Below are 57671 nucleotides of genomic sequence, written 5' to 3'. Positions count from 1 at the left end.
TGCGTTAAAGCCCACCGGGACACCATGGCTTCGTTATTGCGCACGGGCAGCGTTGCTGGATCGGGGTCCCAGTCCAGCTCAACGGACACCCCGGCCATGAGCGCAGCGCCTTCTAGGATTTCGGAGACGCGGGCGGAAAGCTCCAGCAGTGTCTCTGGGTAGAGCGAGCGCACGTTCAATAGCAGGGACGCAGCGTCTGGGATGATGGAGGGCCGCTCGCCGCCGGTCGGGATCACGGCATGCACACGATCTGAGGGCGGCATCTGTTGGCGCATCAGCCCGATGCCTTGGTAGGCCAAGGTGACGGCATCGAGGGCGTTGCGTCCCATGAATGGTTCGGAGGATGCGTGTGCCGAAACTCCGCGGAAGGTCGCATGCAGGGTGCGCCGGCCAACCCACACGTGGCTACCGATGTCATAGGAAAAGGGGTGGATCATTGCGGCGGCGTCGATGCCTGCGAGCATGCCGGAGCGGATCATTAGCTCCTTGCCGGCGCGCCCTTCTTCTGCCGGAGTGCCGAACAGTACCAGCCGTCCCTGGAAGTCCGAATCCTGCAGTGCTGCCACCGCTCCGAGGAAGCCGCCAACTCCGGCGGTACCGATGAGGTTGTGCCCGCAGGCATGGCCGATGCCAGGAAGGGCATCGTATTCGCTGAGCAGCGCGATGGTGGGGTGCTCCGCCGGGTCGAATTCGGGGGTGCTCCACGTGGCCCGGAAGGCCGTTTCCAGCCCATGCGCTCCCAGCTCCACATCAAAATCGGATAGCAATGCGACAAGACGCTGCTGCGCGTAGGTTTCTTCGAAGGCAACCTCCGGCTGGGCATGGATGTCCCGCGCGGCGGATTCCAGGGCGGGCTTTAGCTTTGCGACGGCAGCAGCCGCCTGCTCCCACAGCGCAGCCTGCTCCGGATAGGCATCGAGGACAGTCGGTGGTGGGGTCAGTTCTCCGATGGCGGTGTCCATCTGGTCATTGACGCGTGCGAGGTAAGCAGAAGAAACCACAGTGAAACCCTTTACTTTGCGATCATGATGTCCGCGCCCGGACCAAGTGGCAGGCCTGTCAGGTACCAGACAAACAGGATGAGTACCCAGGAAAGCCAGAACGGAACCACGAATGGCACTAGGCGACTCATCAAAGTGCCGAGCCCTGCTTCCGGTTCGTAGCGGCGCAGCAGTCCAAGCACGACAATCATGTACGGATTGAGTGGCGTCATTACCTGGGTCGCGGAATCGCCAACGCGGAAGGCGGCCTGGATGAAGGCCGGTTCGTAGCCGAGCAGGGCAAACATTGGAACGAAGACGGCTGCCATGAGCGTCCACATCGCAGAGCCGGAGATGATCACCAGATTGAGGCAGGAGGCGAGGATGATGAAGGCGAGGATCGCCACGAATCCGGTGAGGTGCATGTTTTCTAGAAACGCCGCGCCTTTGACTGCAGTGAAGGTGCCGATGCCGGTCCAGGTAAATAGCGCCACGAACTGGCCGAGGATGAAGGCCAGGACTAGGAAGCTGGTCATGTCCTTCATCGCATAGCCCATCATCTCCACCATGTCAGAGGTGCTGCGAATATTCCCGACGATCCAGCCATACACCAAACCCAGGATCATAAAGTAGGCGAAGACCAGGAAGACAATGGAGTCCATCAGCGGGGACTTGGGCAAGAACTGGCCAGACTCGTTGCGCCACGGCGAGCTCGGTACCAGTACCGATGCAAGCACCAGCACCGTAAGCGCGAAACCTGCGATCAGGGACCACCACAGTGCCTTATTTTCCGTAGCGCTGAGCTGTGGGGAGAGTTCCTCACCGTTTTCGTCGCGGTCACCGCGCGTCTTAGCTTCCTCCGGATCTACGGTCTCTTCTGCTGGTACGCCCAGCTTGACCATGCGAGGCTCTAGAACTTTGTCCGTAATATAGCCGGAAACCAGACCCAGGATTAGGGCGGAGACGAAGTTGAAGTAGAAGTTGGACATTGGGTTCGTCTCAGTCGCCCCGGCATCCGGAATGGAGATCATCACAGCATTGGTGATGCCAGCGAACAGTGCATCAAGACTAGTTGGGAAGAAGGAGGTGGAGTAGCCGGCTCCTACCGCGGCGAAGCCACCCAGCAAGCCCGCGACGGGGTGTCTACCTGCCGCTTTGAATACCATCGCCGCGAGTGGTGGAATAACCACCCACGCAGAGTCAGCCATCACCGAGGCTGAAACGCCGACGATGCCCACCGCATACGGCAGCGTCCAGCGCTTGGCGGAGGCAAAAAGTTTACGAACCAAGGCGCTCAGCATTCCGGAGCGTTCAGCAACACCGACGGCCAGTAAGATTGGCAGCACCGTTAGCAGTGGCGGGAAGCCAATGTAGTTTTTGCCCAGGTTGGTGGTGAACCACGCCATTCCTTCGGAGGTAAACAGGCCTTTGATGCGAAGTTCTTCTGCGCCTGGCACCGCCACTTTCAGTCCCATCACTGCCATGATCGTGGACAGCACACCCGTGGTCAAGAACAGGATAAGAAAGAGGGTGAAGGGCTCCGGCAGTTTGTTGCCCACCACTTCAATGCCGTTGAGCAGGCGGCCACCCAGGGACTCGCCGCTTTTCGACGTCCGGTTCTTCCTCCCCATCGTCATGACTAGTGTCCTTTCCGCACTGTTCTCGCCGCCCCTTTGTGATCCAGGACATACTTGGGGCGAGATTAACAAGTGGAACCGTGCCGAGAGGACACCGAAGCGGGATTGTTATAGGAAGTTAACCTTCCAAGAATTAGCGTCGGACAATTCCATACGGTCTACCTATTTAAAAAGCGGCTCTTTACTTGGCATTTCGACGCGTTATCCTCCACCCTGAGCTGAGGGCTGAGGCAACACATCACCACCCGAAAAAGCGCCAGCATCGTTCCCAAAGTGACCACCGTGAAGGTTGTCGACATGGCAATTTTTGGTCAAGTATGCAATATTGATCACCATGACTTCTTTATCTCGACGTGCCCTCGCTACTTTTGCCCTGACCACCGGCATTGCAGCTGCTCCTGCAGTAGCTCACGCCGACCAGGTCGACCAGGCCCTGGCAGCACTGCCAGCAGGACAGATTTCCTGCGAGCAGGCCACCAAGTACTGGACCAACGAAGCTGACTACAACGACAAGGTCGCCAAGGCACAAATGCTTGCCATGGTTGACTCCCGTGGCCCACAGATTCAAGATGCCCTTGGCCGCATCGACGAAGCTGCAAACCGCTGTGGACTCAAGGGCGGTGGCGCACCTGCCCCGGCCCCGGCACCAGCACCAGAAGCTCCCGCACCAGCTCCTGCTGACAACGGCGGCGCACCAGCACCGCAGGCACCAGCTCCAGCTCCCGCACCTGCCGACAACGGTGGTGCACCAGCACCCGCCCCAGCACAGGCAGCTCCAGCTGGCGCTATCAATCTCGCAGCACCAGGAATGCCTTCCTACAATGTGCAGCTCCCAGGTGGCCAGTGGGTCACCCTGCCAAACCTTCAGCAGATCGTTGCAGACTTCCTAGCTAAGTACGGCATCCACATCTAAACCTGCCGAAACAAGCGTTAATCCCACTGCCATCGCAGTGGGATTTTTTATGTGTCTATCCGCAGTAGACCTGGACCGCTTTTGACAATCCCCTACCGACCGGCCCTATGTCTTTCCATTTCAACTTGATCACGGTACTGTAAAGCTCGGCCGAAGTTTCGCGTGGAAAACCTTAGGTGGAATAGCTATGAATTCCACTTGCAATTCCCAGGACATAGGATAATCTAACCACTATGCACACTAGTCACATCAGTCACACACGTAACGTGTGGACGCGCGCTATCATCGCAACCATTGTCGCGATCACGCTCCTGTTCACTTTTACCCCAGCCGCAAAGGCTGCCAACCGTGACTGGCTGCGTCCAGGCTGTTCTTGGGCGGCCCAAGGCAACTGGATCCAGGCTTGTGAAGTGTGGTCCCCAGCCAACAATCGCAATATGCTGGTCTTCATCCAGGCTTCCAGCGCTGGTGGCGACGGTGGCCTTTATCTCCTTGATGGCGCACAGGTTGGCAAGCGTGACTCCAACTGGGCTTCCTACTCCACCGTTCCCGCTAACTATGCGGATGAAAACGTGACTCTGGTTATGCCGGCCGGCGGCGCAGGCGAGTTCTACTCCGACTGGGCCGCACCAGCTACCAGCAGCCTCTCATCCGGCCCTCAGCGTCCAATGTGGGAATCCTTCCTCGCATACGAGCTCCCAGGATACTTGCAGCAAAACTTCGGAGTATCGCCAAACCGCAATGCTATTGCAGGCGTTTCCATGGGCGCGATCCCAGCACTGACCCTGGCAGCGCACCACCCAGACCAGTTCCGTCAGGCGCATGCCCTTTCCGGTTTCATTGACCCGGCGATGGCTACCCACGTAGGCATGATCGCAGGCTTCAGCGTCGCCATGCTCATCAACGCTGGCGCGTTCATTTGGGATTGGTGGAGCTGGAACCCACTCGAAGCCAGCGCCCGCGCCCTACATGCAGATCCAGTAGCTAACGCAGGTAAGCTTCGCGACGGCGGTGTTGATGTGCACGTATGGTCCGGCAACTCTCACCCTGGCCCCGGCGAGTCCTACCCAGGCTCCCTTGGCCCAGATGCTATTTCAATCCATGGCGAGACGCTGATCAACATGTCCACCGACTCCTTTACCGCCAAAGCACGCAACCAGGGACTTAATGTCCATCGCCACTTCGGCAACGGACTACACACCTGGCAGCCATGGGGTCGCTACATGAGCGACCACAAGGGCGATGTCCTCTGGGCAATCGGCTAGAAACGGACCCCTACAAAGCCCCCATTACCCCCGTAATGGGGGCTTTGGCGTTAGGAAAGAGTTTTCTCAGCAAACCTTAAGGGTGAAAATATGCACCCTGGAGGTGTAACGCAGTTGAAACCAATTAACAGGCACTTTGTTCGCTCCTCTACAGTTTTATTCATATTTATGAATTCGTTATGCCTAAGAATCCGGCAAATGCATACCTGTACAGGGGCTTCACTCGCTAGAAAACCACCCCAGCGGGGAGACTTTAACCGGAATGTGTCATAAGATTCTTCCTGAAGGTTGCGACCACCGCAGCCGAAGGTGCAAGCAAAAGCACTCACATCCATACAAACTGTGAAGGATCACTTCATGCGTAAGTTCGTAAACGTCACCATCGCGGGCGCTACCGCCGTTGCACTAACCTTCGGCGCTACCTCCGTTGCAAACGCTGGCATCTCCTCTGAGGTTGGCGACCAGTGGGAAGCTGACCAGGACGCCGTCGGCACCGACATTTGGGGCTCTTCCAACAAGGACTCCGAAGATCTTCCTGAGTGGGCTGGCAACATGCGTGCCCTCACCTACGCTGGCATCGGCGCAGCAGTCTTCTCCATGCTGATCGCTCCTGCATACAACTTCCTGGCTTACAACAACATCCTCCCACTTCCTAAGTGGTAATCAACCCTTCTCTCTAACCCAACCCAGTCGGGTTGAAAGGAAAACAAAATGCGTAAGTTTAAGAACGCTGCAGTTGCATCTGTAGCTGCTGTTGCACTGACCCTGTCCGGCACCGCAGTTGCGACTGCTGAGCCAGTCCAAGAGGCTGAGCTCTCCACCACCTCTTCCGAGTGGGGCATCTGGCTCAATGGCGATCAGCCATCCAACGGCCAGGACGGCTTCGGCGAAGAGCTCGACTCCGACGCTCCTGCATGGATGAAGTTCTGGAATGTTGGCCTGTACACCCTCGCTGGCGGCGTCATCGGTGGCGCTGTGCTCGCAGGCTTCAACTGGCTCAAGCACGAGGGCATCATCATCTAATTGATGTCTAGCCGCTTGGCTAAAATTTCGTGGGCCCCTTGCGGGTCCACTTTTTTATTTCTATCTTGTCGTCGATTGAAAAACGGCTTTGCTTACAATTGCTAGATCTAACGATTAATCAACCATTCAAATGGTTTCTAAAGGCCTATGTAAGCGCCTGACTGTTGTTGAGTTGTAAGGCAATGACCGAAGAATTCTTCTGCACTTGGAAAAGACATAGCATGCTGTTCAGCTCTGAGAAACTTGGCCCTGCCCAGATTTAAACAAAACTTGGAAGCCAAACTTTTCATCGAGCAGATCTATATGAATAGTCAAGAGACGGCGCAGAACTGAATTGCCACAGTTAACTCCGAACGAACGTGGCCATTTGCCAAATCCAGTGCGCCTGCCTGCCAGCGCGTAAATTCTGAGCACGGATTTCGAACTTATCAAAATGCCTCAAGAACCTGTCTTAAATCGAGCCCAGGGCCAAGCCCTCTCAAAGAACGCGAGGGCCAGCAGCGCTGATAGTTACGTGATTGCACTAGCACCTCTTATGCCCCGCATCGCTGCTATTTCCGAGCGTCCTTACTTTAAGCTTGATCATCAACTGCATAGGGCCAGCGCAAGACTGATCTAAGGCCGTAGTGGCACTGACATATTTGACCGCCTTACTAAGTCCACACACAAACGAAAGAATCTATGTTGAGCGGCACAGCAAGTAGTAACAATCCCCAAACCTTCACTTCTGCCAGACAGGATCTGGCCATTAGGAAATGGCGAATGATAGAAGGAATCATCCACAAACCATAGTCACCGGATACAGACGACTAAGTCCGTTAGACCAGAGTGAGCAGAAACGCCCACGTCCTTACTATTTCAGCAACATCGAACAGGCCAGGCAAAGTGATAACCGGCGACTTGACCTACTGCGAAGTAAGCTACAAGCCGATAGGAACCTACAATCCTCGCGCCCCACTGTCTATGATGCACTAAGTAGGACCACTGATACAGAATCACGCACAAATGAAACAGCCCTACAGAATTGTCGGCGCCAAACTCCTAGCAACTCAGACCGGGCTCTTTAATTCAGTTGTTCGCGCCTGCCCCATGCGAAATATCAAAGCAATTACGCAAATCGTCATGCAGGCAGAGATCATCGAATACAATTCACCTCTGATTGAATACATTAAAATGTACAAAAAGGCAACAGATATGCCGAGCCATAACCCCGATCTCTCCGCTTTTGATAGCAACCAAAGATGACACATGCCAAAAAGGAAAAAGAAGAAAAATATGCCAAAGTAGCCGGCTATCATAAATGCTTCCGCGGTCACAGAAAATCCATATCCCGACTTTGAATAGGAACTACCTGTAAAAAGCACTACGAACCAGTCTGCCAGCGATCCTTCTGGAGTTGGAAGCTGCCGAGTAAGAGCCGACCACCAGGAATTTCGTGGATACCAACTTCCAGAGGCGATCCAATCATAAATATATGTATCGATGAAGAGGGTAGAACCTTGATTTAAGAGAGCATCAAATGATAATTTTTCACCAGCGCGTGTTACGAAAATAAGTGTGCCGACAATCGCAGAAATTAGCCCCATAGCGATGAATTCGAAAACAAATTTTCGAGAACGATTACGAACGACCAAATGAATGCCGATAGCGAACAAGATCAGGATAAAATCACGTTCAGCCGTAACCATGCCATAAGCTCCAAATGAAAACCAGGCAAAAACAACCAACAAGCGACTTTTAGAAGAGTTACGCCAATACACAACCGTCCAACAGAGGCACAAAGACATCAAAAGAAGGTATTGATAGTGGAAAGAGCCAGCATCGCCGATTGCAGCGAGCTTGTTTCCTGCACCTCCGCGCAATACAACAATTGCAGCAAAAAGAAGACCGTATAGACCACCAATTATAAGAAACACATTATAGGTCCACGATGACCAGGATAGCTCAAATCTCTCCGGCGCTTCGCTACTATTTTTCGACAGGCCTTTGAGGATTAAGTACAACCGATCTGCTACCCACAGTCCGCCAAGGGCAAGGGCAAAACCTAATGTCGCCTCGGGGATCAAGCTGACGATTGTACCGCGATAAATTGTTCCGCCTGTGAAATACGATATTGCTGGCCCAAAGGAAAAATAGATGTAATAAATAGCAACAAAGGCTAGCGAACTGGGACCCGAATGCCGCAATAGGAGGTTCAAGATGATCAAAGCTATACTTGACACACTAGCCCAAAACAAAAACATCGAAATTGCCTCCAATTTTCGAAGAACCCAGTTCTAAAATTTATCTATTTGTCACCCCTTAGTGGAGTAGAAACGCGTTTATCCGAGTAGCTGCTGAACGCTACAGAAATTTGGCGCCATTTAGCATTTGCCCATGCCAGTTAAATCCTAAGATGACCTGGCCGGAATGCCCTTGACTACGACGCTGTCTTCAAAATCTTTCGTGACACATGCGCACGCACCTACTAAAGAATTCTCACCAACCTTGAGCCCCTGCAGAATTGTCGCCGATGCCCCCACTAGTGTTCGTGCTCCAACTTCTACATCGCCAGAGATCACTGCGGCCGGATTGATTGAAACAAAGTCATGAAGGATCGAATCATGTCCAATTGTTGCACTTGGATTCACATGAACATACCGTCCAAATTGGACATTTGTCGAAACCGTAGCGTTGGCACAAATCACGGTTCCGGCCATCGGCTCAGTGTTCTTTCCGAGTACGGCCGAAGGATGTATGGCAGTAAACGGAATATGACCGAAGGATTCGAAGATCTGCGCAAGCCGCGCCCTGACTGAAGGGTTTCCGATTCCTATTACAAACTGAACTTCTCTAGGAGCATTCCGTATCCAGTGCTCGACCTTTCCAAGGTATCGAACGTTCCTAGCGTTTAGCCGCGAAAGGTTCTCCTCCGAGGGAGCATCATCAATTACCCCAACAACCTCCACGTGATGTCCGTGCAATGCCATAGCATCAAGCACGTCTAGACACTCTCTACCGAAGCCGGAGGCACCCACCACGACCACATCTATCGGATCTTGTTGGGAACTATTCATGAGAATCCTGTTCTCCAAACCGTGGCATTGTAGCGTGTCCATCATGTGAGATTCCCTCACGTGCGAGAACTGTTTTGAGAGTGCCCCAAAGGATCTTTAGATCCAAAACGAAGCTGCGATTATCCACATACTCAACATCATATTGAAACCGCTCCTGCCAAGTTAACGAGTTCCGTCCGCTCGTCTGAGCTAGTCCCGTAATTCCAGGTCGCACTTCGTGCCTTCGAGACTGCTCTGACGTATAGAGCGGAAGATACTCGACCAGCAAAGGACGTGGCCCCACCAGACTCATGTCGCCTTTAAAGACGTTCCATAATGTTGGGAGTTCGTCGAGACTGCTTGCCCGAATTAGCTTTCCTGTTCGCGTTAGCCGCAGTTCATCGGTAGCTCGTTCTGCCGTCAGTGGAAGCATGGTCCTAAACTTCACCATCTCAAATATCTTGCCATTCTTGCCAGGGCGCTCTTGACGGAAAAGTATCGGCCGCCCACTAGTTGTTAAAACTAATAAAGCAACCAACAACTGAACTGGAGCTGTCAATATTAGGCCAACCCCGCTGAACGCGAGGTCGAATGCACGCTTAAATGCATCATACGTATTACGTGAGACTTTCATCATGCTCTCTCAGGAATTCCCGAATTGCATCTCCGATAGCCTCGCGCTGTGGTTCATCCAATACTGAACCGCTCGGCAACGACAATCCAGTGAGAAAAAGCTGCTCACTAGTACCATTAACAAAACTACGCTTTTCAGCGAATACAGGTTGAAGATGCATGGGCTTCCAAAGCGGTCGAGACTCAATTTGCTTCTGTCCCAGTGCGATTCGTAGCTGTTCTGTGGTAAAAGAACACTTAGTCGGATCGACTAAGATCGAAGTTAGCCAGAAGTTATCGACAGTCTTTCCTCCGTCGGCGCCCGATGGCTCTCCGAAAATCTCGACGCCTTCGACATTTGAAAAAAGATCTCGGTAGAAAATTCTCATCTGCCGACGACGTTCCATCATCGAGTCGAGACGACTCAGCTGTGCACGTCCCAAGGCCGCAAGAATGTTAGACATGCGGTAGTTGTATCCAACTTCAGTATGCTCATAGTGCACTACGGGCTGACGAGCTTGAGTAGCCAAGTGTCGCACGCGCTTAGCAATTTCTTCGTCATCAGTTAACAATGCGCCGCCACCAGAAGTGGTCATAATCTTATTGCCGTTGAAAGAAACCCCCGCAGCAAGACCAAAAGAAGCAGAAGGCTTTCCGTTTCTAGTAGCCCCTAGTGATTCCGCTGCATCTGACAGCACGACAGCGCCATACTGCGTTGCGATTCGTTCGATCGCCTCTTGATCTGCAACTTTTCCAAGCAAATCTACTGGGACAACAGCTTTAACAGATTTGCCTTCAGATTCAAGAGTCTTGAAAGCATCTTCGAGCAACAATGGATCCATGTTACCGGCAGCGTCACAATCAACCAATACAGGCTCAGCCCCCGTATAGACGATTGCATTAGTTGTTGCTGCAAACGTCATGGTTGAGGTTAATACTATATCCCCTGGTCCTACTCCGAGCGCAATTAGACCCAGATGCAATGCTGCTGTTCCAGAAGAAAGTGCAACAGCATAGTCTCTGCCGCAATATTCAGCGAGTTCCGCTTCGAACGCATCTACCTCTGGTCCGAGAGGCGCAATCCAGCCAGAATGAAAAGCTCGAACAATTGCCTCCTCCTCCAACTTTCCAACGTCCGGTGAAGACAGATAAATCTGCTGCTGAATCATTTGTTCTCCTCAGAGTGATTTGACGACTTTCCTGAACGATCCATGAATTCGTCATAGTTCAGGTTAGTAGGATCTAGTACGGTTGCTTGAGCATGGGAAATCTTGGAGTGATACGGACGCGTTTCAACTTCACCCAAACCTACTAGTTCCTCGTGCAGTTTTTCGCCTTCTCGCAGGCCAGTGAACACAATATCTACGTCCTTCCCGGACATCTTGATCATTCGCTGTGCGATTTCCAAAATGTTGACCGGCTCACCCATATCTAGAATCAGAACCTCGCCAGTCTTTCCGATTCCACCCGCTTGCAGGACTAACTGGCAAGCCTCAGGAATTGTCATGAAAAAGCGAGTGGCATCGGGGTGCGTGACAGTTAGCGGCTTGTCTTCTTGAATAAGGCGCATAAATGTTGGAAGCATAGAGCCTCGGCTACCAATCACATTTCCAAATCTTACTGACAAATAAGTCTTACCAGTTTGAAGGCCAAACCACGCGGTCAGCTTTTCTGCGACCCGCTTAGAATGCCCGAGAACACTGGTGGGATTAGCTGCTTTGTCTGTTGAGATATTTACGAAGGTTTCAACATCGACAGCTGCAGCGGCAGCCAAGACATTTCGAGTACCGAGCACATTGGTTTTCCAACCTTCGTCTGGATAACGTTCCAACATCGGTAGGTGCTTTAGTGCGGCGGCATGAAAAACAACTTGTGGTCGACGAGCTATAAAAAGCTCCTTCATTGTTTCTGGTTCACGGATATCACCTAGAACAACCGCGTCAGTGTCTAGGAGACCATTACCAGATACATTAATTAGGACTTGTTGCAATCCAGTCTCATCACGATCCAGCATTATCAATTCAGATGGACTGTACTTTGCGATTTCGACGCACAGCTGAGCGCCGATGGATCCACCCGCGCCAGTTACCAGTACTCTTTTGCCTTTTAAGTACCCCGCAATTTCACCGACATTAGTTTCCACCGGCTGCCGTCCGAGCAAATCTTCAATTGAAAGATCTCTCAAATCATTTCCACGCACGCCCTTAGCGACGACTTGGCCAATCGGAGGCATCACTTTCACCGATAGATTATTGGCCGTAGCAACATCTTGTACCTTACGCAATAGAGACGAATCAGCGTCACCAATGGCTACAATTAGTAGCTCAGCTTCAGTCTCCTTGATCACTTGCTCAATATCGCTGAATTTTCCTTTTACTGGAACTCCACGGATCTTTCGAGAAGCTAGGTCTGGATCATCATCTATGATACCGACAGGCATAAAAGGAGACTTTGGGTCATTCATCATCCACTGAATCAGATTCGTACCGATGTACCCACCGCCCAAGACTACCGCTCTCGCAGAATCAGAGGCAGGCCTAAGCTGACTCTCGATCCTCAACCGCGCAACATAACGTACGGCCAGGATGAACAATAGGGCAATTGCCGTAGCAATCACCATAACGCCTCGAGAAAAGTGGAGATTTACAAAAGTTACAAGGGTAGCGATCCACAACACCAAACCAGTGAGACCTACTACAATCGAAACGCTTAATGCATCCTCAAAACTGCCAACTTGAGAACGTAGGCCTTTTCGATATATGCGGAAAATGATTCCGAATACTAATTGAAGTGCAACAGCCCCGAGAGAAAACCACCCAAAGGCAGGCCAATTAGGCTCCGACAGATCAAAGTCGTACCTTAATACGATGGCGGAAAATAGAGCAACAATCCAACAAATAGAATCTAGCGCATAAAACAGTTTTCCGGTTGGATATTTTGATTTCGACACAGAACCGTTGGACGACATTTAATACCTCCAATAAAATGGATCAGACGTTTTTGGCGTCTAAAGTTTGAAATATAGTGTTAAACAACTTCGTTTTCAATACAGACGATGGGCTGGTAGCTTCAGTTATTTTCAGCGATGCCAAGGCCAAGGACCCGCAAGTTGCCTCAATCTCTGTATATTGTTTCACCACCGAATTGTTTCAGCGTAGCCTTAAAATAACGCGAGATAGCGTCGATTGCAGGCACAAGCTGCTCGGCGCTCTGAATGAATTTTCCTTCCGGCCCGCCAATTGGGTCGATAACATCTTCATCTTCTGGATGGTCAAACGGAGACAACTCACTACGTCCAAACTGCGCTACACCAATAGCTGTGCGTAATAGTTCAGCGTCGCACAGGTCTCTATTACCTATCTCCTCTTTAAAATCTTCAAACTTTGCGACCTCAACTAATCTAGCCAGTTCTCGAACCGTAAAAACGCGCCTAGCCGATCTGGGACTTTGTTCAACAACTGACCGTCTATGCGTACGATCCATCGCTAAAATCAAGTCAGCATTTGCTAGATCTTCATCTGACAACTGTCGCGCCCGATGCAGCTCACTTCCATCGAGATTCAATTGCTCCGCGATCATCAAGGAATTTGGTGGCATTGGATGACTTCGCATCGCCGCAACACCTGCAGAGTCAACCTTTATGAAACTGAATTCTGCGAGGTGTTTTTGCAAAAGTAATTTTGCCAGTGGGGAACGGCAAACATTACCTGTACAGATGGTAAGTATTCTAAATTGGTCAGACATTGCTCTCGTCCAGATCTTTTAGACTTTTGATGCCGTCACCGTAGCCATAATTTCCGTACCCATAACTGCCAGCGCCTTTGGCAGGCAACATATTTACAATAATTCCTGCAACCATGCAACCCGCAGTTTCCAACACTGAAAGCGCTGCTTTCAACTCAGGTTTCTTAGTAGCACCAGAGGCAACAGCCACTAAGACCTTAGATTTTCCATGCCCGATGACCGCAGCATCAGTCACCGCGAGAACTGGCGGGGCATCGACTACAACGTAGTCAAACTCACGGCAAAGCGATTCGAGAACATCAGACATCGCTTCAGATCCCAGTAGTTCGCTCGGATTTGGCGGAATTTTTCCTGCAGGTAAAAAGTACAAACTCGTTCGCCCCCATCGCTGCAGAACATCTGTTAAATCTGCTTTGCCGATGAGGACATCGGTTAGGCCGGCGCCCCCCTCAACACTTAAGAATTTGTGCACCATCGGTAGTCGTAAGTCAGCTTCAACCAATGCCACTTTCGCTCCGGTTTCCGCCAAAGCTAGTGACAAATTAGCCGAAGTCGTAGATTTTCCTTCACCCGGATTAGCCGAGGTCATAACAAACAAGGGAAAATCATCTCCGTAATTAACGAACTGCAAGTTAGTTCGCAAGGCTCGGAACGACTCTGCCCGAGGGCTATATGGTTTTGTCTGTAGAGTAAGAGGGTTTTTGGATGCATTCGGATCATCAATTACCCCTCCGAGGAGTGGCTTGTCTGTAACTTCCTCGACGTCTCGAAGAGAGTGAATCCGAGTATCTAGTATGCTTCGCAAAACAGCTAACCCGAGCCCCAAAGCTAGGCCTACTAGCAGCCCTAGCAATACATTTAAGGCTATCTTCGGACTCACTGGCGCAGCAGGCGCTTCTGCCAACTGGATTGTCGTAATATTTACGGGGTTTTGCCCCACGGCTGAGCTTGGCTCCAATTGATCGTAGACCACTCGCTTGAAGCTCTCACCAACCGCGTTCGCAATAGCGGCTGATTCGTCAGCTGATTGACTCGATGCAGTTATGTCAATCAATGCAGTCTGATTCGGCGAAACTGCTGTCACCTGTTTAGCCAGCGTGCTCGCGCTCATTTCTAGCCCGAGCTCATCAATTACTGGCTGTAGCACAACACTGGAACCGATAACATCTACATAGCTATTTACTACTTGCCTTGAATAGTTCGCACCTTGCACCAGGTCTCCGGTTGTGCCAGCTTCAGAACGCACCGAAACATATAGCTGGGTACGTGACTGATACTCAGGAGTCACAATTGCCGAGTAAGCAGCCCCCGCCACTAAACCAAGAACGGATGCAACTACAATCAGCACCCAGTTTTTTCTAATGATCGACACATAGTCGCGTATTTCCATGCTTCGGAATCCTCTTACCTTTAATTAACTCACGTCAAATGCTCGTTTCGAAGTCAACCTGTCATCCGCCCTGCGGCGAAACCAACATGCGATTGTTCGTTTAGCGAGCCAGGAACTGCCAAAATCTATACGACAGCCTAATAAACTTCACCAAAATTAGACACTCCGTGCAACTTAACTAGTATATATCGCACTAGACCAGAGCAACCACTCAAACGCTCGTATTAGAATTGGTGTAGAGCAGGTTCCGCAGGGCTGCCAACATGTACTAACCCAGAGGCTGGAGGCCTGACCTTTGGATAACCGGCGTTCTGCTCGAAAGCAAAGGGAGTACCCCCGCTGCGAAATTTAGGGCTAAGGGAATCAGAGCCAGTTCAAGTAAACAACCAGATATCTCGCTTGCTCCATCTATCCACGCTGCGACTAACGCAGTATCGATCCATATACCTGCAACGAGCTAGAAAAATAACAAGAGACTTTTCGTTATCAAAACTTTTCACTCCAGCGGCGTGAACGACGAATTCATGTGTACTTTGGTTGCAGCTCGTTCCCACGAAGCTTTCGCACCGCCTAGACCCGAGGGGTTACATGCTTCCTGCTATTAAGGAACAAGCGACATAGATCTAGGATGCTTGTGCCGACTTGCACAGGAACTCAGCGTTACGTGAATATTTCTGGAGGCGTATCTTGTGGACACTCTGGTAGACATCCTTCCCCCAGCTTGCGTCTGAGCTCAGGACGTTGTCTTAACGACCGGCTGGTCCCAATACGTATTTGTTGACAATTTGATCAAGCCCCAGGAATAGTTCTCCCAAGTTCGAATACGTAGGAACTAAGCCTATGACTCCTCAATCATGCAGCACTCTATAGGCAAATATGCTTACTTCAATGTCTTGAGGGATACTAGACTTGTACCGTTCACATACCTTGCGTCGACACAAAAGAAGGGCAAGATGCTTAAAAGAACCCGTACGTCCCCACGATCGCAACACACTTTCGGAAATAGCATTGTGTTCGTCCTAAAAACAAATGAGGGCGGCATGTGGATCCTCCCTCAAATCAAGGAGGCCCTTCGGCGCAACTACACCGTTCAAGCAATCATCCCACAGGGCCCAGGCCGACTCGCCCGTAGTCTCGAGAAGTTGAGCTCGATCGAGTCAGGGCTACAAGTAACTCCCATCGATTATGACTTCACTTTTCGCGCCTCTAAGTCCACCTTTGCAGGTTTATGGCAACTACACCAGATGATTAAGAGATCTAAAGCTAAATTGGTTTTTTACCATCTTTATGCATCAGCGCTGGCAGTTAGAATAGCCACATTTGGAAATAGATCAATACGCAAGGTGCATATGGTGGCCGGGCCACTCTATCTTGAAAACAAACTAATTCGTTTCGTAGAGAGATTCCTTTGTCGACTCGATAGCACAATAATCGCTGGAAGCGATTACACGCGAGACAAGTACATTGAAATTGGCATGCCAAAAGAACGCCTAGTATCTATCCCTTATGGTGTGGATACGGTCAAGTTTGATCCGGAAAGCATTGAGCGGTCAGACTCTCGAGAAGAATTCGATATTTCTGCAACGGATTTTGTAACTATCATGGTTGCCTACGTTTACGCCCCCAAGTCGTTAGTATTTCCAGGCGTAGGCATTAAGGGGCATGAGACAGCATTGGAAGCTTGGAGACTCTTTGTAGCCGACAAGTCAGATGCCCGTATGGTGTTTGTTGGTTCAGGGTTTGACGGAGAAGGAGAACTGCATCGTCAGCAACTAATCGCACAAGCAGAACAGTTGGGAGTAAGTGACTCAATCACTTGGATCGATAGTGTAGACGACGTCCGAACCATTTATCGCTGCGCTGATCTGAGTATGAGCCCGTCCCTGTCAGAGAACCACGGCGCGTTGCTCGAAGCCTCTTCGATGGCAGTACCCTCAATCGTCTCAGATGCCGGAGCACTCCCAGAGGCGCTTGCACCCAACGGTGGTTGGGTATTCCCACGGGGAGATTCCCATTCTTTGGCAACCAAACTGGAAGAAGCTTACAAGTCTTGGCAAGCCGGTGAGCTTGTTCAATTTGGCGTTAATTCGCGGAAATTAATGCTGGACGAGTTCGACCAAAGTAGTTGCGTAACACGCGTAATCGATGTAATCACCAAGCAGAAGCGAGCTTAGTTGATGGATAGGATTGCAATTTTTGTCGAGGATCGGCTTCAAGCGTCTTTTTCTGGCGAGGTTTTTTCATCAAATCGACGCCTAGCAGGCGCACAATGGACGTCCCTCGGCCCTGAAGGACTAACTTCAGTTCTATGCGCACGACTAGGAGCGCCAACCGCGTCTACTTCTTCCCACCGCGTTGATGGAGAAGTCGTCGGTCTTCCTTACTACGTCGGAATCAAGCAAGCTATTTTTCAAATTCCGAAGCTTGTAGTTAAGGCTGTAAAAGTAGCCAAATCCTCCGATCTCGTAGTTGTCAAATGTCCTGGCCTCGTTGGCACAGTTGGTGCGATAGCGGCCAAAGCCACTAATACCCCTTTAGCGGTACACTGCGTGGGTGATGTCGAGGATTCAATTACCGAATCGCCAGATTCCATAGCTGGTTCCATACTTCGTAAGCTTTCAAAACTGATCACTCAATGGACAGTTTCACAAGCAGATGCCGTGCGATACCCAACGCGCAGTTATTTGCAAGAAAAGTACCCAGCTTATGACCCTAAGGCACAGTTTTGGTTTACCGATGCAGCGGTAACTCCAGTCACCAAAGTGCCAAATCCGCCCGAGTATGTTGCTGGAAGAATTGTGGCAATCGGCACACAAGAAAGAATGTACAAGGGACATGACTATTTGATTAAGGCGCTAGCCAAAATCATAAAGGACTACCCTGAATCCCACTTAGTTCTCGTTGGGAAAGGATCATGCCGACCCGAACTCGAAGCTCTCGCAACGCAGCTAGGCGTTCAGGATTCGGTAGAGTTTATTGATTTCTTGGAGGGCTGGAATGCGGTTTCTGGTCTAATGAAGAGTGCTCACGTCTTCGCCATGCCCTCAATTACCGAAGGCTTGCCGCGTGCTCTCCTCGAGGCTATGTCAGTCGGTGTGGCATGCGTTGGAAGTGATGCTGGAGGTATTCCCGAGCTTTTGCCAGATTACCTACTTGTACCAAAGGCAAATGCGAAACTTCTTGCTCAAGTCATCGGAAAACTGTTGAGTAGCCAAGAGCTCCAAGAAAAAGCAGCAAGAGACTGTTTAACCAATTCACGCCTTTTTTCTGGAGAAAGTCTGCAACCGAATATTGATTCGTGGCAAAAGGAGTTGTTAAAACTTGTCAAATCCGCGTAGTTTTTCAGCTGAAAATTGTCCACCAGTGTTTGACTTAGTCTGAACGTCACAAACTTTCCGGGTGTTGGAAAATGCAGTTGCTCGCGGGGAGTACTTGGCCCCGCGCCTGTCTATTTGTCAAGTTCTCGAATGTGCCAGCGATAGCGCCAAAGCTCCCCACAGTGCTGCAGTGGACACAACGATGATCGAATGCATCACCTCGCTGAAATCTCCACGCACTAGGAAACGCTTCCGTATGGCTGACATGGGCAGCAAGAGGCTGCCCATGTCAGACCCGAACGTAGTGCTTAGCAAACCGGCCGGAAACTGGGGTACATTTCGACTACCACTGAGTCAGATGACTCAAGCAATCATTTATACCGTTCGGCATCCGACCAAGAGGGAAAATAATGGCGTGGATCACGGATGTCATCCAGAGAAACTAACAACCCGATCCAGAATACGGAGGCCACGTGGACCAGAGAAAATCGAAACTGCATTCTGGACCATTGAAGCCCGGAATGCCTTCGCACTCCCGCCAATAATCCACCGCGTACTACTACTGATTAAGATCAACGCCTTCTTTTTTTGCGAAGGGCTCAAAAAGATTGTCACCAACAAAGGCCACTGTCAGCTGCATCTGCCATTTAGTCAGGTTTTAAGCGATTCAATTCTTATCTAGGTACATAATGGATAACTTAACTTATCCCACTTCTTTTCGTCTTCGCTAGTGATTGAGACCTAACACTCGCGGACTATTCACCAAACTCAATAGCCAGTTTCTATGACCCCGTTGCTCGCATCGATGTGTGGATTTGTCACTCACGCTGTATTCAGTGACCAGTAGGCATCTAGACTTACTTCCACGCCATACGATTTCGTGATAGCCGATGCTTGGGCCTATGGCCAGTTTCAATAATAAGTCCTATCAACCTTACGATAGCCACAGCTATTCGCGCGACCAGCGCTGAGATACCTGCACCAAGTAAGCCATATGGCCCAATTAACAACACTGAAGCTCCTGCCGAGAATGACAGGCCAACTATGGAAGCTATCAGCTGGACATTGAATGATCTCTGTACGACCAATGCCAAATCCCACATCCAAGAGATAGCACCAACAGCCCAAGAGATCGCCAGTAGAACCAAGACTATTCGATTACGATATTCAGGTCCGTATAGCAACTGCATTACTGTTTCGCCGATTGCTAGAGTTAGCAAAACTGCGATGAGCCCAAGACCGGCCATCTTAAAAGAAAGACCTCTTGTTCGCTTCAACATTGCAGCCCGCCCGTTCTTTTGAAAATGCGCGACCGAACGCGGGAGCTCGAACTGGACTATCGCACTCACTACCGTGTTTCCCACAAGTAGAAGGTACACCATCGCACTAAAAATACCGACGCTTTCAAGGCCGTCGGTTCGCTCCAGAAAGTACCCTGGTGCCGCCTCGGTTGCTGAATTTAAGAAGCCCGCTATCCCCAAAGGAGCCGCAGTTGCTGCCAACCGCACGATATCAGAATTCTTGGGTTTTGTTTTCTCCGCTGGTGCACTACTAGGGTCTTTAATTGATTTCCGACCTACTATTAGCGAAAAAGATGTAGCTACGATCGAACCCAATAGTGACATCGCCAAAGCGTAAGTCGCGGGCATTCCAAAAAAGATGCCCAGACTAAAAAGTGAAAGCGAAACCGTGCCATTTATGAACTGATAAAGCCCCAAAGCTCTTGTTCTTCCGGCGGACTGCGCTGGTGCTAACCAAATATCACCAATTAGGTCGACAGACTTAATAAGCGACACAAACAAAAAGATTCCGTTGAAAGTTTGATTCATTAAAGCAAAGAGGCACGTAACAATCAAAGCGACAATTGTGGAGACAATTCTTAACTTAAGATACTTTCTCCAGTTTGAACCTCGTTGCGGATCAGAAACATAAACCTGTCTGAGTGACAAAGCAGAAAAGATGAAAAACGGAGCCGAAACGGACATCGCATAAGAATATGCTCCCATTTCGGTCATTGAAGTTTCTCTAGCAAAAAGTAGCAGCATCAACCACTGAGCTAGCGAGTACACGGCAGAACCGCCGGCAATAATTCCAATCTGGAAAATTCTGGCGGTTCGCACTTACAATGTTACCTTTTCTTGTCGAGGCCGTTTTCTCCAACGCGGGTAATTTTAGTTATTTCATCGGTCCAACCACTTTTAAACGAAAGGAGTTCCGTCTTGATAAAGACAATACAAACATCATCTATGTTCTCCATTGAACGCTAGCTGTTGCTTGTATTGTTTTGTCAGTCAGCTACCGGGAAAGCATTTTAAACCATTCGATCGTCTTCGCGATACCTTGCTCGAGACCCACTGGTTCGATTTCGGGGAATAGCTTCATTAAAGCCGCATTATCAGCTTGCGAATCCCGAACATCACCAGCACGTGGATCTCTGAACTCTCTAGGTAGCTGCTGCCCTAGTTCGCTCTCCATAATCTCAATTACGTCAAGTAGAGTGTACCGCGTTCCGAAAGCCAAATTCACAGCATCCTTTGAGCGAATACGCTCCCTGGCTGCCTTTGAAATAGTTTGGGTGACCGTTTCTACGAATGTAAAGTCTCGTGTCTGCAACCCGTCGCCATTAATCGGAAGTGGTTCTCCACGCAGTGCTGCATCAACAAACGCAGGTACAACGGCTGCATAAGCGTGACCTGCAGCCTGTCCAGGACCATAAACGTTAAAAAAGCGGAACGGTAGAACAGGAAGGTCATATACTTCGCTATATGCGAGTGCGTAGGTCTCGGTAGCCAACTTGCTCACTGCATACGGGCTAATTGGCATCGGCCTAAGGTCTTCAGACTTTGGAAGCACCTTATTTGCGCCATACACAGAAGAAGACGATGCCAATGTGACGTGCGCGTTTTCCTTTCGGGCCGCTTCGAGCACGTAAAGCGTTCCGGTGGCGTTTGCGTGGTGCGAAGCCACCGGATCTTGAATGGAACGTGGCACAGATGGCCTTGCGGCAAGGTGAACGATTGCATGAGCACCTGCAGCAGCCTCGCCTAGGAGGTCTCGATCCAGAATCGAGCCTTCAAAGAGTTCGACATCAAGATCTTTCAAATTTTCCCGGAATCCGGTCGAGAAATCATCAATTACAGCAACCTGGTCGACTCCATCTCGCTGAAGTTGCTTCACAAGATTTGACCCAATGAAGCCAGCGCCACCAGTGACTAAGATTTTCAAGTTCGTTCCTTACGCGTTGTTTGGTAGATGCGAAATACTAGTTTACAGTCGCAAGTCCGAGGCATCCTTTGGTAGAACATGCTTTAGGTCATAGATGAGCGCTTGTTCGTTTCCGAGCGCACGAATCTCTTCTGCGCCCATCTCTGCAAACTCTTTATGCGCAACTGCAAGAATCACAGCATCATAGTGCCCTGGCTTCAACGATTGAATTAGCTGAATACCATATTCGTGCTGAACTTCTTCCGCGTCAGCCCAAGGATCGTAAACGTCTACTTCAATCCCATAATCTTCAAGCTCGGCAACGATGTCTACAACGCGGGTGTTTCGAATATCAGGAGTGTTTTCCTTAAAGGTCAAACCAAGGAGCAGTACCTTTGCATTTTCAACCTTAGCGGAATGCTTCATCATTGCTTTGATGAGCTGGCTTGCAATGTACTGTCCCATTGAATCATTGAGCCTACGTCCAGCGAGGATGATTTCAGGATTGTGTCCCATCGCTTGCGCTTTGTGCGTCAGGTAGTAGGGATCAACGCCAATGCAGTGCCCGCCTACAAGCCCCGGACGGAATGGAAGGAAGTTCCATTTAGTTCCCGCAGCATCCAGCACAGCTTGGGTATCAATGTCCATCTTGTTAAAGAGGACAGCGAGTTCATTTATAAGCGCAATGTTGACATCACGCTGAGTGTTTTCGATAACCTTGGCGGCTTCAGCGACTTTGATGCTTGGTGCTTTATGCGTTCCAGCCGTAATGATCGTACGATACAGCTCATCGACGAAGTCTGCGATTTCAGGCGTCGAACCAGAAGTTACCTTCACAATGCTTGGCAGTCGATGAGTCTTGTCACCAGGATTGATGCGCTCAGGGCTGTATCCAGCATAAAAGTCTTTGTTGAACTTCAGCCCACTAACCTCTTCGATCAGCGGTACGCATTCTTCTTCAGTAACACCGGGATACACCGTTGATTCATAAATGACAATGTCGCCACGGTTGATGGTAGAGGCCAAAGTCCTCGTTGCGGCGAGGATAATCGAAAGATCCGGCTTCTTGTACTCATCGATCGGGGTCGGAGTAGTAACGATGTACACATTGGCCTCACGCAGATCCTCAGAATCAGCAGTAAAACTCAACTCCGTTGCCGATTCCAACTCATCCGCGGTTGTTTCCAAAGTACGGTCGACACCGTTCTTGAGCTCTTCGATGCGAGCCAAGTTAATATCATAGCCAATTACTGGCAGTTTCTTTCCAAATTCAACTGCCAGTGGCAGGCCAACGTAGCCTAGGCCAATCACTGCAATTTTCGAATCCGATACTTTCATCGCGACCATAGCCGTCCTTACCTTCAGAGTGTTTCTCAATAACAAATGCGACACAGATTTAGAATTGGCAATAGCTCAGTCACACTTCTACAAATAACGACATTACCACTTGATCTAGTTTAGATACGGTTGGAATTTAGATTAGGCCCCTTCAACCTGGACACGTACCCCCTGCCCAACTCTAGGCATGTTGCGAATCTACGATCTCGGAAAATTATCATTCAAATTGCAGTTGTAGCTCTAGTTATCGAATCATTGGTGAGTTAAGACATCCGCAATTTGCAACCCCAGTGCACTACCACAAGCCCACCCAACGAACAGGGCCGGAATTACAACGGCTATCACTTCGACCGCTTGAGTTATCCATTTCCGGAGCACACCGTATCCAATTGCCCTTAGCAATGTTTGGTCTTTCGCACGTTCACGGATTGCTAGAGTTACAGTATTCAATGCACCAACTCCAGCGATGAGCATTGCAGCAACGCTCATGAGAGTAGAAAGTGTTAATACTCGCGCGGCCATCGCCGCAATATCCTGTCGAGCTGAGAAGGCTTCCTGAAATGTCACTTCTTCCCCTGCGTTTGCAGCTGCAGTACGCAGCTCACTGACGACCGGAGAGTCGGCAGGCTGGGCATGACTACCAGTAACCCGAATCAGCACTGCTGGGTTAGGCAATCGAGTATCTACTCCTGGACGCACTATTGCTGGCACTTCCGGGGTCACCACTGGATCGACGAAACTCTCTAGTCCGCTGGAATAACGGACGCTTAGATCGTGGGTTTGCCCACGAATCGTGATCTGTGTCCGTTGGCCGTCGCTTAGTGTGTTGCGCAGCGGGGAGTTCGCCCCGAGGACGAGTTCACCGGGTCCCGCACCCGTGACTGGGCCACGCAGCACCGAGGCACCCTCTGTTGCAGATAGGGCTAGCACATTGTCACTAGCACCGCCTGCACTGACAGGTAGCGCTACCGGAGAGAGGGCGCTTACGACTCCTGGAGTAGCCTCAAGCGCGTCGATAAGCGGCTGCTCGGCAGTCCCATCCATGGCTCGGACCATTACGTCCACCGCACCCTTGTTAGTGGCTTTACCGAGCAAGTAACCCTCGATCTGCTGCTGCCCATTCAAGACAGCTGCCACGAGGGCAGTGCCGGCGAGCACTATCGCAACGAGGGAGCCGGCCCGCAGCCTCTGCCGACCCACGAACGCCATGCCCAGGTGTAGGGTCGGCGCAAAGGCAAACAAGCGCGATAGTTGGAAGATCAGCCACGGGAGCACCACAGCCAGTACCAGTGCCGTACCGAGGACGATCAGGCCGGAAGAACCGATCGCGAGGACCAGCGCCCGCCGCCCGGCATAGCCGGAGACCCTGGTGAGCCCCCAGCCGCCCGCGCCCAAAAGCCCGCAGCCGAGCAGGGGCGCCACCAGCACGCCCAGGATCGACTGCTTCGGTGCGCTGGCCGTAAGCGAATCCACGAGGGGCCTACGCGCTGAACCGCGTGCCGCCGGCACCGCGGAGACCACACACACCACCAAGGCAACAACGAAAATCGCCGCCAACCAGGTCGGGGCCAGGCTCACATCCACCAGGGGAACCTTCACCCCAATCTTCTCGGCGTTCACACCCGCCCAACCCGCGGCCCACAGACCCGCCGGGATACCCGCCGCGCCGGCCACAACGCCAAGTATTAGGGACTCCACCATTGCGGAACTCTGCAACTGAGTGGCCGAGGCGCCTACCGCCCGTAGCAAGGCGTACTCACGTTGACGCTCTGCTGCAATCACGGAGTAGCTGGAGAAGATTACCAGCATTGCCACCACCGCAACAATGATCATGAACGCCGTAAGCAGCAGAAAGTACTGGTCCCGACCAGACAGGTATTTGCCCGCCAGCTGCGCAGTATGCGCCTGGGCGTCCGCGACCTCTGACACCACTGCTTTCGGCAGCGTCTTAAGCTGCTGCGTCGTAGCCTCTGCGGCACGCAGCTCCCCGCTAACTGAGTTACCCGCCCAGTTTCGTGCCACAGTAGCATCCACAAAAAGCGCCGTTGCCCCGCCCAATTGCTCTTGCGCGGACTGTTCGGTCCGTCCCACTACGGTCACCGTCTTGAGCTCATCTGACCCCGGGGTTTTGAGCTGGAGCGTACTGCCGAGCGCCGTATTGTCCACCACTGCAATCTCACCAGGACCGACGGGAAGCCGCCCCTCCACGATATCCCGCCACTGTAAGGAGCCATCGGCGATGCTGCGAACATAGGTGGACTGGTACAACGAGCCTTCCTGCTTCACAGAAACAGAGAACTGCTGGTCAAAGGCATACTCGCCCGGGATCTGTGCAAGAGCCTCATCAACTGCTGCTTTATCCGAAGAGCGGACTTGTGCGACGGTGTTCACGCCTTTGTAGGGCTTATCAAACATCCCGTTGACGGTGGCTTGCAGTGACTCCACGATCGCGGCAGTTCCTACCGTCAACGCCACAGCGGCGAAAACAGCGAAGAACAGTGAAAGATACCGCCAACCACGACGTCGCAGTTGAGCAATTGCCAGGCGGATCACGCGGAGACCACCTTCCCGTCCCGCATTTGAATCAGATAGTCACCGCGTTCGGCGGCGGCAGGATCGTGGGTGACCACCGCGAGGGTTTGGCCATAGTCGTCGACAAGCTGGCGGAACATAGTGAGCACGTTGTCGCCGGCCTCCGAGTCCAGGTTGCCGGTAGGTTCGTCCGCGAAAATGATGTCGGGGCGGGCGAGCAAAGCCCGGGCGATGGCGACGCGCTGACGCTGACCGCCAGACAGCTCATGCGGCAAATGCTTGAGGCGTCCTTGGAGGCCGAGGCGATCAGTGATCTCTTTATAGAAGGCCTTATCTATCTTGCGATGAGCTAGGCGAACTGGCAGCTTGATGTTGTCCTGCACGTTGAGGACGGGAACGAGGTTGAAATCCTGGAAGATCAGACCGATCTTGGTGCGTCGCAACGCCGCCCGCTTATTCTCGCTGAGCTTTGTCAGATCGGTGTGCTTGCCTGTCGACGCCAGGACCACACTGCCACTCGTTGGCGTGGACAGACCCGCAAGGGTGTGCAGCAAGGTGGTCTTACCGGAGCCGGAGGGCCCCATGATCGAGGTCCACTTCCCGCGTGGTAGGGCCACCGACACGTCATCGAGCGCCTGCACCTGGGCATCACCGCGCCCGAACCTCTGTCGCAAATTTCGAGCTGTGATTACTGCCTCTGCCATGCCTGAAATCCTTTCTAGATACCGCATCGACCTTACTAGCTGAAAGCTGGCGGCTCTGAGGGCTGTGAAAGAAAATACCTAACAATATGGTCACCGATGAGCGTCGATAAGCACGCGGTAGCCCGCAATGCTGTCATGTCATGAAGATGAGGAACTAAAATTTTGGGGATAACCCGAAATGAAAGGTGGCACCCGTGTCCCATCCCGTCCCGAAAATCGCTCGCACTCCCCTCCTGACCAAATTGCTGGCCATTATCGGAGTGCTCGCCATTCTCGCCGGCATCTACTGGGTCTCGCCCCTGCCGAAACCAGGCGAGAGCAAGGTGAGCCACCAATCCACCACAGTGAGCGAATCTTTCGAGCACATCGCCGAACTAGCCGTGGAGGAATACTCCTTCACCAATGTGGGAAAGTCCGACGAAGAAGGTCTTCGACTGCTCAATGTGACGGTGCCCCTCACCGGCAAGTCCTTCCTTATTACTTATGACGGCGTGGTGAAGGCGGGGCTACCCGATGCGACAACCATCGAGCCTAAATATGACGACGCCGCCCGGAAAGTGAGCTTTGATATTCCGAAGCCGGAAGTACTTTCCGCGAACATCGACCAGAACTCGATCCAGGTCTACGACCAGTCAATGAACCCCTTCAATCCGAACGAGGTCTCCGACTACGCCAAATTCATCGCAGCCGAAGAAGCTCGCGCCACCGATAAAGCCATTGCCGGCGGCCTACTCACCCGTGCAGAAGAGCAACTCACCAATTTGATCGAAGCCCAAGCGAAGCTCTACCTGGAGCAATCCGGCAAAACCGACTATCAGGTGGAAGTTCGTTTCCACTAACAGGAATCCCCCACAATCTCCCCCAGTATTGGGATTTGAAGAACATGTTTTCATTCTCGGGGGTGTGCTATTTGAATGAATTAGCACAGATTAACACTTCACTTAGTGAATGCTTACATAATTCAGGAATGTCGCGGTCTTGTCGCCAGGTACACGGCTAATGCAGCCTTTCCATCGCCAGGATGCGCGAAAAATTTCAGAAAATTATAGACACCACCACAGATCTACAGTGATCTCGGACATTATTTGTGGGTAGAAATGCACTTCAAAGCCAATGCTGCAGATATACTAAAGTCCGATTTAAATACCTATAGGTTTGGAGGTCGCGATGCCAATCGCGCAGGCAGACACCTTCGCAGTCGAATTCGGTGTTGCCAACTATCACGTGCCCGGCCATCCCGCGCCCCTAACGCACGGCGATGCCACAACCCGGCGCGCAGCAACCCTCCAGCAGGCTATCCTCGCTGAAGAATGTGGCTTGGACGTCTTCGGGGTGAACGATTCCTTTTCCACCACGCTTCTTGAGCTTGATCCCTTTTGCCTTATCCAGCAGGTTGCACAGCGCACGTCACGCATCAAACTGACCACCTCGATAGGTGACGTAAACAGCACCAACCTAAGCCAACGACACGCAGAATTCCACCAAGTCCTCGAGCTCACCGGCAAGCGCTCGGAAATCGTGTTGGAGCGGGACAACTTCTCCCCACCCGGCGCGGATCCCACAGCAGATGCCAGCACCAGCGAAACCTTCAACGCCCAGCTCGCCGAATGGGTCGCCATGATTGAGCAGTGCCGGGCAGATGCCACATGGATCGAAGTTGTCGGCCGGTCCGACGTAATTTTGCAGGCCGCAAGCCACAACATCCCGATCATGCTGCAAATCAGTTCCGGCAATCCGCTGAAGCAGAAGCACTTCGTGGACATGTACCACCAAGCTATTTCCCGCTTCGGCCGCCGCGACCTGCCACTCGGCATCCTGGTACCGGGGTTCGTCGCTGCAAGTGATGACGTCGCCCGAGAAGCTTCCTTCCCGTCCTGGGCCCATCATGTTGGGGACAGCATCCCAGCTGAGCACATGTCCGAAACCTTCAGCAAGGAGATCGAGCAAGGCGCGCTCTTCATCGGCTCCCCGGACACCGTGGCTGCGAAGATCGCTAGTACCGTCGAGCACCTAGGGCTGAATCGCTTCATCATGCGCTACACCTGTGGTCTGCACCCCGATTCCGTCGCGGAAGAATGCATCCGGCTCTTTGGCACGGAAGTCGTGCCGCGCGTACGCGAACTACTCCTCCAACGCTGAGTTGCGGGCTTGCCCCCCCCTTTGCACCCTTGCCCCCTTGCAAATCTTCCCCGCCAAAACGTGAAAACACTCGCTGTTTTGCGGGATCTGCCGCAGTTCCGCGGGGAAGATTTCGCCGGCAATCCGGCCACCGAGCCGGCACACCAGGACCCCATAGGGGGCACCCACACCTTCAGTGTGATGCAACCATTTCGATGAGGTTCGCAGTCTAACTTAGTATGGGCTCTCTACCTCAGACCAAAAGCGAACTCCTCCGATGCGGACTTACTGAACACCATATTCGCACGCGTTTTACACGTATTTCACGTGGCATTTACCTTCCCAATTCCATGGTTCCGGCTGGCGAATTGCCATTACGTATCCGCTCTCAGGCTGCACTTTTACGTTTCCCTTCGGGAGTTTTAGGAAGCTGGGCTGCCGCGCAGTTCTGGGGCCTTCCTTACTTCCACGAAAATGCTCCCGTTATGATCCATTCCTTTTCTAAGTCGCTGGCAAAAGACTCAGATTTGAAGGTGCACCATCGTTTCATTACTCATAGGTTTAGCGTCTTCGAAGCTAGTGGTGGCTCCATGCCACTACGATTAGTGCCCCCGGCCATCGCGCTCGTCGATTGTTTAACCGAGGTCCGTGATGGCTACTGCGACTGGTGGGTGCCCGAGTTACCGGAGTGGACTCCTCAGCAAATTCGGTCAGTGCAGGTTATTGATAGTTTTCGACGTTTTGTCCGATTTCACCATGCTGAGGTGTTGGCGGCGTGCACGGACCGCTTCGATAAAGATGAGTTCCTTAAGCTGTGGCAACTCAGCGCATTGGGAGTCGATTCGCCACCAGAAACATATCTGCGGCTTTCAGTACTGGGTCTTGCCACTTGGCAGACTCAATACGCCTTCAGAAGAAGCAATGGATCGTTGATTACGCGCGCCGATCTGGCTGCAGCAGAACATCGCTTGGCACTGTTCTATGACGGCGCACCCCACCTCCAACGCCAGCAACACGACTATGACTCCGAGGTTGTCCAAGAACTCATCATGCTGGGCTGGCACCCCGTCCGGATTACCAGGCATCAGATGCGAACACCGCTGCATTTTAGGAACCGCATCGCGCGCCTGCTGCAGCGCCTGAAATCCTCCCCGTCAAGCAACGATTTAGATGCCTGAAATCCCCAGTTTTCCGCGTTACTAGGGGGAAGATTTCCCTAGATCTACTTAGAGTAAATAGCGAACCGGCGGAAGGGACGCCAGATTGTCCAACCCGTCAGGAGTAGATAGCCTGCGTCGCGCGCCAGCGTCTTCACGTAGTCCATGGTTTGGGCGTCGTTAAGCCCCTGCACATTGAAGCAGCCACAGTCGATGGCCAGGCCGCGCGCCCACGCTTGGCTGATGCCGACCATGAACAGCACCAGCACCACCGCAGCGACCTTGGAGGATTGGCGCAGGAAGATCCCGAGTAGCAGGAGCACTCCGCCGGCGAGCTCCAGCGGGCCGATCAGCTGCGCTAAGTATCCGGACCACTCTGGGGTGAAGATCTTGTAAGCGGTGATCGCTTGGGTCATCTCCATGTGGTTGCCGAGCTTTGCGGTGCCGGCATGTATCCACACATACGCCATGTAGAAACGGGCAATGGCGGAGATGACATCGAGGAATTTTCGCATGAAAGCAGTATATTGCAGACATGTCTACGAAATCGCACGCCACAGGAAACTGCTAAGTTGGCACCAACGTATTCGTCGAAAGGTACTTAACTCGTGCGTCGCATCCTCGCCACCCTCCTCACCGCGTCCGCCCTTGGCCTCGCCGCCCCGGCCAGCGCCCAGTTGCCCGCGGGTATCGACGCCCAATCCATGATCGGCGGTCCCATCTCGGTTCCAGCTGGCGAAACGACGACCGTAGACTTAGGCATCCCGGTATCCGCAAGCTATTCCGGCAACGGTTGGAACGTTGTATCCGCAGGCTCCGCCGTTACAGTGACCGCTCCCGCCTCCGGCACTGCTAATGTCCCAGTCTCTGCGGCCGGTCAGAGCGCTTCCATTACTTTGATTGCGGAGGAAGGCGCAGCACCTATCGCAGTGCCGACACAGGAGCTGCAGGAGCTGCAATCAGAGGCTAGCTCCGGGGCTGCCTCGGGAACTCCTTCAGCTGGAGGCGCCGCCGGTGACGCTGCGAATCCGGGTGATGTAGATCGTTCCGCTGCAGAGCAGATTCACCTCGATTCGACGATCGAGGGCAACCAGATCATCGCCAAACTGAGCCTTTCCCAGGCGATGAGCCTATACAACCAGTTTGGCAATACTTCTACCGAGGGGATGAAGCTGCGCTACCTCGATGTCAATGGCACCGAGATCAAGGGCATCAAGCGCGAGATAGATAAGGGATCCCGCACCCTGACGCTGACCTACCCGGAGGGGAAAACTCCGGATAATCCCTTCATTATGGAAGCAGTGCGTGACGGCGCCTCCGTGGCGGTGGTGACGCTCACCGATTCCGCACAACCCGTGACCACCCCTACTGATGCAGCCAAGAGCCCGAGCCAGCCTGCCACGGTTGCAGCTGATTCGGGCAACAAGAAGATTGGACTTTACGCCATCGCCGGAGTCATTGCCTTGCTGGTGTTCGTCGGGATCATCACGACCATTGTGCGCCGATTTTCTAGGCGCAAATAGCATTTAGAATACACTCGTGTTGCGTTATTTCCGCAGGTCAGGGGAGCCTTTCCTTGCTTGCGGCCCCTACAAAAGCGCCCTAGCATCAGAGGTATCAGATACGCAATTCACTGCATACCAATTCTCTAGGAGTCCACATCATGTCCAACGCAACCAAGGTTTCTTCCTGCGCAACCACCTCATGCGCTTTCAATCACGAGGGCTGCACTGCAGTCGCCATCACCGTTGCCGGCACCGGCAGCTGTGGCACCTTCATCACCCTGGACGCTCGTGGCGGCCTCGCCACCCCTGACGGCAAGGTTGGCGCTTGCCACCGCCTGGAATGTACCCACAACAAGGATCTGCTCTGTACCAACGAGTCCATCTCCATCGTTGGTGACACCGCACAGTGCGCTGACTACGAAGTTGCCTAACTTGTCGGGTCGTGGGAAGTGCGGGACCCCCTGTTAATAGGAGCCCCGCGCCCACACTCGGTTCACGGCTATCAGATACGCGATGAGGCGTGCCGCGCCGAGGCTTCAGCGGCAAGCACGACGACGCGCCTTGCCAAGTCTTCAATGGTGTATGCAGCCTTCGCGAATGGCACTAACGCCGTGGCCATCCGGCCGTTTGCCGTCTGCATCAACGTGATGCCGTGTTCGCAGATGTCGACGACATAGACCTCATCCGCGTGATGCTCGCAGCCGCCAAAGCCTGACATCGTCACGGCCCCGCCGGGGTAGGTTTCTGCCACGACGGCGTCGATAAGCGTGTTGCACTGCTGTTTGCTCAGTTCGCCGACAGCCTCGCGCGCCGCGAATTCATCGACCACCACTTCCGGCAGATGCATGGCGTCGCCAACAATCTCACCGAATTGGAACGGGATCGGCTGCGCAAAATTGTGCACAAATACCTGCTCAACTTGGATAATCCCGGAGCGGAATTGGCCATGGAACTCCTGCCACTCCACCACTCCCAAACCATGCAGGCTTGCGGAAATGATGTCGGCCCGAAACTCGGGGGCCTTGAGGACGGCATCAACGCGCACGGCCATATCTTCATAGAGCAGCGCATCCTCCGCACGGCAGACGAATGTCAGCCGCCCTTGGTCATCCAAACCGTGGGCCACTACGTCAAGCTGCTCACCCGCATTGATCTGATACGCGGTCAATGACATATCCCCGCCACCACTGATAATGCGGCAAGCCTGGCTGCGCGCGACCTTACGCTCGGCGCCCTTTATGGCGTAATTCACCGTACCCCTCCTATGCTTCAGGTAAGGCTAACCTAACCGATCGGGAGGGGGGTGTCAATGCTTTGGGTGCCTAAGGCCCCACCATCTCAAAGGCCTCACCCAATGTGTAGTAGGTCGCGGGCCCGCCAGCCCGGGCGATTGGCCTAGCGGCATCGGTATCAAAAAGCCCGTCTACGAGGAGATCCTCGTCAATGTGAACACCGACAACCTCCCCGAGCACCAACCAGGTATCCAATTCATCACCACTGGCAGTGTTCAGGCGGATGACTTGGGAGACGCGACATTCGAAGGCGGCCCGGGCGGCGTCGACAAGCGGGGCAGAAACGATGCGGCCGCTACGTTTGGCAAGGCCCGCCAGCTCGAACTCATCAACACCGGGCGCAACCCGTGCGGAGGTGGCGTTCATTGCCTCGGCGAGAGACTCGTCGACCAGGTTCCAGCAGAATTCACCCGCCGCCTCAATATTGGCGACGGAATCCTTGTACCCGATGGAGGCAAAACCAATGATCGGCGGGCGTCGATTGAACACATTGAAGTAGCTGTAGGGGGCAAGATTCGCCGTGCCGTCCGCGCCGAGCGAACTGATCCAACCGATGGGGCGGGGCGCGATGATCGCGTTGACCGGCGAGTATGGCAGGCCAATGTCCTTAGTGGGCTCATAAAAGTGGTACATAACTCCCAGTGTGCCAGGAATGTCGGCAACCGTTGCCGCAGCCAATTCCCCGAAACCATCCAACAGAGACTTGGGTCACATTAGGCTGGGGCCATGCAGCCCTTAGCTAACACCACCGTCATCAATTTGGCCGTCAACGTGCCTGGCCCCTGGGCCGCCGCGCGACTTGCCCAACTCGGCGCGCGCGTGCTCAGCATCGAACCACCCAACGGCGATCCCCTACGCCATATTTCACCTAGTTGGCATGCAGAACTTTCCGCCCACTACGACACGATCACGCTGGATCTGAAGTCATCCGAGGGGCAGCAGCGGCTCGCGGAGCTGCTGGAATCTGCCGACGTGCTGATTACCTCGCACCGGCCGTCGGCACTCGCGCGGATGGGGCTGAGCCCGGCGTCGACTCAGCACCTGTGCCACGTGGACATCGTGGGCGATGTCGCCGACCCCGAACACCCCGGCCACGACCTCACCTATCAGGCAGAAGCAGGGACGCTCAGCCCACCGCACCTGCCAAAAATCCTATTGGGAGACCTTATGGGTGCTGAGCAAGCCGTCTCTGCAGCCCTCGCCCTGCTTCTCGACGGCCATGGCGGCCACATCCGCATCGGACTCAAACAAGCCGCCACAGATGCCGCCACTCCCCTGCGCCACGGCATCACTGCACCGGGTGGAATTCTTGGCGGCGGGCTGGAAACCTACGGGCTTTACCAGGCCAAAGACGGCTGGGTGGCAGTGGCTGCACTAGAGCCACATTTTGCGGAGCGCATGGCCGGGCGCGTTGCTGACCTGGGGAATCAGACCGTTGCCGAGATTCTAGCCTGGGCGCAGGAAAATGACGTGCCGATTTCGCGGGTGGAGTGAGTTGGAAGAGGAAGGAGGGAAGGGGAAAGGGGAAATCTTCCCCGCCAAACCGCGAAAAACAGCCTCAGAACCAGGAAAAACCGCTGTTTAAGGGGGAAGATTTCCAGTGGCCGCCACTGCCGCCCTGCCCCTTCCCCTACCCTCAGCTACTGACACTCACTCGCACGCCGGTACGCGGGCGAGTGAGCATGCTGGTCCAAGAGAAGGTGGTGTCTTCCTGGTCATCGGAAATCTGCACTTCGGGGCGAGATAGCGCAGCCACGGTTGCGGAGAGCGCCGTCACCGCGATCTTCTCGCCAGGGCAGCGGTGGCCCTCATGCACGGATCCGCCTCCCTGTGGAATGAACGTCTCGATCTCCTCTGCATCCACATTGAGGAATCGCGAAGGGTCGAAGGTGCCGGAGCGCTCCCAGCTGCTGCCGGTGTTGGTGTTCAGGATGTCGATGAGCACGCGTTGTCCCTTGTGCACTGGGCAGCCGGAGATCTCGGTATCCTGGGTTGCTTCGGCTGGGAGCAACGGCACGAATGGGTGGGTACGGCGTATTTCCTGGGCGAAGGCGATTGCTTCCGGGACGTCGATAAGCGTGCCGTTAGCGGCGGTGCGGATGCGCTGCAACCAATCCTGGTGCTGTACCAGCGCGGCCGCGGCGAAGGCAGCGAAGCGGGAGACGGCAACGGTCGGGCGCGTGAGGTTCTGCAGCTCGATGCCGGCGGTGCGGTCATCCATGTCCGACTCCGCTAGCTTGGCGACGACCGAATCCGGCTCCACCGCGAGCTCCCCGGCGCGCACCTGGTGGATGACCTGCTCGGCCCACTGGTCGAGGCGCTTGCGCTCACGCCAAGACACCACGTTGGTCAGCGGATTGCCAAAGGTGTCCAGCAACCGGCTGTATTGGGTGGCGCGTTCTTCCATTTCCTGGTCAGTCATGGGGATGCCCGCCCAGCGGAAGGCGGCGCGGCCATAGGCGATTGCGGCATCGTCGTATACGTTGCCTTCCTGTGCACGCCACTTATCCAGCATCGTTTCAGTTTCCTCGGCCACGAGCCCCTTGAACTGCTCTACGCGGGCGTCGTCGTAGGCGAGGGAAACCATGAGGGCCTTGCGTTTGGCATGCTCCTCGCCGTCGAGGTCATGCACGGCACCGGCGCCGAAGAGTGGGCCAGAGATGAACTTCGGCATTGCGCCGTGGCGCTTCATCCGCGTGGTGTCATAGAACAGGCGGATGCCTTCCGCGCCTCGCACAAGAACGGTGGGTTTGCCGAGCAGGTTGAAGGTGAAGGGCTGGTCACTGTCTGGGGCGAGTCCTGCCTTGCGACGCATCTTCGCGGCGAAAAGGTAGCCCTCTTGAATGAATGCCGGCGCGGCATCAGACTTGCCTTGGTCTAGGAACTTCTGGACGTTGTTTTGGATGGTGTTCAGGATGTTGTTGGCTGGGTTTGAATTTGGGGTGGTCATGTCATCTAGTGTTCGCACTTTTCTGGAAATCTGCTGGCTGTCCTGGCCAAAAGTGGTAACAATTCCACCAAGCGGGCACCGATTTCTCCCCAAACCACCTGGTCAGGAAGTTATGGGATCGTTACTGAAAAAGTCCTAGTATCAATCCGATTTCGAAGCTCGCTGACCGCCCCACCGCTCCAGCCAGCTCCGCTAATCTGGCCCCATGGCGCTTTCAGATATCGTTCGGAAACTGGATAACACCATCAATGGCGTCGGCACGCGGCGCGCGGCGCAGGCCGGGTGGCGCCCCGCTGTCACCGGCTACTACGGCTACGGCGATGCCGATCGGATCCGCGTGCTTGCACGGGTACTGATGCACAATCCGGAGCCGCCGAAAGCCGAGGTACAGCGCGGTTTTCGTCAATTCTTTACGCTCCAGGTGGGCGATGCCGCCGTCACGATCCACGCCGGCGAGCAAACGGTGCACACTCGGACTAATCACGACGGCTACATCGACGTGCCAATCTCGAACCATGGTTTGGCACCCGGCTGGCAACGCGTGCGTATCGACGTCGAAGGCGGCGAATCCGCCGAGGCCGAGGTCCTCGTGCTGGAACGAGGCGTGAAGTATGGGCTGGTCTCTGACGTGGACGACACCGTGATGGTGACTATGCTGCCGCGCGCGATGATCGCGGCCTATAACTCCTGGTTCCTTAAAACAAATGCTCGAAAGCCAGTCCCGGGGATGGCTGAGCTTTATGCCTGCCTGCGGGAGAAGTACGGGCAGCACATGCCGGTGTTTTACCTGTCTACCGGCGCCTGGAACACTTTTCCTTCGCTGGCCAGCTTCCTAGCAAGACATGGCTTCCCGAAGGGTCCGCTTTTGCTGACCGACTGGGGCCCAACGCAGACCGGCCTGTTTCGCTCTGGCCAGGAGCACAAGAAGGTGCAGCTGCGTAATCTGATCATTGACTTCCCGGATATCCACTGGATCCTGGTGGGTGATGATGGCCAACATGACCCGCTCACCTACGGGAACCTGGCTATGGAGCACCCGGGGCGTGTTGAGCGCGTCGCTATCCGCGAACTCACCCCGGGCGAGCACCTACTGGCGCACGGTACTGCCGTTCCGATAGAGACAGCTGATGGCCGGGGCCAGCTGGAATGGGTAACTGGGGCGGATGGCTACGAGCTAGCGAAACAGTGGCCGGAAGTCGAGCACTAAGGTGCTATTTCTTCGGAAGTAGGTGGCCGAGGTCGTCGACAATCTGCATCGCTCCGGTCGGGCCGAGACCCAAGAACCACACATCATCGTCTACCTGATGTGCATTACCGGACCGCACTGCCGGGAGATTCTTCCAGGCAGCACCTTCAGTGATTGCGGTTTCTCCGGTTACCTCGGGCTTGCCATATGAGGAGTAGAAGATCACGTCACCGGCGGCTTGGTCAATGGTTTCCGGGGAAATCTCCACGGCGAGGTCATCGATGTTCTGCTTTTCGGGGCGCGCGATGCCAGCATCGTGCAAGATGACACCGATGAGGGACTTGTTGGCATAGAGTCGCAGCTTCTCTGGCATAAAGCGCACCAGTGAAACAGTGGTGTTGGCGGGAACGTTCTTCTTCAATTCCGACACCTTGTTGGCGTAATCGCCGAGCTTCGCTTCGGCTTCTTTTTCCATGCCTAGGGATTCACCAACCAGCAGGAAGTTTTCTTTCCATGGGAAGCCTGGTCGAATGGAAAACACGGTCGGCGCAACTTCAGAAAGTTGCGGGTAGACCTTATCGGCGCGGAGCTGGCTGCCCAAGATGAGGTCTGGCTCCAGTGCAGCGATTTCCTCTACATTTAGCTCATTGAGCGTGCCTACGCTGGGCACGTCTTTGACCTTATCCGCCAAATAGCTTGGCACTGGTTGCGCACCCTTCGTTGTGACCATGCCAACCGGGGTAATTCCGAGCGAGAGGACAGCGTCTAGTTCACCGGTATCCAACACAACAACACGCTGCGGGCGTTCCTTGATCTCGGTGGTGCCAGCCGCATGAGTGACGGTGCGCGGGAATGTGCCCGGCTGCGCATCGCTACCGAGCTTCGCCGTCTCAGCATCCGCGGTTCCAAACTGGGCGCCGCCAACGGCGACTTCTTTGTTTCCTTGAGACGAGTTAGCGCCAGGATCCGATTCGGCCGAGCAGCCAGCTAGGGAAAATGCAAGAGTGGCCACTGCTGTCAGGGCGAGGGCGGCGCGTCGCCGATGTGTTTCTACGATTCTCATGAGAGTAGGTTAGCCTAACCTTTTGGTATTTAGTTAAACTATCCGAATGCAATCCAAACCCCTGGCGCTTTCGCTAGTAATCGGCATTCTCCTAGCCGCATTGTGCAGCGCCAGCCTATTGAGCCTAGCGGTCGGTGCCCGCGCGATCGCCCTCCCCGAAGTACTAGCGTCGCTGATAGATCCATACTCCTCCCCTACTGTCTCAGCAGTGGTGTGGGACCGTCGCATTCCCCGTACACTCATTGCACTTACAGTGGGCATGTCACTTGGCCTGGCCGGCACGCTCATTCAAGCGCTCACCAGCAATCCCCTGGCAGACACAGGCGTGCTCGGCATCAACGCAGGTGCTGCCTTTGCTATCGTCACCGGGCTTGCTTTCGGAATTCAAGGATCCGCAGCGAACGTTTTTGTTCTCGCGCTCGCCGGCGCCTTCCTCGCGGGCGCTGGTGTTTACGTTATTAGCCGCACCCAGGGAGTTGGCGTAGACCCGCTCCGATTGATTCTTGCGGGAGTGGCACTGAGCGCCATCTTGGGAGGCATCGGTGATGGGCTTGCTTTAGTAAACCCACAAGCCTTCGACCGGTTGAAGGGATGGATGCTCGGCAGCGTTGACACCGGCTCCTACCAACCCTTAGTGCTTGCCGCTTTGGGCCTGGTAGTTGGGGCTGTGCTCGCTGCTTCGGCAGCCCGTGGCTTAGATGCCCTTGCGCTCGGTGAGGAAATGGCAACATCGATGGGTGCCAATGTCGCCAGGACACGGCTGCTCACTTTCCTGGCAGTAGCGATCCTTGCTGCGAGCGCGACCGCCGCGGCTGGAGTGATTGTGTTCCTCGGCTTGATGGTGCCGCATCTGGCGCGTTGGCTGGTGGGATCATCCTTCGGCCGGTTGTTGGCCACATCCATGCTTCTTGGCCCGCTAGTGTTGTTGCTCTCGGACATCGTCGGACGCGTCATCATTGCGGGTGAGTTTCCGGCAGGCATTGTGGTGTCTTTCATCGGCGCCCCGTTCCTCATTGCTTATGCACAATCGGCTAAACGAGGGGTCTAATCCATGACTAGAAACACGCTGATCGCCGCTGGTTTGTTCCTGGCCATCCTCTTCGCTGCTTTCATTGCCCTGGCGATGCCCGGGGCTGGCATGTCGAGCGCGAAAGCATTCGCCGTGCTCACCGGCAACCAGCAGGGGCTGGCCCGGACCGTGGTGTTGCAATGGCGCGCACCACGGATACTCACCGCGCTACTTGTCGGCGCTGCACTCGGCATTGCCGGCAGCTTCTTCCAAGCGCTCACCCGAAACCCACTGGGGTCCCCAGATGTCATCGGATTCAGCACCGGCGCATACACCGGAGTCATAGTGGCTATGCTGCTGGGCTTAACGGAGTTTCGGTTCACAGTTCTCGGGGCGCTTCTGGGAGGCATCGCTACCTCCCTAGTCATCGTCGCGCTGTCAGTGCGCACGCGTATCGACGGCCTGCGCATCATCCTCGTCGGACTAGGCATATCCGCAATGCTGTCAGCCCTCAATCGTTGGCTCATCACTCAAGGTGACTTGGAAGCAATGATGTCAGCAGCCACGTGGGGCGCCGGCAGCCTCAATGGCATTCGATGGCCGCTGGCCGGCCCAGCCTGCTTGGCGTTAGCAATTGCGATTGCAGCTGCCTTGCCTTTGCGACGTTATTTGGACGCCTTAGCGTTGGGGGATTTAACCGCAACTGCTCTGGGACTGCGAGTTAACCTGCTGAAGCTAGTTCTACTACTGGCTGGGGTGCTTCTCATCGCAGCCACAACTGCTGTCGCAGGCCCGATTGCTTTCATTGCTCTCGCAGCGCCTCACATCGCGCAACGGACCACGCTGAGACCGAAAACCCCGCTATTGGTAAGTGCCCTCACCGGCGCCACCTTGCTCATAGTGGCCGATATCCTGGCGCAACGAGCTTTCGCGCCCGTCCAGCTCCCCGTAGGCCTAGTCACGGTGGTCATCGGCGGCGGCTATCTACTTTATCTCATTTCTTCTTCCACCACTAACCGCTAGCCTCCGATAGGATCCATCATGAATTCCATCGCACTGCGCACTGATGATGTCACTCTTGCCTGGGAAAAGAACGTCATCAGCAAGAACTTGAACGTTTCTTTGCCTGCTGGCGCTTTCACCGCGATCATTGGCCCTAATGGCTGTGGCAAATCCACTCTTCTTAAGGCCTTGGCGCGAATCCTTTCACCGACAGCAGGGAAAGTATTTCTCGGAGAGCAGTTGATGTCAGGTATGCAGACAAGGAGCGTCGCAAAGCAGCTGGCGCTGTTGCCGCAACATACCACCACCCCTCCCGACATCACTGTCGCAGAGCTGGTGCGCAGAGGTCGGTTCCCGCACCAGAGCCTGCTCAAGCAATGGTCAGAGGCAGATTCGCAGGCAGTTACTGCAGCGTTGACAGCTGCGAGCGTCCTAGAGTTAGCAGACCGACGGGTTCATGAGCTCTCGGGCGGACAGCGTCAACGAGTGTGGCTAGCAATGGTCTTGGCGCAAAATACCCCAGTGCTGCTACTCGATGAACCCACAACCTACTTGGACATTTCCCACCAGTACCAACTCTTGGAACTAGCTCGGTCGTTGGTGACCCAATTAAATCGGACAGTGATTACGGTCCTGCATGATTTGCAGCAGGCCTCCCGCTTCGCGGATCATCTGGTGGTAATGAACGAGGGAAAAATCGTTGCGGAAGGCGCTCCGATCGAGATTCTGACTGCTGACCTAATTTCCCGGGTCTTCGGGCTTAGCGTGCACATCCACCACGTGGAGGACAACCTCATCATTGTGCCCACCGCACTGCCCTCGCCAGATGTGAGCATGCTCGACTGAGCTGCACAATTAGGCCAGCATCTCCGCTATCATCGCATCATAAACCTGCTCTGCTTTCGCAATACGCTCGGCGGTCCATTCGATGTCTGGATCCGGTTCGAGGTGGCCGAGCAGCACGGTGACCATGGCGATTTCCGCTTGCGACCAGTCGGCTGCGTCAGCTTCGAATAGTTCCATTGCTACGCGCTGTTCCAGCCAAGCTGGATCTGCCAACCCCCGGGAGAGAATTCCACGCATGGTGAGCCCGGCGAGCTCAGAAAGGGCCTGGAATCCTGCTACGCCCTGCCATGGTTTCCGTTGCCGGTAGCCGATGAGCGCGCATAGCTGCTGGTAAATCTGGGCGCGGCGCATCACAAAGGTCTGCTCGATGCGAGCCAGTTCCGCAGCTACGGCCTCCTGGAGTGTCTCATCTTCCAATGTGTGACAGGTGGTGGAGATGCCGAGAAAGAGCCGCCATTTCGGGGAGTTCAACATGCGCCGCACGTCCGCATCGACGGAAAGCCGCAGGCCTTCCACCACTAGGTTTCGGCGCCCTTGTTCGGTATCCAACACGGGACGGTAGTGCCCAATGAGCTCAGAGAGAGCCGCGATCTCCGCCATCCCCTCCGGTAGCAGCGTCACTTGAGACAGCGCCGTGACCAGGGTTTCCGCTAAAAATTCTTCGCGATTCGGCCAGATACGATAAGCGCTGGCGCGGGACACTTCCGCCGCTTTGATGACCTTTTCCATCCGGACGACTTCCAACCCAACGCTCGGACCGGCGGATATGAGATCTTCGCTCGCGCGCTGCAGCATGAGCTCCCGAGTTTCTGCCTCGCTTTTCCTCTTGCCATTCATGAGACACAGTGTATCATGAGCAATGTGAGACATAATGTACCAAGGAGGATTCGCATGTGGTTGATTATTGGCATTTCGGTTGTTGCGGCGGCTGTCATCGCCATGTTGATATGGCCGAGCCCGCCCAACGTCAATGACCCAACAAAGCTGGAACGCACATTCAGCGTGGCCGAACAGGCCAAACTGGAAACAACATCGATTAGCCCAGATCAACTCAGCAAAGCGACCTGCGAAGATGGCGCGGCATGTTGGATCCTCGTAGACGACGTGGTCTACGACTTATCCAACTTTCCCGCTTGGGCGCGCGGCCAGCATCATGGAGTTAAGGCCGGAACCGACGGCACGGACAAGTTCCTCAAGTCCAGCCACGCAGTGGCCATCCTCCAAAAAATGCCGGTAGTTGGCCATTTTACCGGCTAGCCTCATACAGGAACCGCAGTGCACATCATGTATCCTTGCCATCCCAGGACATCAGCTTCCCCAATGGAGATCTCTCCAAATCTGGAATCGACAACCTCTTTGTGCCCCACCGAGCTACAGTCCCCCAAGCTTCCAGCACAGTTGGTGACATCACCCCAATAGTGCAACTTTTTCATAACACGCCGGCAACAACGCCCGCATAAATCCCCGTTGAACTGCAGTAAAGGCAAATTCTTCTCTCCTGCGAAAGCGATTCCCGCTTCTCTAGTGTGGATGGCACAGCCCATCTCACCCGCAGTTAGAGAGGATCGCCATGAGCCGCCAGATTCCAGGAGTACCTACTTCCACTCCGGCACAGGAGCAGGAGCCAACCTCACCGCACGGACCTATCCCACCCAAGCCCGACCAACGCGGGCCGGCGCCACATACCCCAACTGGTTGCCCAATGAGCGCTCACCAGGCGGATATGGCCGAGCAAGGCGAGTATCACACCACCCAGCAAGGTGCGCGCATCAATAACACTGATCATTCCCTCAAGGCTGGTCAGCGCGGCCCCCTACTCATGCAGGATCATCACTTCCGGGAGAAAATCACCCACTTTGATCACGAGCGCATTCCAGAGCGCGCAGTGCACGCCCGTGGCGCCGGAGCCCACGGTGTGTTTAAAGCCAATGGTGCCGCCACGAAGCTCACTACCGCTGGATTCCTACAGAAAGGCGTAGAAACGGATGTCTTCGTGCGCTTTTCTACCGTGCTAGGATCCCGCGGATCCGCCGACACAGTACGCGATACTCGCGGTTTTGCCACTAAGTTCTACACCGCGGAAGGCACGTTTGATTTGGTCGGCAACAACATGCCAATCTTCTTCATCCAGGATGCCATCAAATTCCCAGATCTCATCCACGCTGGCAAACCACATGCGGACCGGGAGATTCCTCAAGCTCAAAGCGCGCACGATACCTTTTGGGATTTTGTCACCCTCCATACTGAAGCGACCGCACACACCTTGTGGAACATGTCCGATCGTGGCATCCCGCGCTCACTGCGGATGATGGAGGGCTTTGGCATTCACACTTTCCGCCTGATCAACGCGGCAGGAGAGACGTGCCTGGTGAAGTTCCACTGGAAGCCGAAACTCGGGGTGCACTCCATGGTCTGGGAGGAAGCTCAGCTCACCGGTGGCATGGACCCGGATTTCCATCGTCGCGATCTCGCAGATGCCATTGAAGCTGGCGCCTACCCAGAATGGGACCTAGGCATCCAGGTCTTCCCCGATACTCCGGAGGAAACCTTCGAGGGCATCGACCTCCTTGACCCCACCAAATTCGTGCCCGAAGAACTGGCCCCGGTCCAGGTCATCGGCACCATGACACTGAATGCCAATCCGATCAACTACTTTGCCGAAACTGAGCAGGTAGCATTCCATCCTGGTCATCTCGTACCAGGCATCGACCTCACTAACGATCCGCTGCTGCAGGGTCGCCTGTTTTCCTACCTAGACACGCAGCTCTCCCGGCTGGGTGGACCGAATTTTTCCCAGCTGCCAATCAACCGCCCGCATGCGCCGGTCAACGACAATTTCCGCGATGGCATGCATCAGACTGCGGTGCACGGCGGCACCCCATACAACCCGAATTCTGTAGGTGGTGGCTGCCCATTCATTGCGGGCGAGGCCACCCTCATCGAGGTCCCTCAGGAAGTCGCGGGTACGTTCACCAGGGAAAAGCCAGCTTCGTTTGAGGATCACTTTTCTCAGGCCACCCTGTTCTACCGTTCCCTCTCCCCCGTCGAACAGTTCCATATCACGCAGGCATATACCTTTGAACTGGGCAAATGCTATGAGAAGGCCATTAAGGAGCGAGCTGTCTCGGTGCTCGCGCACATTGATAGCGAGCTCGCGGCCACGGTTGCTGCGGGGCTCGGCTTGGCATCTCCAGAGCCTGTCGAAGTAGCTGAGGTTACTCCATCACCAGCACTGAGTCAGGTGGGCAAGACTTGGCCTATCGACGGCCGCCAAGTGGGCATCTTAACCAATGCTGATTCGGATCCCGCGGGCGTCGAGAAGCTAGTGGCCGAGCTTTTCGACGCCGGGGTTACCCCGCTCGTCGTGGCAGAGCGCGGTGGCAAGCTCGGCGAAGTAGACATCTCACGCACCTATTTGACCACCCGCTCCATTGAATTCGACGGGCTGATCGTGCTGGATACTCCTGACCTGCCGGAGGTAGAAATCCTGCTCGCGGAAGCAAAGCGCCACTTCAAGCCGATTGTCCAGGAAGCTGATGTGTCCACCCTGACCAGCAAGTTGATGGAGCATCGCCTGTGGGACGCTTAAGCCCCGGCTATCTTGAGGAAGTTCCCGTCCTGTGAGACACAGCTTGCATTCCGATCTCACCCCCGCGACGTCAACGAGCGACATCGACGCACAACTTAGCTAATCTATGCAATCGTGATTAAGAATATTCCCGAAATTAGCACGCTTAGATTTATAGACCCGTTCCTTTACACCGATCCTTTGCATGTACCAATCGCAAATAGGCCACTTACCTTCGCGGTGTGTGCTTCGGCGAAGGACGCGGATCTCCATAGCTTGATGTCTGCAATTATGAACTTCCGACTGCTCAGTCGCCCCGAGTTCCAGCTTCGCACTCAGGAGGAAATTTGTGGCGCGATTAGTTTAGAAACCCCGGATCTTAAGAGCATGTGGGACCACATAACTCTTGGCGAACGCCCTACCCTAAGGCGCCGCGGAAAGGATTGGGAGGTGGCGCTGACCTGCGCCTATCAGGAACGCCCGTTCACCATCGCGCTTGTCGACGGCAACCGGCATCCCCTCGCGACATAGGTCGCCTTAGTTTGGTGGCCTATGCGCTATTCTTCCTAAACTGTGTCACACAGTAGCCTCAGTACCCTCCTCGCCCGGATTCTCAGCGAAATCTGCGCGCCCTGGATTTCAAACATCGTGCTCTTCGTTGTATTCGGCGTACATTGCGGCCAAGTGAGCATCGGCGCGCTCTGCGCCCTCTTCACTAGCATTTTGCCGATGGCGTGGATTCTGCTGCTGCAAAAGCGCGGACGCGTGAGTTCACATCATGTGACACAGCGCAGCCACCGCGGACCAATATTCATGGGTATCGCCTTGTTACTCGGAGTGCTCATAGGTGTATTGATCTGGCTTGGAGCTGACCATCGCATTTGGACAGCAGTTTTCGCCGCCCTCGGGTTCATTCTCATGTTTGCGCTGGTGACAGTGGTATTTAAGATGAAAATCTCCGTACATGTCGGGCTGTGGCTCACCGTGACCGGGTATTTGGCAGTAGTCGTCCATCCCCTGTGGTGGACACTATTCGCACTAACCCCATTAATTGCCTGGGCCCGAGTGCGCATCAGCCATCACACGGTGCTAGAAACTCTCGGCGGTGCGGTGGCCGGTCTAGCGATCTTAACGATCGCGTGCGCTTTCTAAGCAGGTGGGGCTTAGCGAAAATCACAGTCATTCCGCACTATCAGCAACTAGACTAATAGTCATGATCCAGCCTAAATCTGCCCTACTCGGTGCCCTCGCGATGTCTGCTTCCTGGCTGCTGTTGGGGTGTTCTACCGGAGGAGCGCAGGAAGTGATGGTCACTGGCGTCGATTGGCATTTTGCGGATAACCCCGATGCGAACTTCCGCATCGAGGGCACCCAGCTCAGCGGTAGCGATTCCTGCAACCACTTGATGGGCAACGTGACCATCTCCACTACCACGCCACAAACCATCGACTTCGGAGATGGGCTCGCCACCACGCGGATGGCATGTTTGGACGCAGACGATACGCCAGAAAAGGTGCATCAAGCTTTGCAGGGTGTGCGGGTAATCGAGCAGCACAAGGATGGCACGTTAACCCTCAAGGATGACGCGAGCGGGCAAGCCTGGAGCTTTCACCGCTAGGAGCGACTCCTAAATTGGCAAAGCCAGGCCCGGGTGGCAGGCCTGGCTAGCTACGGGACTTAACTCTTAGTTCTCCTCAGCTTCGTTTGTTGCCTCGATCGCCTCCGGTTGATCTGTCGCGCGCTCACCCGAGGTGATCTCGATCTTCTTCTTAGAGCTTTTCGCCTCGGGGGTCGGGATGGTGACAGCGAGGACTCCGTTGTTCAGGTTGGCCTCGATCTTGTCCATGTCCGTACCTTCCGGCAAGGTGATGCGACGCTGGAAGTTGGATGCCGACTCACGGATCACGTACTTCTTCTCCGCGTCCTTCTCCACCTCACGTCGCGCAGCGCTGATGGTGAGGGTACGGCCATCTACATCCAAGTCGATGTCTTCCTGCTTGAAGTTTGGCAGATGCGCCTCGACGATAATCGCGCCATCACGCGTGTAGACGTCAGTAGTTGGAATGTTCACTCCACGGACCGGGGTGTTCACGTTGTCCCCAAAGAATGCCTTCTGCAGTGCATTCAGTTCAGCAAATGGATTCCAGGTTGAAATATCAGCCATGATAGATCTCCTCTACACAGATGCCTTGTTTAGTTGTGGTTGCAAGCCCCCTTGCCTGCAACCACAGACTAAAAGTTGAGTCGACTCTTGTCAAGTGTTGCGGAAAACTTCACAGCTTTTACATGTCAGCGCTGCTCAAAGGCAGTAGGAAGCACCATTCGAGCCCGTCCGATCACCAGCGCCAGCAGGGCAGCGATGACCAGTAATCCACACAGTTCCACCAGCCAGGTGTTAATCCCATGCCGCAAGGCAGAGAGGGCGCCGAGGTTTACGCAACCATGCACTAGCACCGCGAGCAGCCAAGCAAGGAATTTCCTTCCTCGCTGAATCCCCATCATGATGATCAGCGAGCAGGCGATATGCAGTCCGATTGCCCACATGCGCTCCACACCGCCAGCCAAATAGCTGCTAGCCGGAGTTTCAGTGAGTACAGCTTGTATCTGCTCAGCAGCTTCGGGCGGCATGCTTTTCGCGATCGAATTCCACATTCCCGCATTCATCATCAGCGCGATCACGAGGTTATTGACCATCGTCATGCCAACGAGCAAAATCGCCTCAATTCCGCCGTGCCCGAATCCGAAGGCAAGGCCGTCGACAAGCCGGTGGAAGCCTTTCAGCAGCAACAGCATGAACACCAGCCGCGCGGTCTCTTCAAACAGACCGGCGCTGAAGCTCGCGACCGGGACTGAGCTCAGGAACGCGCCGATCGTATCCGGAGCAAATGCCGTCGCGAGCGACATCAGTGGGATCCGCAACAGCATCTGCGACACAAAGAACGCCAAGGCGCCGACACCGAACGCCCTGAGAACCTGCTTGTTTCGACGCGCGAGCACCCCGATGCCTGCTAGCGGGATAAGCACGCACAGCACCAGCGTGACGGCCATGCATGTGAGGGCGGGAGTTGAAACCATGACACCTTCCTTCGGCAAAAACTGTACTAACTACAGTAATACAGATTTTGTTTCCGTGGGCTACCCGCGCGCAAGGTCCCGGCGTCGAAAAGCGAGCCAGGCCAGGACCAACAAGGCCGCCCCTAACACGCCCAGCGCTAGCAGCGCATCACCATCAGCAGCCTCCACTGGAACCGTACCCACAACGTGCACGAAAGAAGTGTTTTGCAACCATTCCGGCATGCGCAACGCGGTGCCCAGGAGGCCCACCAAAACAGTCCATGCAGGCAGGAGCCACGCCACGGCACGCGATCGAGGAGCAACGCCGACCAAAAAGGACCCGATTGCCACCATCGCAAGAACGGGAATGAGCAGGTCAATGCCCGCACCAACCGCATCTGAAAGCGCTGCTGGGCGGTCCATAACTCTACGCTGCACCAGCCCAAGCACCGTCACCGCACCGAGGAGCGCGACCCCAGCAACCAGCAGCGATGACACATTCCACACCAACCACCACAGTCCCCGCGAGTAGCGCCCGGCATGCAGCAACCCCAACCGAGAAGACAACTCCGAAGCACCGTGCGAGAGCAACACCGATAGCCCGGCCGCCGTAGCCAACGCAGCAGCCAGCAACACAGCCACCACAGTGGCCATGTGTTCCGGCGCAGTACCAAAGGACGCTGCGAGCGAAGGATTCGCGGCAATCGCATCCACGAACTCCTGCGACATCGCACCGATCACCGCTGCCCACACAAGTATTCCAACGAGCCAACCGGCGCTAGCGCCAATACTCACGCGCCAGAGAAATCCCCAGGGCGTGGCCAGCCCCGGCCGAGCGACGGCACGACCCAGACGTGCGGGAATGACACCAGAACCAAGATCCCGGCGCGTACACACCGAGATTCCGGCACACGCGGAGGCCAATGCGAGCGCTAAGAAGAAAAGGTAGGGCCAGAGCTCAGGGTCTCCCCAAGGTTTGGCCTCTGCCACCCAGCCCATGGGGTTCACCCAGGTGAGACCCAGGCCCAGGCCGTCGACAAGCGCGCGAGCAATGAACGCAGCAAAGACCGTGCCGAGGGCAAGGCCGGTGGCGGTGCGATAGCTGCCGGCAAGTTCGCCGAGGAGCAGGCCTATGCCGCTGAATGCCAAGCCGAACAATGCGAGAATCACCACAAAATGCGCAGCACCGACCCACGGAAGATCTTGCGTGACCAACCCACAGAATGCGAACAGCGCAAACAGTTTCCAGGACAGGAGCGCAGACACGAAAGCTGCCAATGGCACCGCGGGGCGTGCTACCGGGCAGGCGGTGATCAGCTCGAGAGCACCGGAAGATTCGAGACGACGTGTGAGCCGAAGCGTTTGAAAGGCGCCGACGATCGGGATGGCCAGCTGCCCCATAAAGCCGAGCTCCACAGCGACGATGCCTCCCACGGTGTCGACATCATAGGAGCGGCCATTGAAAGCAGTCGCGGCTGGCGAGGTGGCCATCGTCGCGGCGTAGATCTCTCGCGCAGCTAGATCTGGATACAGCTCAGAGATGCCAGCGGCAATCAGGGTAACCAGCACTGCCAGCAGGATCGGTGCCCCGAGCAGCATCCCCCAGGATGTGCGCCATTGCAGACGCAGCATGCGTATCCAACCGGCGGTCATCGGGAGGTCTCCTCGTAGTGGCGCCAGAACAGCTCGTCCAAGCTGGCGGGCGTGACGGTGAGATCCGCCGGCTTCTGCTCGGTGAGTCGAGATACGGTAGCGACGACATCCGTCGGCGCAACATCTCGTCGCACCGGACCTATGCCCGGCCACCTCGCTTCAATGCGGACTGTCGCCTGCGCCCGCAACGCATCCAGCGAATCCGAAACAATGTCTTTACCTGCACGGATGATGGTAACTCGGTCGCAGAGTTGTTCCACCTCGGACATGATGTGGCTGGAGAGCAGCACGGTGCGGCCTTCCGCTTTCGCCTCCCGAACCGTGTCAATGAAGCGCTGCTCCATGACGGGATCCAGCCCGGAGGTCGGCTCGTCCAGAAGCAGCAACTCAGCCTGAGTTGCCAGCGCCGCCACCAGCGCAACCTTCTGCCGATTTCCCTTGGAGTAGCTACCTGCCTTGCGTCGCGGATCTAGTTCGAAGCGATCGATCAGCTCGGCGCGTCGCCGTGGATCTAGGCTGCCTTGCAGGCCACCGATGAGGTCGATGCATTCGCCTCCGCTTAACGACGGCCACAGTGCCGTATCCCCCGGCACATAGGCAACCCGTTTATGCAGGTCCGCCGCATCATGCCAGGGATCACCACCAAATAGCCGCAGGTGTCCTTGGTCGAGCCGGAGCTGACCCAGGATGGCCCGGATGGTGGTGGATTTTCCCGCTCCATTGGGCCCCAGGAATCCGTGCACCTCTCCGGTCTTGACATGCAGGTTTAGGCCATCCAGCGCAGTGACATGGCCGAATCTTTTAGTTATTCCCTCGGCCACAATTGGGGAGTCCGTGTCATTTGATAGTGACTGTCGCATAGCTGCAGTGTAACCCAATGTGACACTGACTGTCATATTTGTGCTTTAATTCATGGAGAACCCCAGCTAAGGAGGCACAATGGCAGGCTTGCGCGAACGCAAAAAGGCAGCAGCAATGCGCAACATTCAAAACGTGGCGATCGAACTATTCCGCAAGCACGGCTTCGACAACGTCAAAATCGAAGACATCGCCACTGCCGCCGAAACCTCCCCCTCCAGCATTTACCGCTACTTCGGCACCAAAGAAGGACTCGTCCTCCACGACGAGTTCGACGACAATATCCTGAGCAGCTTCAGTCACAGCATCCACGAAGGCCACACCGTCGCCGAAGCCACCGGCATCGCCCTCGAAAGAATCGGACACGCACACTTCGTCGCAGAACGCGACAGCACGCTGTACCGCCTCGAACTATGGATGAACCACCCCGGCATCCAGGCCGCCGCCGCACTCCACCTGCTCAAGATCAGCGACCAGGTAGCACTGCTCCTCCACGAAACCGGCGAATACACCCTCCCAGAAGCCAACTTCGTCGCAGCCGCAACCATCAACGGTTTCATCGCTGCGATCCGCAGTTGGCAAGCCGACGGCGCCACCGGATCCGCGGAAGAGTATGTCATGAATGGCCTTCAGGCCTTGGGGCGGGCGCTAGGATAGCTGGGCCTGATAACCGATCAAGGCAGCTTGGACCCGGTTTTCCACACCGAGCAGTCCGAAGATTGTTCCAAGATATTGTTTGACTGTCCCTTCGCTTAGGTGCAGCCGATCCGCGATTTCGTGATTGCTCGCTCCAGTTGCCAATTCAGCCAGCACTTCACGCTGCCTAGCCGTAAGCTCTGCCATCCGATCCCGCGCCTGCTTCTTTGCTTGAATTCTCTGCACAGCCCCACTGCCGATCAGCCAGTTGGCGACGCGTGGCGAAAACACGGCACCTCCCGCAGCCAAACCCCGCACTTGGCGTGCTAAGTCCTCTGGAGAATCGGATTTGAGCAAAAAACCCTGCGCGCCCTGAGCAATCGCAGCTTCGATGAGGGATTCCTGCCGGAAGGTCGTGAGCATTGCCACCGGCGCCACTACCCCGATCCTTCGCAGCTCGGCCAGCGTCGCGAGCCCATCCAGTCGAGGCATCCTGATGTCCAGCAAGATCACATCCACACTGCTCGCACGAACTGCTGTAACCAGCTGCGCTCCGTCTGCAGCCTCTATCAAGACCTCAATATCCCCATAATGTGCCAGCAGCTGCGCAATCCCGGCGCGCACCAAGGCATCATCATCCGCGATGGCAACTCGGATCATTGTTTGATCCCCTTCTGAGCGAGCGGAATGCGGGCTTGAACGACGAACCTACCACCCTCCTCGGCAGCATCACACTGGCCACCCAGCTCAGACACGAGCGCGCGAACTCGCTTCAAACCAGAGCCAGTACCGACCTGTTCTCGATCCAGCACACGATTGCTAATGTTGACAACCAAATCGGTTCCCGTAGCTGAAGTGCCGAGCGAAACAGCCTGGCCCGGCGCGTGCTTCGCCGCATTTGCGACGCCCTCAGCCACCACACGCGCCAACACCGTACGACCCGTGGAGTCGAGCTGATCGATGCCCTCAAGTTCCGCCTGAATCTCAGTTCCTGCGCGCCGAGCGTGTTCGAGAATATTCCCGATACTGACTTGGGTTGGTGGAATGGACTGCCCGTCGTCGAGAAGCAGCACCAGCCCACCGATTTCATCCAAAAGGTCTGCCAAGTCGGTGCGCAGTGCTTGCAGTTGAGCAGCCTCCTTCGTACCCGGCGCTGCTTCTTGCCACATTGTGCCTAATCGCAAGATCGCATGCCCGAGCCGGTGCCCTATTCGATCATGAATCTCACCCGCCAAGGACATGCGGTCTCGCAGTAGCGCCTCCCGAACCGCAGTACTTTGTTCGGCTGACAAGGCCTCAGCCAATTGCCAACCTCGTTCGAGTTCTAAGCGCTCCAAGTGGCGAGCATGCAGCCACGTGTGGAATCCGATTGCAATCGCCACTGCCCCCAGAAACCAAAGCAAAGAATTGATCGCTGCAGCCAGGGAGTTTTCATACGTGAACGCACCGACACCCGCAGAAACAATCAAGCCAAAAAGCACCCCGGACAGGCCCGGCTTAACACGCAAGACGACCGCGAAAACGACGATTAAGGCCAGCCACCACAGGGAGCCGTAACCGACGGCCAATCCGCAGCAAGCTGCCATCGCAAGCCAGGGAATTATTGTGCGCATACCAAAATTCTAGAGTTCTCTAGACCCAGAGAACACTGACTTTAGTTAGTTGCCTTCTTTACTTTGTGTGGTATTTTCTTACTCGCTAGAGCGGTTAGTTTGAGGCATAACCCACTAGGAGGTACCTCATGCTGGCACGTATTTTTACACTTCTTCTCGCCGTAGTGCTTTTCCCAATTCCATTCGCCGGAGCCCAAGAAGGGACAAACATACAACGTTACGTGGACCAGATGGTCGCCAGCGGAGTGCCGGGTGCCGCGATTGTTGTGACTCAGGGGGACCGCATCCTTGCCACAGGCAGTGGTGGCGAGCTCGATACAAACTCACGAGTCCCTATCGCCTCCCTTACCAAGGCTTTCACTGCTACTGCTGTTATGAAGCTGGTTGAAGATGGTCGAGTAGATCTGGATGAACGGGCTGCAAAGTACCTCCCCGAATTTCAGTTGGATGATCCACGAGGTGAATTCATCACTGTCCGCCAACTCCTCAACCAGTCTTCAGGGATCACGGATGCCACGCTGGGATTTAACCAGTACCGGGTGGGAAATGTTCGCACCGAAGACGCAGTACGGCAGCTCTCTCGCACGCGGCTAGCCTATGATCCCGGCAGTTCTTGGGACTACTGCAATGCAAACTATTGGGTGCTGCAGCAACTGATTGAAACGATCTCTGGTGAACCGTTGGCTGAGTTTCTAGCTCAAAACGTGCTTGAACCGCTGGGCATGACCGATACCGGATTCGCTAGTGCCCCGGCGACTTTGCCAGAGCTAGCCCCCACCTATTCTTATGCGTTTGGCCGCCCGATTTCACTTGCCCAGCCCGAGCTGTTTTATGGTGGCGCCGGCGGCATGGCTTCTACTCTCGACGACCTTGGCATCTGGCTGCGTTTTCAGCATGGCTTCATTCCTGGCGTGTTGACTTCGGATTCTTTAGCAGAACTACACCGTCGGCAAAGTCCGTTGCACCAATACAAGGTGGGTTATGCGCTCGGATGGTGGAGCGGAGAGCCCGCCGATGGCGGCATCCCTCGTGTCTCTCACAGTGGCAGCGGACCGGACGTAAGTACTTATGCCGGACTCTTTCCGGACGACATCGCTATCGGGGTGCTTATCGACGCCACTGGTCCACAAGCAGACCGCGTAGCAGCCGATATTCACGGGTTACTGGTTGGCAACGAGCCCACTAACGTACAAATAGCTCCATCAGCTTGGCCCGATGTCTGCGCCATATTTTTCAGTGTTCTAGTAGCCCTGGCTGTGTTGCGGAGTGCGCGTGCACAATTGTCAGCATCACGGCTTCGATTTTGGCTGCTAACGGTAGCATTGACAGCAACCGCCACTGGATGTTTCTTGGCTCCGCAAACTGTAGCGCTACTGATGAAACGCCAGGCAAGCTGGGGAATGCTGTGGCACTATTCACCGGTTTTCACGCTCGTCCTCCTCAGCATTGGCACGCTAGCGCTTCTGAGCGTTGCAGGTAGATTGCTGCATTCTCGACGGCATTCGCCTCGCTGAAACGCCATGGCAACGGTGGCCAGTGAAGAGAGCGATCAACTTTTGTAGCCGACTAGCGCATCGCCGCGTTGATAACACTTGGCCTGCTAACCCATTGAATAGCAATCAACAAACACATCACTACAAAAGCTCCTGTAATTGCTCCGCCTGCCAACAATGGTTTTACACTCCCGAATCCATATTCCGGATCAATGATTGCAAGGCCAGTGCGATATGGCCATGCAGTGGGGATGCTCCATGAGAATTCAGCAGCCATCACAACCACAGTCACCATAGTGACTATCACTCCAACTACATTGACCACTACTGCACTGCGCGTCAGGACGCAGAGAGCAGCACTAACAGCCACCATGACGCCCATTGTCCCGACTTGAAACACAAGATAGGAGCACAGCATACGAGCCGGATCATCACGCACTCCAGTGGCGTAGAGAAAAACCAGCATGAGAACTGCGGAAATAGCAATGTAGCAAGCTAAAATCAGCGCACCCGTGAGAACTTTGGCCACCAAGAGACGCCTCGGTCCTTGTGGTTGAGTGAGCCAATCGAACCATGTCCGGTTATTAAACTCGAGATGAAAAACGATGCTTGTAACAACACATGCAACTAACCCTGTGACGAGCATGGACTGGTTATAGAGGATGAAATAGAGGTTAGACCCCAGTCGCACCGACTTCATTATCGCTGCTACAAGCACCATAAAGAGTGGCGCTATATGTAATACAAATGCGAACCACAATGAGTTTTCTTTCTGGATCTTTATCCATTCATTCCGGATGAGTGAGATCAACTGTTTTCTCCTTGGAAAAGTTCGACATAGAGATCTTCGAGGCCCTGTTCCGAAATCTCGCTTCGCGGAAGGGAATGGATAATCTCACCAGATCGGATGAATGTCAGATAGTTTGCGGTTGCAGAGATTTCTGTGAGGTTATGGCTGGAAGCCACCACTGCTAGGTTTCGCTCATCTCGCAATCGAATTAGCAGCTCTCGGCAATCTCGGATACCTAACGGGTCTAGTCCGTTCGTTGGCTCATCCAACAGCAGGATATGGGGATCCCCGATCAGCGCCCTAGCAATTCCTAACCGCTGCTTCATCCCCAAAGAAGCTTTCCCACATGGCAAGTCCCGGTGGGGTGAAAGCCCAACTAGCGATAGCAAATCATCGAGTTCATCATGTGGGGCGTTGTGATAATTTGCATGCAACTTCAGGTTTTCAAACATACTTAAGCGAGCGTAGAAGGCTGGGTATTCGATAAGATGTCCGATCCGGACGTGTTCGGGCTGGCTTTTGATACTTCCGGTGTAGTCCACTGCCCCAAGAATTGCCTTTAAAATAGTGGTCTTTCCAGCGCCATTCGGCCCTAACAGGCCGTAAATCTGGCCTCGGTGAAACTCCAAATCAACTCCGCGAAGGACCTCTGTCTGTCCAAAGTTAACTTTCAGCTGCTGAACTTCAATTACGCGGTTCATAGCGCCAACCACACCACGAACGTGAAGCAATAGATGCCCATGAGAGGAAGAGCAGGCACAGCTTTTACTCTTTTCATTCCTCCCTGCAGAACTTGATAGACGACGACCAGTACGGCTGACGTTAACGCCAGCATGCTGACTATTAGCAACGTCTCGCTAATTCTTTCCACTGCCACGATCTACTCCTTTATTGATGATCACTGCTGGACTGTGACAACCATATGGAGAAGGGATCGCACGTTTCTATAGGCAAATAGCCCTAAAACACAACTCTTGTCTCGAGTGGATTAATCGTTTGTCAGAGATTCTGGCCGAAAGATACTTGGTTTTGGTTCAGCAGCACATTTAGGCTGTTCAGGTGGAAATTCAACGTCCGAAACGGAGATTCAGCCGATACCTTGCGGCAGTACCAGGAAGCGCGACTGTGCTTTTCGGCATTGCCTGCGTGGTCGACAGCGCAATGGGGAATCAGATTGAGATTCCTGTGCCATGGCTAATGATCGACGTACTCATTGGTTTTATGGCTCTTGTCTTGTCTTCTCGGCAGCTGAGTCCTCGGGCGGTTCTCTTAGCCTCACTGATTTCATCCTCAGCCACTGGATCCGCGCTCGCCCAGATTGCAAGAATCTCCTGGAGTGGGCAAATATGGAAAGCCCAACTGAGTGGATTGCTATTTTGTATTTTTTCAGTGCTTCGGTGGCAGCTGCCTTGGTCACCTGAAGCCTTCTATCATCGGCATTGGTCGGGACTCATTCTTGTGTCCGTTACTGCACAGTGTTTTATCGCCTGGGGTGGATTTTTCGGTTCTCAAGCTCGATTGGTGCAATCGTTGCGAGAACAAAATACTGCACTAATCCTGAGTAAAGAAGCTGACGTGAATTTCGCACTAGCACAGGAGCGCCTCGCGCTTTCTCGTGAAATGCATGATGTTTTAGCCCACCGCATCAGTCTTATCAGTATGCACTCCGCCGCTTTAGAATGCCGCGAATCCATGGATTCTGAAGAACGCCAATCATTAGGCGGAATTATTCGTTTTAACGCAAAGGCTTCCTTGTCCGAACTACGTGCGATCCTTAGCGATCTGCGAGAAGAGCAGCTCCAGGAACGTCAACCCGATGTCGAAGATCTTCCCAGTCTTGCCATGGACGGCGCAGACCTCCAGCATCCGGTCAAAGTTACCGTTAACCTAGGTGGCGCAACCCTACCTCCAGGCACTGGACGACACCTTTACCGCATCGCTCAAGAAGCTGTAACTAACGCTCGTAAGTACGGCGTGCCAGGTGACATCCAGGTAGACCTTCAGTGTTCGCAAAGCGAGTGCATTTTAGAAATCACTAACCCCACCGGAACGGAGCCCGAAACACCACCGGGCTTGGGTATCAAAGGCATGTTAGAACGAGTCCACCTATGCGGTGGGCAACTGACACGAAGTCTTCACAACAACACGCACCAACTTCGTATCAACGTACCTGTGGAGGAATCGCAATGATCAAAGTCATGATTGTCGATGATGACGCCCTGGTCGTTGCAGGGATCAAAAGCATGCTCGCCGAAGAAGCCGACCTTTGTATAGTAGCGACAGCTCCCAATGGACAGCAGGCTATCGAATGCCTCCGAACCATCGAAGTAGATGTCATCCTCATGGATCTAAGAATGCCAGTAATGAACGGCACCGCTGCTACTACCAAAATCAAACAAGGTCCCAATCCGCCTCGGGTTTTGGCATTGACTACTTGGAACACCGATGATCATCTTCGGGATGCGCTGAACGCCGGCGTCGACGGATTCTTACTCAAAGATGCCAGCACCGCAGAACTCGCAAACGCGATTCGGCAAACCTCTCACGGTCGATCGACTCTTTCTCCTGCAGTCACAGATCGACTCATCGCAGCATTTACCAAAACCAGCGCAGAACAACAGACCGCTAAACGTGCACTCGCGCAACTAACCCCACTTGAAAAAGAAGTTGCCGATGCAATAGCGGATGGACTCACCAACGCGGACATCGCGGCCGAAAGATACATGAGCGTTGGGAATGTAAAGGGCTGCGTATCTCGCATACTCACCAAGCTGGGTCTATCGAACCGAGTACAAATCGCAACACTTGTTCATCAAGCACAATAGTTAGACAAATCGCTCACGGAGCTGGGTCTTTCCGCTGAAATCTTGCGGTGGCTCAGTCAAACCCAAGTGCACACCTAGCCGTCAATGCCGCGGTCGCTTGACCCGAGTCGCTTTGCCAGAGCGCCTCGGCGAGTTGCCGTCGACAAGCTTTGCCAGAGCGCTCCGTGCCTCGATTTCTCCTCTCCGACTTCAAGAACTCGAAAACCCCTAGACAGCGTCAGCTCGTGCCGAGTGCTTTCCTTGGGTTTTCGAGTTCTTGAAGTAGCAGTGGCAACGTGGGGCCTGCGTGCCCCCTAGATTCCCGCTACTTTTGATGCATGAATGTCTGGGGGGACAAGATTAAGGTCGTCGATACGCGGCGCATGACGCACCTCGAGTACGTCGAGTGGATCGATCGGCACAAAAGTAGCCACTTCAATATCCATGCGGAACTGTGGGCGGACATCAATGCCTGGATGGCGCTGCCGCCGTGGGTCAAGGATTGGGCTCGCATCCTTGCGGTGGGAACGCGCACTCGTAGCGGGGTGATTTGTGGTCGTTCGGCGGCGCGCTTATGGGGGATTCAGATTCTGGGCTACGAGGAACCCGTGGTTGTGTGCCTGCCTGGATCGAAGACGCCGCCGCGGAGCCGAAATAGGTGGATTCACTACCGATCCGCGAAAGTCCCAGCCGACAAGGTCGTGGAGCACAAGGGAATACGGTTCACCTCAATGGAGCGCTCTGTCGCCGATACGTGCAGGTGGGGCGATTTTGCTGAAGGTCTCGTCGCAGTGGAAAGCTACTTTAGGCATCAGGATGGGCATCGATTCCTGCTGATGCGCGAACTCGAGCATCTTGGCAGGCTTCCGGGCGTCAGGAAGCTGCGCAGAGTTATGGAGGCGGCGAATTCGAAGTCGGAAAGCGTCGCCGAATCGTGGGCAAAGGCGCAGCTCATCGAGGCGCGGATCCCCTTTGAGCAGCAAGCGCGTATCGACGACCGTCGCGTCGATTTCCTCATCGAGGGCATCATCGTGGAGATCGACGGCGACTCAAAATTCAAAGAAGCCGAGTCCGTCGCGGTCCTCCACGAACGCAAACGCGACCGAGAACTCCAAAACGCGGGCTATCCGGTCGCGCATTTTGATTGGAATGCGCTCAAAGAAGGCACGTTCATACCGGACCTACGTCGCCTCCTCGAATCCATGAACTCGAAAACCCCAGGAGTCCCAAAGAGCTCCTGAAGCCCTTTCCTGGGCGGTGTCAAGCTGTGAATGCACCATTGAGTGTTTTCATCAGTATCTCACGAGGAGTGCACCCACCCAGCACGATTCGCGGAGTGTCATTGAGCTCATCTTGCACAAACTGGACATGCTCGGCAGT

Annotated in this window: 54 protein-coding genes and 1 pseudogene (1 of these 55 running past the window's edge); 26 read left to right on the top strand and 29 right to left on the bottom strand. The window is 54.5% G+C overall.

Annotation, left to right across the window (positions count from 1 at the left end; all coding sequences use genetic code 11):
• Window positions 1–1001: the 5' portion of a M20 family metallopeptidase gene (locus tag WG936_RS08630; RefSeq protein ID WP_339572679.1), read on the bottom strand. It extends 325 nt beyond the left edge of the window; the window shows 1001 of its 1326 coding nt (coding positions 1–1001); it begins with the start codon at window positions 999–1001; its stop codon lies beyond the left edge, outside the window.
• Between the two features lie 11 nt (window positions 1002–1012).
• Complete coding sequence (locus tag WG936_RS08625) at window positions 1013–2617, bottom strand: AbgT family transporter (protein ID WP_339572678.1); 1605 nt, start codon at window positions 2615–2617, stop codon at window positions 1013–1015.
• A gap of 334 nt (window positions 2618–2951) precedes the next feature.
• Here WG936_RS08625 and WG936_RS08620 point away from each other — a divergent pair, with 334 nt between their 5' ends.
• From WG936_RS08620 to WG936_RS08605, 4 genes are all read left to right on the top strand, one after another.
• On the top strand, window positions 2952–3530 hold the full coding sequence (locus WG936_RS08620) for a hypothetical protein (protein WP_339564207.1): 579 nt from the start codon (window positions 2952–2954) through the stop codon (window positions 3528–3530).
• Between the two features lie 266 nt (window positions 3531–3796).
• Window positions 3797–4795 carry an alpha/beta hydrolase gene (locus tag WG936_RS08615; protein WP_339572677.1) on the top strand — a complete coding sequence of 333 codons (999 nt, stop codon included), beginning with the start codon at window positions 3797–3799 and terminating at the stop codon, window positions 4793–4795.
• 357 nt (window positions 4796–5152) lie between these two features.
• Window positions 5153–5458: a hypothetical protein gene (locus WG936_RS08610; RefSeq protein WP_339564209.1), complete on the top strand. Its 306-nt coding sequence runs from the start codon at window positions 5153–5155 to the stop codon at window positions 5456–5458.
• Between the two features lie 48 nt (window positions 5459–5506).
• Complete coding sequence (locus WG936_RS08605) at window positions 5507–5818, top strand: hypothetical protein (protein WP_339572676.1); 312 nt, start codon at window positions 5507–5509, stop codon at window positions 5816–5818.
• Between the two features lie 1049 nt (window positions 5819–6867).
• Here the strand turns inward: WG936_RS08605 and wzy are convergent.
• The 7 genes from wzy to WG936_RS08570 form a co-directional block, all read right to left on the bottom strand.
• Complete coding sequence (gene wzy / locus WG936_RS08600) at window positions 6868–7884, bottom strand: O-antigen polysaccharide polymerase Wzy (protein WP_339572675.1); 1017 nt, start codon at window positions 7882–7884, stop codon at window positions 6868–6870.
• 324 nt (window positions 7885–8208) lie between these two features.
• Window positions 8209–8919: an acetyltransferase gene (locus WG936_RS08595; RefSeq protein WP_339572674.1), complete on the bottom strand. Its 711-nt coding sequence runs from the start codon at window positions 8917–8919 to the stop codon at window positions 8209–8211.
• Window positions 8867–9487, bottom strand: coding sequence for a sugar transferase (locus WG936_RS08590; protein ID WP_339572726.1), 621 nt, complete (start codon window positions 9485–9487; stop codon window positions 8867–8869). Before WG936_RS08590 ends, WG936_RS08595 begins: the two co-directional genes overlap by 53 nt.
• Window positions 9471–10634, bottom strand: a complete 1164-nt coding sequence (locus tag WG936_RS08585; protein WP_339572673.1) for a DegT/DnrJ/EryC1/StrS family aminotransferase — start codon at window positions 10632–10634, stop codon at window positions 9471–9473. Before WG936_RS08585 ends, WG936_RS08590 begins: the two co-directional genes overlap by 17 nt.
• On the bottom strand, window positions 10631–12433 hold the full coding sequence (locus tag WG936_RS08580) for a polysaccharide biosynthesis protein (protein ID WP_339572672.1): 1803 nt from the start codon (window positions 12431–12433) through the stop codon (window positions 10631–10633). The genes WG936_RS08585 and WG936_RS08580 overlap by 4 nt, the downstream gene beginning before the upstream one ends.
• 146 nt (window positions 12434–12579) lie before the next feature.
• Window positions 12580–13209 carry an arsenate reductase/protein-tyrosine-phosphatase family protein gene (locus WG936_RS08575; protein WP_339572671.1) on the bottom strand — a complete coding sequence of 210 codons (630 nt, stop codon included), beginning with the start codon at window positions 13207–13209 and terminating at the stop codon, window positions 12580–12582.
• The gene (locus tag WG936_RS08570; protein WP_339572670.1) at window positions 13202–14599 is read right to left on the bottom strand and encodes a polysaccharide biosynthesis tyrosine autokinase; all 1398 of its coding nucleotides are present in this window, start codon (window positions 14597–14599) and stop codon (window positions 13202–13204) included. Before WG936_RS08570 ends, WG936_RS08575 begins: the two co-directional genes overlap by 8 nt.
• An 854-nt stretch (window positions 14600–15453) precedes the next feature.
• On the opposite strand from WG936_RS08570, the gene WG936_RS08565 reads away from it, so the two are divergent.
• The gene (locus WG936_RS08565) at window positions 15454–16773 is read left to right on the top strand and encodes a glycosyltransferase (RefSeq protein WP_339572669.1); all 1320 of its coding nucleotides are present in this window, start codon (window positions 15454–15456) and stop codon (window positions 16771–16773) included.
• Between the two features lie 3 nt (window positions 16774–16776).
• Window positions 16777–17937 (top strand): glycosyltransferase, encoded by a 1161-nt coding sequence (locus WG936_RS08560; protein ID WP_339572668.1) that lies wholly within the window; start codon window positions 16777–16779, stop codon window positions 17935–17937.
• Window positions 17938–18773: 836 nt separating this feature from the next.
• Here the strand turns inward: WG936_RS08560 and WG936_RS08555 are convergent.
• The 5 genes from WG936_RS08555 to WG936_RS08535 all read right to left on the bottom strand — a co-directional run bounded on the left by WG936_RS08555 (window position 18774) and on the right by WG936_RS08535 (window position 25694).
• Window positions 18774–20036, bottom strand: coding sequence for a lipopolysaccharide biosynthesis protein (locus tag WG936_RS08555; RefSeq protein ID WP_339572667.1), 1263 nt, complete (start codon window positions 20034–20036; stop codon window positions 18774–18776).
• Between the two features lie 175 nt (window positions 20037–20211).
• On the bottom strand, window positions 20212–21141 hold the full coding sequence (locus tag WG936_RS08550; protein ID WP_339572666.1) for an NAD-dependent epimerase/dehydratase family protein: 930 nt from the start codon (window positions 21139–21141) through the stop codon (window positions 20212–20214).
• Between the two features lie 42 nt (window positions 21142–21183).
• Complete coding sequence (gene tviB, locus WG936_RS08545; protein WP_339572665.1) at window positions 21184–22467, bottom strand: Vi polysaccharide biosynthesis UDP-N-acetylglucosamine C-6 dehydrogenase TviB; 1284 nt, start codon at window positions 22465–22467, stop codon at window positions 21184–21186.
• A 243-nt stretch (window positions 22468–22710) separates the two neighbouring features.
• Window positions 22711–25011, bottom strand: coding sequence for an ABC transporter permease (locus WG936_RS08540; RefSeq protein WP_339572664.1), 2301 nt, complete (start codon window positions 25009–25011; stop codon window positions 22711–22713).
• On the bottom strand, window positions 25008–25694 hold the full coding sequence (locus WG936_RS08535) for an ABC transporter ATP-binding protein (RefSeq protein ID WP_339565445.1): 687 nt from the start codon (window positions 25692–25694) through the stop codon (window positions 25008–25010). The genes WG936_RS08540 and WG936_RS08535 overlap by 4 nt, the downstream gene beginning before the upstream one ends.
• A gap of 194 nt (window positions 25695–25888) precedes the next feature.
• Here WG936_RS08535 and WG936_RS08530 point away from each other — a divergent pair, with 194 nt between their 5' ends.
• The 3 genes from WG936_RS08530 (at window position 25889) to WG936_RS08520 (ending at window position 28990) form a co-directional block, all read left to right on the top strand.
• Window positions 25889–26533 carry a DUF4230 domain-containing protein gene (locus WG936_RS08530; RefSeq protein WP_339572663.1) on the top strand — a complete coding sequence of 215 codons (645 nt, stop codon included), beginning with the start codon at window positions 25889–25891 and terminating at the stop codon, window positions 26531–26533.
• A gap of 328 nt (window positions 26534–26861) precedes the next feature.
• On the top strand, window positions 26862–27833 hold the full coding sequence (locus tag WG936_RS08525) for an LLM class flavin-dependent oxidoreductase (protein ID WP_339572662.1): 972 nt from the start codon (window positions 26862–26864) through the stop codon (window positions 27831–27833).
• A 218-nt stretch (window positions 27834–28051) separates the two neighbouring features.
• Window positions 28052–28990, top strand: a complete 939-nt coding sequence (locus WG936_RS08520; RefSeq protein ID WP_339572661.1) for a hypothetical protein — start codon at window positions 28052–28054, stop codon at window positions 28988–28990.
• Window positions 28991–29034: 44 nt separating this feature from the next.
• On the opposite strand, the gene WG936_RS08515 is transcribed toward WG936_RS08520, so the two are convergent.
• Window positions 29035–29484 carry a MauE/DoxX family redox-associated membrane protein gene (locus tag WG936_RS08515; protein ID WP_339572660.1) on the bottom strand — a complete coding sequence of 150 codons (450 nt, stop codon included), beginning with the start codon at window positions 29482–29484 and terminating at the stop codon, window positions 29035–29037.
• A 93-nt stretch (window positions 29485–29577) separates the two neighbouring features.
• On the opposite strand from WG936_RS08515, the gene WG936_RS08510 reads away from it, so the two are divergent.
• Window positions 29578–30492, top strand: a complete 915-nt coding sequence (locus WG936_RS08510) for a hypothetical protein (protein ID WP_339565440.1) — start codon at window positions 29578–29580, stop codon at window positions 30490–30492.
• Between the two features lie 140 nt (window positions 30493–30632).
• Window positions 30633–30905, top strand: coding sequence for a DUF1540 domain-containing protein (locus tag WG936_RS08505; RefSeq protein WP_339565439.1), 273 nt, complete (start codon window positions 30633–30635; stop codon window positions 30903–30905).
• 71 nt (window positions 30906–30976) lie between these two features.
• Here WG936_RS08505 and WG936_RS08500 read toward each other — a convergent pair whose 3' ends face one another.
• Together WG936_RS08500 and WG936_RS08495 are read right to left on the bottom strand one after the other, a co-directional pair.
• Window positions 30977–31726 (bottom strand): hypothetical protein, encoded by a 750-nt coding sequence (locus WG936_RS08500; RefSeq protein ID WP_339565438.1) that lies wholly within the window; start codon window positions 31724–31726, stop codon window positions 30977–30979.
• A 70-nt stretch (window positions 31727–31796) separates the two neighbouring features.
• Entirely contained in the window at window positions 31797–32399 is a 603-nt protein-coding gene (locus WG936_RS08495; RefSeq protein WP_339565437.1) for a flavin reductase family protein, read from the bottom strand.
• A gap of 93 nt (window positions 32400–32492) precedes the next feature.
• Here WG936_RS08495 and WG936_RS08490 point away from each other — a divergent pair, with 93 nt between their 5' ends.
• Window positions 32493–33260, top strand: coding sequence for a CoA transferase (locus WG936_RS08490; protein ID WP_339565436.1), 768 nt, complete (start codon window positions 32493–32495; stop codon window positions 33258–33260).
• A 142-nt stretch (window positions 33261–33402) separates the two neighbouring features.
• Here the strand turns inward: WG936_RS08490 and WG936_RS08485 are convergent, their stop codons facing one another.
• Window positions 33403–34716 carry a cytochrome P450 gene (locus WG936_RS08485; RefSeq protein ID WP_339572659.1) on the bottom strand — a complete coding sequence of 438 codons (1314 nt, stop codon included), beginning with the start codon at window positions 34714–34716 and terminating at the stop codon, window positions 33403–33405.
• A 205-nt stretch (window positions 34717–34921) separates the two neighbouring features.
• On the opposite strand from WG936_RS08485, the gene WG936_RS08480 reads away from it, so the two are divergent.
• Window positions 34922–35923 carry an App1 family protein gene (locus tag WG936_RS08480; RefSeq protein ID WP_339565434.1) on the top strand — a complete coding sequence of 334 codons (1002 nt, stop codon included), beginning with the start codon at window positions 34922–34924 and terminating at the stop codon, window positions 35921–35923.
• A gap of 4 nt (window positions 35924–35927) precedes the next feature.
• Here the strand turns inward: WG936_RS08480 and WG936_RS08475 are convergent, their stop codons facing one another.
• Entirely contained in the window at window positions 35928–36965 is a 1038-nt protein-coding gene (locus tag WG936_RS08475; protein WP_339572658.1) for an ABC transporter substrate-binding protein, read from the bottom strand.
• 46 nt (window positions 36966–37011) lie between these two features.
• Here WG936_RS08475 and WG936_RS08470 point away from each other — a divergent pair, with 46 nt between their 5' ends.
• From WG936_RS08470 to WG936_RS08460, 3 genes are read left to right on the top strand one after another with little or no spacing between them, the layout of a single operon-like run.
• The gene (locus WG936_RS08470; RefSeq protein WP_339572657.1) at window positions 37012–38013 is read left to right on the top strand and encodes a FecCD family ABC transporter permease; all 1002 of its coding nucleotides are present in this window, start codon (window positions 37012–37014) and stop codon (window positions 38011–38013) included.
• A gap of 3 nt (window positions 38014–38016) precedes the next feature.
• Window positions 38017–38997, top strand: a complete 981-nt coding sequence (locus tag WG936_RS08465) for a FecCD family ABC transporter permease (protein WP_339572656.1) — start codon at window positions 38017–38019, stop codon at window positions 38995–38997.
• Window positions 38998–39015: 18 nt separating this feature from the next.
• Complete coding sequence (locus tag WG936_RS08460; RefSeq protein WP_339572655.1) at window positions 39016–39822, top strand: ABC transporter ATP-binding protein; 807 nt, start codon at window positions 39016–39018, stop codon at window positions 39820–39822.
• A 9-nt stretch (window positions 39823–39831) separates the two neighbouring features.
• On the opposite strand, the gene WG936_RS08455 is transcribed toward WG936_RS08460, so the two are convergent.
• The gene (locus WG936_RS08455; RefSeq protein ID WP_339572654.1) at window positions 39832–40659 is read right to left on the bottom strand and encodes a hypothetical protein; all 828 of its coding nucleotides are present in this window, start codon (window positions 40657–40659) and stop codon (window positions 39832–39834) included.
• Window positions 40660–40713: 54 nt separating this feature from the next.
• On the opposite strand from WG936_RS08455, the gene WG936_RS08450 reads away from it, so the two are divergent.
• From WG936_RS08450 to WG936_RS08430, 5 genes are all read left to right on the top strand, one after another.
• Window positions 40714–41079 carry a cytochrome b5 domain-containing protein gene (locus tag WG936_RS08450; protein ID WP_339572653.1) on the top strand — a complete coding sequence of 122 codons (366 nt, stop codon included), beginning with the start codon at window positions 40714–40716 and terminating at the stop codon, window positions 41077–41079.
• A gap of 313 nt (window positions 41080–41392) precedes the next feature.
• The gene (locus tag WG936_RS08445; protein WP_339572652.1) at window positions 41393–43411 is read left to right on the top strand and encodes a catalase; all 2019 of its coding nucleotides are present in this window, start codon (window positions 41393–41395) and stop codon (window positions 43409–43411) included.
• Between the two features lie 114 nt (window positions 43412–43525).
• Window positions 43526–43921: a hypothetical protein gene (locus WG936_RS08440; RefSeq protein ID WP_339565426.1), complete on the top strand. Its 396-nt coding sequence runs from the start codon at window positions 43526–43528 to the stop codon at window positions 43919–43921.
• 42 nt (window positions 43922–43963) lie between these two features.
• A complete protein-coding gene (locus tag WG936_RS08435; protein ID WP_339572651.1) occupies window positions 43964–44542 on the top strand; it encodes a phosphoesterase in 579 nt (192 codons plus the stop codon).
• 61 nt (window positions 44543–44603) lie between these two features.
• Window positions 44604–45008: an META domain-containing protein gene (locus WG936_RS08430; protein WP_339565424.1), complete on the top strand. Its 405-nt coding sequence runs from the start codon at window positions 44604–44606 to the stop codon at window positions 45006–45008.
• A gap of 66 nt (window positions 45009–45074) precedes the next feature.
• On the opposite strand, the gene WG936_RS08425 is transcribed toward WG936_RS08430, so the two are convergent.
• The 4 genes from WG936_RS08425 to WG936_RS08410 form a co-directional block, all read right to left on the bottom strand.
• Window positions 45075–45554, bottom strand: a complete 480-nt coding sequence (locus WG936_RS08425) for an Hsp20/alpha crystallin family protein (RefSeq protein ID WP_339565423.1) — start codon at window positions 45552–45554, stop codon at window positions 45075–45077.
• Between the two features lie 125 nt (window positions 45555–45679).
• Window positions 45680–46465 (bottom strand): YhfC family intramembrane metalloprotease, encoded by a 786-nt coding sequence (locus WG936_RS08420; protein WP_339572650.1) that lies wholly within the window; start codon window positions 46463–46465, stop codon window positions 45680–45682.
• A 60-nt stretch (window positions 46466–46525) separates the two neighbouring features.
• On the bottom strand, window positions 46526–48097 hold the full coding sequence (locus tag WG936_RS08415; RefSeq protein WP_339572649.1) for a hypothetical protein: 1572 nt from the start codon (window positions 48095–48097) through the stop codon (window positions 46526–46528).
• Entirely contained in the window at window positions 48094–48957 is an 864-nt protein-coding gene (locus WG936_RS08410) for an ABC transporter ATP-binding protein (RefSeq protein WP_339572648.1), read from the bottom strand. Before WG936_RS08410 ends, WG936_RS08415 begins: the two co-directional genes overlap by 4 nt.
• 79 nt (window positions 48958–49036) lie before the next feature.
• Here WG936_RS08410 and WG936_RS08405 point away from each other — a divergent pair, with 79 nt between their 5' ends.
• The gene (locus WG936_RS08405; protein WP_339572647.1) at window positions 49037–49612 is read left to right on the top strand and encodes a TetR/AcrR family transcriptional regulator; all 576 of its coding nucleotides are present in this window, start codon (window positions 49037–49039) and stop codon (window positions 49610–49612) included.
• Here WG936_RS08405 and WG936_RS08400 read toward each other — a convergent pair.
• Together WG936_RS08400 and WG936_RS08395 are read right to left on the bottom strand one after the other, a co-directional pair.
• Window positions 49604–50251, bottom strand: coding sequence for a response regulator transcription factor (locus WG936_RS08400; protein WP_339572646.1), 648 nt, complete (start codon window positions 50249–50251; stop codon window positions 49604–49606). The genes WG936_RS08405 and WG936_RS08400 overlap by 9 nt on opposite strands.
• Entirely contained in the window at window positions 50248–51204 is a 957-nt protein-coding gene (locus tag WG936_RS08395; RefSeq protein ID WP_339572645.1) for a sensor histidine kinase, read from the bottom strand. The genes WG936_RS08400 and WG936_RS08395 overlap by 4 nt, the downstream gene beginning before the upstream one ends.
• 128 nt (window positions 51205–51332) lie before the next feature.
• Between WG936_RS08395 and WG936_RS08390 the strand changes: the two genes are divergently transcribed.
• Complete coding sequence (locus WG936_RS08390) at window positions 51333–52718, top strand: serine hydrolase domain-containing protein (protein ID WP_339572644.1); 1386 nt, start codon at window positions 51333–51335, stop codon at window positions 52716–52718.
• Window positions 52719–52770: 52 nt separating this feature from the next.
• On the opposite strand, the gene WG936_RS08385 is transcribed toward WG936_RS08390, so the two are convergent.
• Together WG936_RS08385 and WG936_RS08380 are read right to left on the bottom strand one after the other, a co-directional pair.
• On the bottom strand, window positions 52771–53508 hold the full coding sequence (locus tag WG936_RS08385; protein ID WP_339565421.1) for an ABC transporter permease: 738 nt from the start codon (window positions 53506–53508) through the stop codon (window positions 52771–52773).
• Window positions 53505–54188, bottom strand: a complete 684-nt coding sequence (locus WG936_RS08380; RefSeq protein WP_339572643.1) for an ABC transporter ATP-binding protein — start codon at window positions 54186–54188, stop codon at window positions 53505–53507. Before WG936_RS08380 ends, WG936_RS08385 begins: the two co-directional genes overlap by 4 nt.
• A 358-nt stretch (window positions 54189–54546) precedes the next feature.
• Here WG936_RS08380 and WG936_RS08375 point away from each other — a divergent pair, with 358 nt between their 5' ends.
• From WG936_RS08375 to WG936_RS08365, 3 genes are all read left to right on the top strand, one after another.
• Window positions 54547–55677 carry a sensor histidine kinase gene (locus WG936_RS08375; protein WP_339565419.1) on the top strand — a complete coding sequence of 377 codons (1131 nt, stop codon included), beginning with the start codon at window positions 54547–54549 and terminating at the stop codon, window positions 55675–55677.
• Window positions 55674–56312, top strand: a complete 639-nt coding sequence (locus WG936_RS08370; RefSeq protein ID WP_339572642.1) for a response regulator transcription factor — start codon at window positions 55674–55676, stop codon at window positions 56310–56312. The genes WG936_RS08375 and WG936_RS08370 overlap by 4 nt, the downstream gene beginning before the upstream one ends.
• A gap of 317 nt (window positions 56313–56629) precedes the next feature.
• Window positions 56630–57532 (top strand): hypothetical protein, encoded by a 903-nt coding sequence (locus WG936_RS08365; protein WP_339572641.1) that lies wholly within the window; start codon window positions 56630–56632, stop codon window positions 57530–57532.
• Between the two features lie 19 nt (window positions 57533–57551).
• On the opposite strand, the pseudogene WG936_RS08360 reads toward WG936_RS08365, so the two are convergent.
• Window positions 57552–57671: pseudogene (locus WG936_RS08360) on the bottom strand (IS30 family transposase); the annotation flags it as partial.

It is taken from the genome of Corynebacterium sp. H127 (assembly GCF_037482665.1).
Lineage (GTDB): Bacteria > Actinomycetota > Actinomycetes > Mycobacteriales > Mycobacteriaceae > Corynebacterium.
This window is presented reverse-complemented; position numbering and strand designations above follow the sequence as displayed.

Bases quoted from the DNA above. Each gene is read 5' to 3' on its own strand.
- WG936_RS08625 (WP_339572678.1), bottom strand. From the start codon at position 2,617: ATGACGATGGGGAGGAAGAACCGGACGTCGAAAAGCGGCGAGTCCCTG.
- WG936_RS08620 (WP_339564207.1), top strand. From the start codon at position 2,952: ATGACTTCTTTATCTCGACGTGCCCTCGCTACTTTTGCCCTGACCACC.
- WG936_RS08610 (WP_339564209.1), top strand. From the start codon at position 5,153: ATGCGTAAGTTCGTAAACGTCACCATCGCGGGCGCTACCGCCGTTGCA.
- WG936_RS08605 (WP_339572676.1), top strand. From the start codon at position 5,507: ATGCGTAAGTTTAAGAACGCTGCAGTTGCATCTGTAGCTGCTGTTGCA.
- WG936_RS08595 (WP_339572674.1), bottom strand. From the start codon at position 8,919: ATGATGGACACGCTACAATGCCACGGTTTGGAGAACAGGATTCTCATG.
- WG936_RS08590 (WP_339572726.1), bottom strand. From the start codon at position 9,487: ATGAAAGTCTCACGTAATACGTATGATGCATTTAAGCGTGCATTCGAC.
- WG936_RS08585 (WP_339572673.1), bottom strand. From the start codon at position 10,634: ATGATTCAGCAGCAGATTTATCTGTCTTCACCGGACGTTGGAAAGTTG.
- WG936_RS08580 (WP_339572672.1), bottom strand. From the start codon at position 12,433: ATGTCGTCCAACGGTTCTGTGTCGAAATCAAAATATCCAACCGGAAAA.
- WG936_RS08575 (WP_339572671.1), bottom strand. From the start codon at position 13,209: ATGTCTGACCAATTTAGAATACTTACCATCTGTACAGGTAATGTTTGC.
- WG936_RS08570 (WP_339572670.1), bottom strand. From the start codon at position 14,599: ATGGAAATACGCGACTATGTGTCGATCATTAGAAAAAACTGGGTGCTG.
- WG936_RS08565 (WP_339572669.1), top strand. From the start codon at position 15,454: ATGCAGCACTCTATAGGCAAATATGCTTACTTCAATGTCTTGAGGGAT.
- WG936_RS08560 (WP_339572668.1), top strand. From the start codon at position 16,777: ATGGATAGGATTGCAATTTTTGTCGAGGATCGGCTTCAAGCGTCTTTT.
- tviB (WP_339572665.1), bottom strand. From the start codon at position 22,467: ATGGTCGCGATGAAAGTATCGGATTCGAAAATTGCAGTGATTGGCCTA.
- WG936_RS08535 (WP_339565445.1), bottom strand. From the start codon at position 25,694: ATGGCAGAGGCAGTAATCACAGCTCGAAATTTGCGACAGAGGTTCGGG.
- WG936_RS08525 (WP_339572662.1), top strand. From the start codon at position 26,862: ATGCCAATCGCGCAGGCAGACACCTTCGCAGTCGAATTCGGTGTTGCC.
- WG936_RS08520 (WP_339572661.1), top strand. From the start codon at position 28,052: ATGGGCTCTCTACCTCAGACCAAAAGCGAACTCCTCCGATGCGGACTT.
- WG936_RS08515 (WP_339572660.1), bottom strand. From the start codon at position 29,484: ATGCGAAAATTCCTCGATGTCATCTCCGCCATTGCCCGTTTCTACATG.
- WG936_RS08505 (WP_339565439.1), top strand. From the start codon at position 30,633: ATGTCCAACGCAACCAAGGTTTCTTCCTGCGCAACCACCTCATGCGCT.
- WG936_RS08495 (WP_339565437.1), bottom strand. From the start codon at position 32,399: ATGTACCACTTTTATGAGCCCACTAAGGACATTGGCCTGCCATACTCG.
- WG936_RS08490 (WP_339565436.1), top strand. From the start codon at position 32,493: ATGCAGCCCTTAGCTAACACCACCGTCATCAATTTGGCCGTCAACGTG.
- WG936_RS08485 (WP_339572659.1), bottom strand. From the start codon at position 34,716: ATGACCACCCCAAATTCAAACCCAGCCAACAACATCCTGAACACCATC.
- WG936_RS08480 (WP_339565434.1), top strand. From the start codon at position 34,922: ATGGCGCTTTCAGATATCGTTCGGAAACTGGATAACACCATCAATGGC.
- WG936_RS08475 (WP_339572658.1), bottom strand. From the start codon at position 36,965: ATGAGAATCGTAGAAACACATCGGCGACGCGCCGCCCTCGCCCTGACA.
- WG936_RS08470 (WP_339572657.1), top strand. From the start codon at position 37,012: ATGCAATCCAAACCCCTGGCGCTTTCGCTAGTAATCGGCATTCTCCTA.
- WG936_RS08465 (WP_339572656.1), top strand. From the start codon at position 38,017: ATGACTAGAAACACGCTGATCGCCGCTGGTTTGTTCCTGGCCATCCTC.
- WG936_RS08460 (WP_339572655.1), top strand. From the start codon at position 39,016: ATGAATTCCATCGCACTGCGCACTGATGATGTCACTCTTGCCTGGGAA.
- WG936_RS08455 (WP_339572654.1), bottom strand. From the start codon at position 40,659: ATGAATGGCAAGAGGAAAAGCGAGGCAGAAACTCGGGAGCTCATGCTG.
- WG936_RS08450 (WP_339572653.1), top strand. From the start codon at position 40,714: ATGTGGTTGATTATTGGCATTTCGGTTGTTGCGGCGGCTGTCATCGCC.
- WG936_RS08445 (WP_339572652.1), top strand. From the start codon at position 41,393: ATGAGCCGCCAGATTCCAGGAGTACCTACTTCCACTCCGGCACAGGAG.
- WG936_RS08430 (WP_339565424.1), top strand. From the start codon at position 44,604: ATGATCCAGCCTAAATCTGCCCTACTCGGTGCCCTCGCGATGTCTGCT.
- WG936_RS08425 (WP_339565423.1), bottom strand. From the start codon at position 45,554: ATGGCTGATATTTCAACCTGGAATCCATTTGCTGAACTGAATGCACTG.
- WG936_RS08420 (WP_339572650.1), bottom strand. From the start codon at position 46,465: ATGGTTTCAACTCCCGCCCTCACATGCATGGCCGTCACGCTGGTGCTG.
- WG936_RS08415 (WP_339572649.1), bottom strand. From the start codon at position 48,097: ATGACCGCCGGTTGGATACGCATGCTGCGTCTGCAATGGCGCACATCC.
- WG936_RS08410 (WP_339572648.1), bottom strand. From the start codon at position 48,957: ATGCGACAGTCACTATCAAATGACACGGACTCCCCAATTGTGGCCGAG.
- WG936_RS08405 (WP_339572647.1), top strand. From the start codon at position 49,037: ATGGCAGGCTTGCGCGAACGCAAAAAGGCAGCAGCAATGCGCAACATT.
- WG936_RS08400 (WP_339572646.1), bottom strand. From the start codon at position 50,251: ATGATCCGAGTTGCCATCGCGGATGATGATGCCTTGGTGCGCGCCGGG.
- WG936_RS08395 (WP_339572645.1), bottom strand. From the start codon at position 51,204: ATGCGCACAATAATTCCCTGGCTTGCGATGGCAGCTTGCTGCGGATTG.
- WG936_RS08390 (WP_339572644.1), top strand. From the start codon at position 51,333: ATGCTGGCACGTATTTTTACACTTCTTCTCGCCGTAGTGCTTTTCCCA.
- WG936_RS08380 (WP_339572643.1), bottom strand. From the start codon at position 54,188: ATGAACCGCGTAATTGAAGTTCAGCAGCTGAAAGTTAACTTTGGACAG.
- WG936_RS08370 (WP_339572642.1), top strand. From the start codon at position 55,674: ATGATCAAAGTCATGATTGTCGATGATGACGCCCTGGTCGTTGCAGGG.
- WG936_RS08365 (WP_339572641.1), top strand. From the start codon at position 56,630: ATGAATGTCTGGGGGGACAAGATTAAGGTCGTCGATACGCGGCGCATG.